The sequence below is a fragment of the Acinetobacter johnsonii ANC 3681 genome (genome assembly GCF_000368805.1).
GTDB lineage: Bacteria > Pseudomonadota > Gammaproteobacteria > Pseudomonadales > Moraxellaceae > Acinetobacter > Acinetobacter johnsonii.
This window is the reverse complement of the sequence record NZ_KB849704.1, coordinates 1-57,671: the sequence shown is the minus strand read 5'-3', so window position 1 is coordinate 57,671 and position 57,671 is coordinate 1. Positions and strand designations below refer to the sequence as shown.

The 57,671-nt window shown below is 43.3% G+C and carries 52 protein-coding genes (1 of these 52 running past the window's edge); 21 read left to right on the top strand and 31 right to left on the bottom strand.

Annotation, left to right across the window (positions count from 1 at the left end; genetic code table 11):
• From murD to F946_RS02490, 4 genes are all read right to left on the bottom strand, one after another.
• Positions 1 to 1,021 carry the 5' portion of a UDP-N-acetylmuramoyl-L-alanine--D-glutamate ligase gene (murD, locus tag F946_RS02505; protein ID WP_004978600.1) on the bottom strand. 326 nt of this gene lie to the left of the window's left edge, so only the first 1,021 of its 1,347 coding nucleotides appear in the window; its start codon is at positions 1,019 to 1,021; its stop codon lies beyond the left edge, outside the window.
• Between the two features lie 159 nt (positions 1,022 to 1,180).
• Positions 1,181 to 1,432, bottom strand: coding sequence for a DUF6587 family protein (locus F946_RS02500; protein WP_004978599.1), 252 nt, complete (start codon positions 1,430 to 1,432; stop codon positions 1,181 to 1,183).
• A gap of 27 nt (positions 1,433 to 1,459) precedes the next feature.
• Positions 1,460 to 3,319: a ferrous iron transporter B gene (gene feoB / locus F946_RS02495; RefSeq protein ID WP_004978597.1), complete on the bottom strand. Its 1,860-nt coding sequence runs from the start codon at positions 3,317 to 3,319 to the stop codon at positions 1,460 to 1,462.
• The gene (locus tag F946_RS02490; RefSeq protein ID WP_010325703.1) at positions 3,316 to 3,576 is read right to left on the bottom strand and encodes a FeoA family protein; all 261 of its coding nucleotides are present in this window, start codon (positions 3,574 to 3,576) and stop codon (positions 3,316 to 3,318) included. Before F946_RS02490 ends, feoB begins: the two co-directional genes overlap by 4 nt.
• Positions 3,577 to 3,756: 180 nt before the next feature.
• Between F946_RS02490 and xerD the strand changes: the two genes are divergently transcribed.
• From xerD to thrC, 4 genes are all read left to right on the top strand, one after another.
• A complete protein-coding gene (xerD, locus tag F946_RS02485; protein ID WP_004692828.1) occupies positions 3,757 to 4,674 on the top strand; it encodes a site-specific tyrosine recombinase XerD in 918 nt (305 codons plus the stop codon).
• Between the two features lie 126 nt (positions 4,675 to 4,800).
• Positions 4,801 to 5,610, top strand: a complete 810-nt coding sequence (locus F946_RS02480) for a DsbC family protein (protein WP_004692830.1) — start codon at positions 4,801 to 4,803, stop codon at positions 5,608 to 5,610.
• 129 nt (positions 5,611 to 5,739) lie between these two features.
• Positions 5,740 to 7,044, top strand: coding sequence for a homoserine dehydrogenase (locus F946_RS02475; protein ID WP_004978591.1), 1,305 nt, complete (start codon positions 5,740 to 5,742; stop codon positions 7,042 to 7,044).
• 65 nt (positions 7,045 to 7,109) lie between these two features.
• A complete protein-coding gene (thrC, locus tag F946_RS02470; RefSeq protein ID WP_004692833.1) occupies positions 7,110 to 8,249 on the top strand; it encodes a threonine synthase in 1,140 nt (379 codons plus the stop codon).
• 86 nt (positions 8,250 to 8,335) lie between these two features.
• On the opposite strand, the gene F946_RS02465 is transcribed toward thrC, so the two are convergent.
• Positions 8,336 to 9,391, bottom strand: a complete 1,056-nt coding sequence (locus F946_RS02465; RefSeq protein ID WP_155118236.1) for a serine hydrolase — start codon at positions 9,389 to 9,391, stop codon at positions 8,336 to 8,338.
• Between the two features lie 215 nt (positions 9,392 to 9,606).
• Here F946_RS02465 and gacA point away from each other — a divergent pair, with 215 nt between their 5' ends.
• The 3 genes from gacA (at position 9,607) to F946_RS02450 (ending at position 13,269) form a co-directional block, all read left to right on the top strand.
• On the top strand, positions 9,607 to 10,242 hold the full coding sequence (gene gacA, locus F946_RS02460) for a response regulator transcription factor GacA (RefSeq protein WP_004692836.1): 636 nt from the start codon (positions 9,607 to 9,609) through the stop codon (positions 10,240 to 10,242).
• A gap of 21 nt (positions 10,243 to 10,263) precedes the next feature.
• Positions 10,264 to 11,832, top strand: coding sequence for a sensor histidine kinase (locus F946_RS02455; protein WP_004978589.1), 1,569 nt, complete (start codon positions 10,264 to 10,266; stop codon positions 11,830 to 11,832).
• Between the two features lie 72 nt (positions 11,833 to 11,904).
• Complete coding sequence (locus F946_RS02450; protein ID WP_407637060.1) at positions 11,905 to 13,269, top strand: sigma-54-dependent transcriptional regulator; 1,365 nt, start codon at positions 11,905 to 11,907, stop codon at positions 13,267 to 13,269.
• A gap of 4 nt (positions 13,270 to 13,273) precedes the next feature.
• Here F946_RS02450 and F946_RS02445 read toward each other — a convergent pair whose 3' ends face one another.
• From F946_RS02445 to lptF, 4 genes are all read right to left on the bottom strand, one after another.
• Positions 13,274 to 14,449, bottom strand: coding sequence for a S41 family peptidase (locus F946_RS02445; protein ID WP_004978584.1), 1,176 nt, complete (start codon positions 14,447 to 14,449; stop codon positions 13,274 to 13,276).
• Between the two features lie 18 nt (positions 14,450 to 14,467).
• Complete coding sequence (gene gpmI, locus F946_RS02440) at positions 14,468 to 16,015, bottom strand: 2,3-bisphosphoglycerate-independent phosphoglycerate mutase (protein ID WP_004978582.1); 1,548 nt, start codon at positions 16,013 to 16,015, stop codon at positions 14,468 to 14,470.
• A 123-nt stretch (positions 16,016 to 16,138) separates the two neighbouring features.
• Positions 16,139 to 17,209: an LPS export ABC transporter permease LptG gene (lptG, locus tag F946_RS02435; protein WP_004978581.1), complete on the bottom strand. Its 1,071-nt coding sequence runs from the start codon at positions 17,207 to 17,209 to the stop codon at positions 16,139 to 16,141.
• 2 nt (positions 17,210 to 17,211) lie between these two features.
• Positions 17,212 to 18,312 carry an LPS export ABC transporter permease LptF gene (gene lptF / locus F946_RS02430; protein WP_004978580.1) on the bottom strand — a complete coding sequence of 367 codons (1,101 nt, stop codon included), beginning with the start codon at positions 18,310 to 18,312 and terminating at the stop codon, positions 17,212 to 17,214.
• Positions 18,313 to 18,470: 158 nt separating this feature from the next.
• Here lptF and F946_RS02425 point away from each other — a divergent pair, with 158 nt between their 5' ends.
• Genes F946_RS02425 through blhA form a run of 3 tightly spaced genes read left to right on the top strand, consistent with a single transcriptional unit; the run spans position 18,471 to position 20,986 of the window.
• Positions 18,471 to 19,919, top strand: a complete 1,449-nt coding sequence (locus F946_RS02425) for a leucyl aminopeptidase (RefSeq protein WP_004978575.1) — start codon at positions 18,471 to 18,473, stop codon at positions 19,917 to 19,919.
• On the top strand, positions 19,912 to 20,319 hold the full coding sequence (locus tag F946_RS02420; protein ID WP_004978570.1) for a DNA polymerase III subunit chi: 408 nt from the start codon (positions 19,912 to 19,914) through the stop codon (positions 20,317 to 20,319). The genes F946_RS02425 and F946_RS02420 overlap by 8 nt, the downstream gene beginning before the upstream one ends.
• A gap of 31 nt (positions 20,320 to 20,350) precedes the next feature.
• Entirely contained in the window at positions 20,351 to 20,986 is a 636-nt protein-coding gene (gene blhA / locus F946_RS02415) for a cell division protein BlhA (RefSeq protein WP_004978568.1), read from the top strand.
• 85 nt (positions 20,987 to 21,071) lie between these two features.
• Here blhA and F946_RS02410 read toward each other — a convergent pair whose 3' ends face one another.
• The 7 genes from F946_RS02410 to glnK all read right to left on the bottom strand — a co-directional run bounded on the left by F946_RS02410 (position 21,072) and on the right by glnK (position 27,273).
• A complete protein-coding gene (locus F946_RS02410; RefSeq protein WP_004692848.1) occupies positions 21,072 to 21,620 on the bottom strand; it encodes a VTT domain-containing protein in 549 nt (182 codons plus the stop codon).
• 145 nt (positions 21,621 to 21,765) lie between these two features.
• Positions 21,766 to 22,425, bottom strand: coding sequence for a riboflavin synthase (locus tag F946_RS02405; RefSeq protein ID WP_004978564.1), 660 nt, complete (start codon positions 22,423 to 22,425; stop codon positions 21,766 to 21,768).
• 23 nt (positions 22,426 to 22,448) lie between these two features.
• Positions 22,449 to 23,747 (bottom strand): DNA adenine methylase, encoded by a 1,299-nt coding sequence (locus tag F946_RS02400; RefSeq protein WP_004692850.1) that lies wholly within the window; start codon positions 23,745 to 23,747, stop codon positions 22,449 to 22,451.
• A complete protein-coding gene (gene ribD / locus F946_RS02395) occupies positions 23,744 to 24,847 on the bottom strand; it encodes a bifunctional diaminohydroxyphosphoribosylaminopyrimidine deaminase/5-amino-6-(5-phosphoribosylamino)uracil reductase RibD (RefSeq protein ID WP_004978562.1) in 1,104 nt (367 codons plus the stop codon). The genes F946_RS02400 and ribD overlap by 4 nt, the downstream gene beginning before the upstream one ends.
• Before the next feature lie 14 nt (positions 24,848 to 24,861).
• Complete coding sequence (gene nrdR, locus F946_RS02390) at positions 24,862 to 25,320, bottom strand: transcriptional regulator NrdR (RefSeq protein WP_004692852.1); 459 nt, start codon at positions 25,318 to 25,320, stop codon at positions 24,862 to 24,864.
• A gap of 151 nt (positions 25,321 to 25,471) precedes the next feature.
• A complete protein-coding gene (locus tag F946_RS02385) occupies positions 25,472 to 26,875 on the bottom strand; it encodes an ammonium transporter (RefSeq protein WP_004978561.1) in 1,404 nt (467 codons plus the stop codon).
• 59 nt (positions 26,876 to 26,934) lie between these two features.
• Entirely contained in the window at positions 26,935 to 27,273 is a 339-nt protein-coding gene (gene glnK, locus F946_RS02380; RefSeq protein WP_004281042.1) for a P-II family nitrogen regulator, read from the bottom strand.
• A 274-nt stretch (positions 27,274 to 27,547) separates the two neighbouring features.
• Between glnK and F946_RS02375 the strand changes: the two genes are divergently transcribed.
• Both F946_RS02375 and F946_RS02370 read left to right on the top strand, forming a co-directional pair.
• Positions 27,548 to 27,775: an accessory factor UbiK family protein gene (locus tag F946_RS02375; RefSeq protein ID WP_004692854.1), complete on the top strand. Its 228-nt coding sequence runs from the start codon at positions 27,548 to 27,550 to the stop codon at positions 27,773 to 27,775.
• Between the two features lie 65 nt (positions 27,776 to 27,840).
• Positions 27,841 to 29,328, top strand: coding sequence for a YifB family Mg chelatase-like AAA ATPase (locus F946_RS02370; protein ID WP_004978560.1), 1,488 nt, complete (start codon positions 27,841 to 27,843; stop codon positions 29,326 to 29,328).
• 71 nt (positions 29,329 to 29,399) lie between these two features.
• Here F946_RS02370 and F946_RS02365 read toward each other — a convergent pair whose 3' ends face one another.
• Both F946_RS02365 and F946_RS02360 read right to left on the bottom strand, forming a co-directional pair.
• Entirely contained in the window at positions 29,400 to 30,170 is a 771-nt protein-coding gene (locus F946_RS02365) for a TorF family putative porin (protein WP_004978559.1), read from the bottom strand.
• Between the two features lie 346 nt (positions 30,171 to 30,516).
• Entirely contained in the window at positions 30,517 to 31,287 is a 771-nt protein-coding gene (locus F946_RS02360; RefSeq protein ID WP_004978557.1) for a TorF family putative porin, read from the bottom strand.
• A gap of 459 nt (positions 31,288 to 31,746) precedes the next feature.
• Between F946_RS02360 and F946_RS02355 the strand changes: the two genes are divergently transcribed.
• Positions 31,747 to 33,093, top strand: coding sequence for an OprD family outer membrane porin (locus F946_RS02355; RefSeq protein WP_035326393.1), 1,347 nt, complete (start codon positions 31,747 to 31,749; stop codon positions 33,091 to 33,093).
• Between the two features lie 104 nt (positions 33,094 to 33,197).
• On the opposite strand, the gene ppa is transcribed toward F946_RS02355, so the two are convergent.
• Entirely contained in the window at positions 33,198 to 33,722 is a 525-nt protein-coding gene (gene ppa, locus F946_RS02350; RefSeq protein ID WP_004978552.1) for an inorganic diphosphatase, read from the bottom strand.
• 117 nt (positions 33,723 to 33,839) lie between these two features.
• A complete protein-coding gene (locus F946_RS02345; protein ID WP_004978550.1) occupies positions 33,840 to 34,244 on the bottom strand; it encodes an MAPEG family protein in 405 nt (134 codons plus the stop codon).
• 107 nt (positions 34,245 to 34,351) lie between these two features.
• Here F946_RS02345 and F946_RS02340 point away from each other — a divergent pair, with 107 nt between their 5' ends.
• Positions 34,352 to 34,732 carry a hypothetical protein gene (locus F946_RS02340; RefSeq protein ID WP_004978549.1) on the top strand — a complete coding sequence of 127 codons (381 nt, stop codon included), beginning with the start codon at positions 34,352 to 34,354 and terminating at the stop codon, positions 34,730 to 34,732.
• Positions 34,733 to 34,778: 46 nt separating this feature from the next.
• On the opposite strand, the gene F946_RS02335 is transcribed toward F946_RS02340, so the two are convergent.
• A complete protein-coding gene (locus tag F946_RS02335) occupies positions 34,779 to 36,458 on the bottom strand; it encodes a long-chain-fatty-acid--CoA ligase (protein WP_004978546.1) in 1,680 nt (559 codons plus the stop codon).
• Between the two features lie 148 nt (positions 36,459 to 36,606).
• Positions 36,607 to 38,826, bottom strand: coding sequence for a DNA topoisomerase IV subunit A (parC, locus tag F946_RS02330; protein ID WP_004978544.1), 2,220 nt, complete (start codon positions 38,824 to 38,826; stop codon positions 36,607 to 36,609).
• Positions 38,827 to 39,036: 210 nt separating this feature from the next.
• Between parC and F946_RS02325 the strand changes: the two genes are divergently transcribed.
• The gene (locus tag F946_RS02325; protein WP_155118235.1) at positions 39,037 to 39,336 is read left to right on the top strand and encodes a hypothetical protein; all 300 of its coding nucleotides are present in this window, start codon (positions 39,037 to 39,039) and stop codon (positions 39,334 to 39,336) included.
• 25 nt (positions 39,337 to 39,361) lie between these two features.
• On the opposite strand, the gene niaP is transcribed toward F946_RS02325, so the two are convergent.
• From niaP to F946_RS02305, 4 genes are all read right to left on the bottom strand, one after another.
• Positions 39,362 to 40,681: a niacin transporter NiaP gene (gene niaP, locus F946_RS02320; RefSeq protein WP_004978536.1), complete on the bottom strand. Its 1,320-nt coding sequence runs from the start codon at positions 40,679 to 40,681 to the stop codon at positions 39,362 to 39,364.
• Positions 40,682 to 40,785: 104 nt separating this feature from the next.
• Positions 40,786 to 41,430, bottom strand: a complete 645-nt coding sequence (locus tag F946_RS02315; protein WP_004978534.1) for a trimeric intracellular cation channel family protein — start codon at positions 41,428 to 41,430, stop codon at positions 40,786 to 40,788.
• A 59-nt stretch (positions 41,431 to 41,489) separates the two neighbouring features.
• Entirely contained in the window at positions 41,490 to 41,957 is a 468-nt protein-coding gene (locus F946_RS02310; protein ID WP_004978533.1) for a YchJ family protein, read from the bottom strand.
• A 70-nt stretch (positions 41,958 to 42,027) separates the two neighbouring features.
• Positions 42,028 to 43,608 carry a TerC family protein gene (locus tag F946_RS02305; protein ID WP_004978531.1) on the bottom strand — a complete coding sequence of 527 codons (1,581 nt, stop codon included), beginning with the start codon at positions 43,606 to 43,608 and terminating at the stop codon, positions 42,028 to 42,030.
• A 335-nt stretch (positions 43,609 to 43,943) separates the two neighbouring features.
• Here F946_RS02305 and F946_RS02300 point away from each other — a divergent pair, with 335 nt between their 5' ends.
• Positions 43,944 to 44,564 carry an LOG family protein gene (locus F946_RS02300; protein ID WP_004978527.1) on the top strand — a complete coding sequence of 207 codons (621 nt, stop codon included), beginning with the start codon at positions 43,944 to 43,946 and terminating at the stop codon, positions 44,562 to 44,564.
• A 59-nt stretch (positions 44,565 to 44,623) separates the two neighbouring features.
• Here the strand turns inward: F946_RS02300 and F946_RS02295 are convergent, their stop codons facing one another.
• Positions 44,624 to 45,598 carry a hypothetical protein gene (locus F946_RS02295; protein ID WP_004978518.1) on the bottom strand — a complete coding sequence of 325 codons (975 nt, stop codon included), beginning with the start codon at positions 45,596 to 45,598 and terminating at the stop codon, positions 44,624 to 44,626.
• A gap of 166 nt (positions 45,599 to 45,764) precedes the next feature.
• Entirely contained in the window at positions 45,765 to 47,672 is a 1,908-nt protein-coding gene (locus tag F946_RS02290; protein WP_004978517.1) for a choice-of-anchor I family protein, read from the bottom strand.
• A gap of 160 nt (positions 47,673 to 47,832) precedes the next feature.
• On the opposite strand from F946_RS02290, the gene mdtD reads away from it, so the two are divergent.
• From mdtD to F946_RS02270, 4 genes are all read left to right on the top strand, one after another.
• Positions 47,833 to 49,227 (top strand): multidrug transporter subunit MdtD, encoded by a 1,395-nt coding sequence (gene mdtD / locus F946_RS02285; RefSeq protein WP_004978516.1) that lies wholly within the window; start codon positions 47,833 to 47,835, stop codon positions 49,225 to 49,227.
• Between the two features lie 170 nt (positions 49,228 to 49,397).
• A complete protein-coding gene (locus F946_RS02280; protein ID WP_004978515.1) occupies positions 49,398 to 50,111 on the top strand; it encodes a glycoside hydrolase family 25 protein in 714 nt (237 codons plus the stop codon).
• Between the two features lie 134 nt (positions 50,112 to 50,245).
• A complete protein-coding gene (dinB, locus tag F946_RS02275) occupies positions 50,246 to 51,307 on the top strand; it encodes a DNA polymerase IV (RefSeq protein ID WP_035326342.1) in 1,062 nt (353 codons plus the stop codon).
• A gap of 526 nt (positions 51,308 to 51,833) precedes the next feature.
• Positions 51,834 to 52,190 carry a RidA family protein gene (locus tag F946_RS02270; RefSeq protein WP_004978513.1) on the top strand — a complete coding sequence of 119 codons (357 nt, stop codon included), beginning with the start codon at positions 51,834 to 51,836 and terminating at the stop codon, positions 52,188 to 52,190.
• A gap of 61 nt (positions 52,191 to 52,251) precedes the next feature.
• Here F946_RS02270 and F946_RS02265 read toward each other — a convergent pair whose 3' ends face one another.
• Both F946_RS02265 and F946_RS02260 read right to left on the bottom strand, forming a co-directional pair.
• On the bottom strand, positions 52,252 to 52,794 hold the full coding sequence (locus F946_RS02265; RefSeq protein WP_004978512.1) for a DUF2726 domain-containing protein: 543 nt from the start codon (positions 52,792 to 52,794) through the stop codon (positions 52,252 to 52,254).
• A gap of 381 nt (positions 52,795 to 53,175) precedes the next feature.
• Positions 53,176 to 55,584, bottom strand: a complete 2,409-nt coding sequence (locus F946_RS02260) for a YgiQ family radical SAM protein (protein WP_004978511.1) — start codon at positions 55,582 to 55,584, stop codon at positions 53,176 to 53,178.
• Between F946_RS02260 and F946_RS17355 the strand changes: the two genes are divergently transcribed.
• Complete coding sequence (locus F946_RS17355; RefSeq protein WP_228128096.1) at positions 55,583 to 55,810, top strand: hypothetical protein; 228 nt, start codon at positions 55,583 to 55,585, stop codon at positions 55,808 to 55,810. The genes F946_RS02260 and F946_RS17355 overlap by 2 nt on opposite strands.
• A 272-nt stretch (positions 55,811 to 56,082) precedes the next feature.
• Here F946_RS17355 and F946_RS02250 read toward each other — a convergent pair whose 3' ends face one another.
• Complete coding sequence (locus tag F946_RS02250) at positions 56,083 to 57,375, bottom strand: M20/M25/M40 family metallo-hydrolase (protein WP_004978510.1); 1,293 nt, start codon at positions 57,373 to 57,375, stop codon at positions 56,083 to 56,085.
• Positions 57,376 to 57,671: the final 296 nt, after the last annotated feature.

Below are 57,671 nucleotides of genomic sequence, written 5' to 3'. Positions count from 1 at the left end.
TCGCAGCACCTAGACCATCAATTGCAGCCAGTGTTGCGCCTACATTGGTGCCCTTAGAGTCATTATAGTAACGAACCCCCTCAACGTCTTTCACAAACTCACAGCGATGCTCTAAGCCTTTAAAGCTTTTCAGCGTTTCCAACATCGACTCAAGCGGAAGATTGATTGCCTCACCTAAAGCCAAGCAGGCCAATGCATTGGCCACATTGTGTGTGCCTTGAATATACATCTCTGCGCTGTTCAATAAACGTGTGCGGCCACGGGCCAACCAGATCGTACCATCGTCATCTCTTAATACACCGTACTGATTCATATCAGGTGCATTTAAACCAAAGCTTTGCATTGGCGTAGCATCAGGTACTAAAGGACGAGTAAGTGAGTCATCACGGTTATGAACGACTTTCTTCACGCCTTGGAAAATGCGATGCTTCGCGGTGTGATAGCCCATCATATCGCCATGACGGTCAAGATGGTCTTCACTCATATTCAGCACCACCGCAACTTCAGCTTGTAAATTTGAGGTGGTTTCTAACTGAAAGCTGGATAGTTCTAGAATGTATAAATCTGGCTCATCTTTGGTTAAATCTAACGCTGGGCGACCAAGATTACCACCTACCGCGACTTTTACACCTGCATGTTCAGCCATCAGACCAATCAAGGTCGTCACGGTACTTTTTGCATTCGACCCAGTAATGGCCATGATCGGCTTGTCGGTTACACGGCGTAGGATTTGAATTTCACTCACCACGGGAATGCCTTTGGCAATCGCGGCTTGAATTTCAGGTAGTTTCGGATCGAGCCCAGGGCTAATAACGATTTCTTCAGCAGACAACAACAGTTCTGCGTCAAACTGACCAAAACTGGTTTGTACCTCTGCTGGAATTTGGTCATGACCGGGCGGGGTCGATCGAGAGTCCGTTACTGCAACGCGGTAGCCTTGGTTATGTAAAAAATTGACCGCTGCAACACCAGAAATGCCGAGCCCTGCAACGACCTTAAGTCCACCACGTTGTATTAACATTTTCGCCCCATGCTTGGTCTGAGATTTATCTGCGGAAATGTTAGCACTTTGCTGTTTTGAATGCTTTTTCTGTTTTGACTTTCCTGCACTTTTTTTGTGTCAGTGCGTAAAAAAGCCGCCCCTGTCGGACGGCTTTTTTATTTGTGAGCAAAAATCGTTTTATTTCCACTTCACCGCTTGAACTTCAGGCTTTTTCGCATTGCTGTCTTCTGTTGCTGGACAAGCACAGTTTCCGCCACACCCACCAGCCATTGACGGCCTTAACCACGTCGCCAAACGCGTCCAACCACGAGCCTCACACAGCGCGGACAAGGACATGAAAACTGAACCCGATGTCTTAGGAAATACTTTCTTAAATACCACCACTGCACTCCAGATCACTAGAGCAGCAACAATTAGAATTTCAATCATCTCAATCTCCTCGCCTATTTAAGCCGATTAGCCCAAATAGTGCGTTGCAATTTGATAGGTCAGGAATGACATTAAATAAGCCAAACCAAACAAGTAAATGGTCATAAAACTCACGGTTTTCCATGAACCTGTTTCACGTTTGACCGTCGCTAAAGTCGCCAAACAGTGCGGTGCATAAACAAACCACACCAATAAAGACAGACCAGTCGCCACCGACCAGCCGAGCTCACCGCCACTACTGATCAGTGAAGCCAAACCTTGTGACATGGCATCTTCATCAACAGCGGATAAGGCATATACCGTACCTAAAGCTGCCACCACCACTTCACGAGCTGCCATAGCAGGAATCAAAGCAATACAAATCTGCCAATTGAAACCCAGCGGGGCAAAAATCGGTTGCAGTAAATGACCGAGCATACCGGCAAATGAATAATCAATTTCAGGTAAAGTCGCGCCTTCAGGGGCTTGCGGGAAGGTACACAAGAACCACAGTAAAATAGACAACGCGAAAATAATGCCACCCACACGACGTAAGAAGATCTTGGCACGGTCAAGTAAACCAATCCAAATATTCTTCAAGTCAGGGAAACGATAGCTTGGCAACTCCATCATCAACATATGTTGTGACTTGTCTTTATGGAAGAATTTCAGAACGAAAGATACACACAGTGCACTCACAATCCCGGCCATATATAAAGCAAACAACACCAAACCTTGCAGATTGAAGATCCCCCAAACAGTTTGTTCAGGAATAAAAGCAGCAATTAACAAGGCATATACAGGTAAACGTGCAGAACACGTCATTAACGGTGCCACAAAAATCGTGGTCAAACGGTCACGCGGATCACTAATGGTACGCGATGCCATGATGCCCGGAATTGCGCAGGCAAAGCTAGACAACAATGGAATAAAGGCACGCCCAGAAAGACCTGCTTTAAACATCAGCTTATCTAGCAAAAACGCGGCACGCGGTAAATAACCCGACTCTTCCAATACCAAGATAAAGAAGAACAAAATTAAAATCTGCGGTAAGAACACCACGACACCACCCGCACCCGCAATAATCCCGTCCACCACCAAACTGTTAAGTAAAGGGTGGCTAATGGATGCACCAATGGTTTCACCTAGCCAACCAAAGAAGGTTTCAATCCCATCCATAAACGGCGCTGCCCAAGCAAAAACGGCTTGGAAGACAATAAACATCATCACTGCAAGGCTAACTAAACCCAAAACTGGATGTAGGAAAATCTTATCTAGAAAATCAGTTCGCTTGTCTTCTTCATCGACGTACTGCACAGCGTCATGTAATAAATTTTCTACTTTCTCATGTGCAGTGTCGCCTTTTAAACCCGTCAGCTCGGTATAAGGCACGGCATATTTGCCCTGCTCTAAAGCGCTAAGCAGGCTTTCAATACCAGAGTTACGCACCGCAACGGTTTCAACGATCGGCACACCCAAGCGCTCAGAAAGCTTTTGGGTATTGATTTGCATGCCACGGCGACGTGCTTCATCCATCATGTTTAAAACGATTAACATTGGACGGCCCAATGCAATCAGTTCAATCACTAAACCAAGGTGAAGTTTGAGGTTAGTTGCATCAACGATACATAAGAAAGCATCTTGCTGACCTTCGTCTGCAATTTTCCCCATCACCACGTCACGGGTAATCATTTCATCAGGACTAGTCGCATCTAAGCTATACGTCCCTGGCAAATCCAGAACGCGAACTGCTTGACCCGAAGGAAGACTAAATTGACCAACTTTACGCTCAACCGTTACACCCGCATAGTTACCTACTTTTTGGCGTGTTCCAGTGAGATGGTTAAATAACGAAGTTTTACCGCAGTTTGGATTACCTACAAGGGCAACACGCAAGGCATCACTCATCTAGGTGCTCCTTCGACTTGAATTTCAATTTTTTCAGCTTCAACTTTTCTTAAGGCGAAACGTGTAAAACCCACTTGGATTAAAATTGGATCGCCACCAAAAACACCTTTGGTAATCACCTGTACTTTTGTACCTGCGACAAAGCCTAATGTTTCAAGACGACTAGCCACCAAATCAGTCTGAGCTTCGCCATCCAAAGTATGATTCACTTTGTTAATGATGGCAGTTTGTTTGACTTTTAAATCAGATAAACGCACCGCATCCAACCCTTTAATATTTTGAACAGTATACAAACAAATGAGAATAATTACCAAATCAGATTCGATAATGATTCGCATCTGTTATAACACATCGACAAGCGAGAATGATTACACTACATTGAATAAAACTCCTATTCCTTGTTTTTGTCTTTCCGTGATGATGTGCTTGAGAGCTTTATGTTAAATAAAAAACCGCGTGTGCCTGCGCCTGTTCAAATTCCAACTCAGCTCAGTTTTTTACACGGCTTTAAAGATTATCTCATTGCACAAACCGTCAGCCCACACACCCGAAATGCTTATCTCTCTGACTTATTGCAGTGCAGCGAGTGTAGTCACGTGAGCATGCCTGAATGGAGCAGTGATGATGTCGCCGATGTTCTGCTGACTCTCACCAAGCAAGGTAAAAGCCCGCGCTCCATTGCGCGCTGTCTGTCTGCTCTGCGTTCTTTTTTTAAGTTTCTACGGGAACAAAAACTGCGTTCAGACAACCCTGTCGCACTACATAAAACACCCAAAATTGGCCGCGCACTGCCTAAAGATTTGTCTGAGCAAGACGTGGATGCCTTAATTCAAGCCCCTGATATTGAAACCGCTCTTGGACTCCGTGATCGCGCCATGTTTGAAGTGTTATATGCCTGTGGACTACGCGTATCTGAGCTACTGAATCTACGCCTAGACTTAATCAATCTAAAACAAGGCTATTTAAGAATTACGGGTAAGGGCAATAAAGAGCGGCTGGTGCCTTTGGGTCAAATTGCAGTGGAGTGGGTCGAAAAATACTTAATTGAATCACGTCCGCAATTATATAAATCTGCAACTGACTATCTGTTTCTCACCCAACATGGTGGCATCATGAGTCGACAAAACTTTTGGTATGCCATTAAGCGTTATGCCTTACAAGCAGGAATTCAAGCAGAACTTTCTCCACATACCTTACGACATGCTTTTGCAACGCATTTACTCAATCACGGCGCCGACTTGCGTGTGGTACAAATGTTATTGGGACATAGTGATCTGTCCACGACACAAATTTATACCCATGTCGCACAAGTGCGTATGCAACAACTGCATGCCAGCCATCACCCAAGAGCTTAAGGTCTTGATCATCCATAACTTAAGGCTGTTTTTAGCACGAAGACTACGAAGTATTACCGAGTCCTGTACTTTTTTTGCTATGCTTGGCGCTCTGTTTTTATAAAGTCAAAAGAAAAAGGGTTATCTATGTTATTTACCCGTAAACCATTGTTCATTGCCTGTGCCATTGCTTCAAGTGTTCTATTTACAGCATGTTCAAATAACACTGAAGAAAAAAAACAAGACTCTTTAACGGCAAGCGCGCCAGCCACAGGTGAAGCGTCAACTTTGACGGAACGTAATGCAAAGCAACGTTTAATTGATACCCTTCAAAAGCATTTCAAAACAGCCAATATCAATGCCAAAATCATCGATATCAAAACCACTGAAGTGCCAAATTTATTTTGGGTCAATCTTGAAGGGATGAGCTCGGTTTATACCACGGCAGATGGTAAATATATTATCCAAGGTGATGTGATTCGCTTGGGCGATAAAACACTCCACAACGTCAGCGATAACCTGCAAGCTGAAGCCAACAAAAAGCTTCTAGCAGGGCTCAAAACTGAAGACCTACTGGTTTATAAAGCCAAAGGCAAGACCAAGCATGTGGTTTATGTCTTTACCGATGCCAGCTGCCCTTACTGCCATAAACTGCACGAGCATATCCCTGAAATCACGGCCCAAGGCATTGAAGTGCGTTACATTGCATGGCCGCGTGGCGAACAGTTTATGCCAGCCATGGAAAGTGTGTGGTGTAGCGCAGACCGTCAAGCTGCCTTTGATCAAGCGATTTCAGGTGCTCAACTTCCACCGGCGACCTGTAAAAATCCAGTGCGAGATCAATACCAGTTGGGTCTGAACATGGGCGTAAATGGGACACCTGCGATCTACAATGAAGATGGTGAATATCTCGGTGGCTATTTGGCCCCAAGTGAATTATTAAATCGCCTTAAATAACTAATTTTTATTTGTTATTTAACTAATATTTATAGTTGAACATAAAATGATTTCTTTCCTAGAGTCTCACAGTTTTTTTAGCTATGATCTAGGCTTGGTTCAATATATATAAGTAAATTGGAGTGTGACGTGAAACCAGTTCGTCTGGCAATCCTCGGTCTTGGTACTGTGGGTGGTGGTGCCCTTAAACTACTAAAAGAAAATGCTGCTGAGATTAAACGTCGCACCGGTCGTGAAATTCAAATTACCTATGTCGGCACACGCCGCCGTCGTCCAGACTTAGATTTAGGCGATGAGGTCAAGCAAAGTGCTGACTTACTCGACATTGTGCGTCAGCCTGATGTCGATGTTGTGGTTGAAGTGATGGGTGGCATCCATCCTGCATATGAAGTGATTAAAGAAGCCATTTTGCATGGCAAACAAGTCGTCACCGCGAACAAAGCTTTACTTGCTGAACATGGTAATGAGCTGTTCAAACTGGCGGATGACAATGCCGTGCAAATCGCCTATGAAGCTGCGGTTGCAGGGGGCATTCCCATCATTAAAGTGATGCGCGAAGGTCTAGCGGCAAACAAGATTAATTGGTTAGCGGGTATCATCAATGGTACAGGCAACTTTATTCTGACTGAAATGCGTGAAAAAGGTCGTGCCTTTGCCGACGTATTAAAAGAAGCACAAGAACTGGGTTATGCCGAAGCTGATCCAACTTTTGATGTCGAAGGCATTGATGCTGCACATAAACTCACGATTTTAGCATCGTGTGCTTTTGGTATTCCGCTACAGTTTGACAAAGTCTATACCGAAGGCATCAGTAAAATCACAGCACAAGATGTGAAGTATGCTGAAGAGCTGGGTTTCCGTATTAAGCACTTGGGGATTGCGCGTCGCGCAGCGAATGGCATCGAACTTCGTGTTCACCCAACCTTGATCCCTGCGGAAGAACTGATTGCCAATGTCAACGGTGTTAAAAATGCCGTCTTGGTACAAGCTCATGCTGTCGGCCCAACCTTGTATTACGGTGCGGGTGCAGGCGCAGGTCCAACCGCTTCTGCGGTCGTTGCAGATGTCATTGATATCGTCCGTGATATATCTTATACCGAAGATGGCGCTGGAACAATTCCACAATTGGCCTTCGAAGCACTGACCAATGTGCCAATTTTAAGCCGTGAAGAAATGACCACCGGTTATTACATCCGGATTAATGCAGAAGATCAAACTGGCGTCTTGGCGGATGTGACCACGATTCTCAGTCGTGCGGGCATCAGTATCGATGCCATCATGCAACAACCACGCTTAAAAGACCTTATTCCAATCGTGATTTTGACTGATCCAGTCGTTGAATCAAAAATGGACGAGGCACTTGCTCAAATTCAAGCCTTACCCGTCATTCATGGCGAAATCGTGCGAATTCGTTTAGAATCGCTTGATAATTAATCGGGTTGAGGAAAAGAACGCTCTTCTCTTCCTCACCAAGCTCTACACACAATTGGAACATCATCATGTCGAATGCCAATCGTTATACTGGTTTAGTTGACCGTTATCGCGACCGTTTACCAGTGTCTGCAACTACTCGCGCTATTTCTTTAGGTGAAGGTAATACGCCACTGATTAAACTCGAGAACATTCCACGTTTAATTGGCAAAAATGTTGAAATTTATGTGAAGTACGAGGGCTTAAACCCGACTGGTTCATTTAAAGACCGTGGTATGACCATGGCGGTTACTAAAGCCGTTGAAGAAGGCTCAAAAGCGATTATCTGTGCCTCTACAGGTAATACCTCAGCTGCGGCTGCGGCTTATGCAGCACGCGCAGGCATCAAAGCGTTTGTGTTAATCCCAGAAGGCAAAATTGCCATGGGTAAAATGGCGCAGGCGATGATGTATGGTGCCATCACCATGCAAATCCGCGGTAACTTCGATGACGGTATGCGTCTGGTCAAAGAAATTGCCGACAAAGCCCCTGTAACCATCGTAAACTCAATCAACCCATACCGTTTGCAGGGTCAAAAAACCATTGCTTACGAAATCGTAGATGAGTTAGGTCGTGCACCAGATTACCACTGCTTACCCGTGGGTAACGCAGGGAACATTACTGCACACTGGATGGGTTATACCGAAGCAGTTGCCAACCAACCTGCAGATCAATTTGAGCAAGTGATTTACGACGCTGAAACAGATCAATTCACGGGTCCTAAACCTGAAGGTTTACCAACCATGGTTGGTTACCAAGCAGCAGGTGCTGCGCCATTCCTACGTGGTGCACCCGTTGAAAACCCTGAAACTGTTGCAACGGCTATTCGTATTGGTAATCCACAAAGCTGGAACCACGCTAAAGCGGTGGTTCGTGATTCTCAAGGTTGGTTCGATGAACTGACTGATGCTGAAATTCTAGAAGCACAGCGTTTACTTTCAATGTATGAAGGTGTCTTTGTAGAACCTGCTTCTGCAGCATCGATTGGCGGTGCAATCCGTGACATCAAAGCTGGAAAAATTGCGGAAGGTTCTGTGATTGTCTGTACCGTGACAGGTAATGGTCTGAAAGACCCTGATACTGCGATCAAACAATGTTCTGATGCGGTCATGCTGTCAATCGATGCAACCTTAGAACAAGTTCGCGATTCAATTCTTTCAAACATGTAATTGAGAGAAGACAAAAAAAGCCCTGCATATGCAGGGCTTTTTTATGACTCAATTTTTGTTGTTGAGTGAACAAAAACAAAGTCGGGTTAAATACGTTTTGGTAATTGGCTTGCCCAGTTCATTAGGCGCGTTGCATCATTGGTACGTGCTGCAGATGAGTCTGCGCCCAATAACACCACCACTGCTGGACGGTTATTTAAAGTGGTATGCATCACCACACAACGACCGGCTTCATTAATGAAACCTGTTTTTGAAATATTAATATTCCAACCACCATTACGAACCAAGGCATTGGTATTGTTTGATTTTAATACACGATAGCCCAAGTTAAAGTCATAGCTGGCTGTGGTTGAGAACTGACGAATCAGACCATACTGAGACGCGGCATTGACCAAAATACCCAAGTCACGTGCTGAAGCCACATTACCTGGATGCAGACCAGTCGATTCCATATAATGGGTTGAATTCATACCCAAAGATTTTGCTTTGGCATTCATCGCCGAAACAAAGGCTGAGCGACCACCCGGATACGTCCGTGCAAGCGCTGATGCTGCTGGGTTTTCTGACTTCATTAATGCAAATAACAATGCCTCTGCACGGTTCATACTGTCCCCTGCACGTAGGGACGAGCTTGAACTTTTACAACCCGAACACGAAAAGTCCGCTTGCTGTAAAGTAATGTTTTCAGACATATTTAAACGCGCATCTGAAATCACCACCGCCGTCATCAGTTTAGTAATCGAGGCAATCGGCAGCGCGGTATTACTGTTTTTACTATACAGTACTTCACCTGTATTGCCATCCATCACCAGTGCTGCACGAGCATTGACACTAGGTTGGTTTGAATATTTCGAGGTATCGAAAATTTGTACCGTTTTCGAGGTAGTATTGTTCGTCACCACACCGTTAGAACTGCGAATACTGGTGGTGACTTTTGTTGAACCCTGAGGAGCGTACTCTTCAGGATCTTCCATTAGATCATCATTCAGAAGCTGTTCTGCATCTGCTGCAGACCAACTCATGCTTGCTTGGCTAGGCCCCGAGCTCGGGTTCATCACCAAGTCTGCAAAGCTATGGGTACTGACCGTCATTGCAATCGACCATCCCAATAGATGCATTAAAAATTTATTTGATTTTTTCACTTTTCTTCACTCAACTTCATAACCCATAAGATACATTTGCGTATTCACGCCAATATGCCTTACATTTGTACACAATACGAACAGCATTGCCGTCGACAGCGTGCATATCTTTTCAAATAAGCCTAAGAATAGGATTGCTAATTTTGTCGTTTCATTGCAAGCTTATTTTGCTTTATGTAACAAAAAATATGGTTTTTATAGTGAGGAAGAGCTAGGTGATCACAGTTTTAGTGGTAGATGACCATGAGTTAGTACGTACAGGGATTTGTCGAATGCTCGAGGACCATGCCGATGTTCAAGTCATTGGCCAAGCTGAATCTGGTGAAGAAGCAATTAACCTCGTTCGTCAACATCACCCAAATGTGGTTCTGTTAGATGTCAACATGCCAGGTATTGGTGGCGTTGAAACCACACGCCGCTTACTGCAAACCGCACCCGAGACCAAAGTACTGGCAGTCAGTGGCCTAGCTGAAGAACCTTATCCTTCCCTGTTACTCAAAGCTGGCGCTAAAGGCTACATTACCAAAGGTGCACCTGTGACCGAAATGGTACGTGCCATTAATAAAGTGATGCAAGGCGGCAAATATTTCAGCGCTGATATTGCTGAACAACTGGCCAGTTCTTATCTATCGGATACACAAACCTCGCCTTTTGATGCTTTGTCTGAACGTGAAATGCAGGTGGCGATGATGGTTGTGAATTGCATCAGTGCACAGGAAATTTCTGACAAGCTTTTTGTCAGCGTAAAAACGGTCAATACTTACCGTTACCGAATTTTTGAAAAGCTCAACATTGACAGTGATGTGAAGCTGACTCACCTTGCTATTCGTTATGGTTTAATCAAACCCTGATGCAAGCTGACTAACACCCACATGCTGCAATACTCAACCAATATTCAGTTAAATCAATACCGTCTAGGTGTTTGGTATGCGTCTTATCGACTGTTTATTGGCTGTTGTTTGTTGTTGGTTTATCTACTGACCTATGAGCAGTTGTTTTCAAATTATCAATATCCAGTATTGTATCGTTCTGTCCTGATTGGCTTTATTTTTATCAGTGCCTTTCAGCTATTGAGCCTCAAGCATGTGCGCAAGCGCATACCACTTCAGCTCACCTTGTTGTTTATCGTCGATGTCATTAGCCTCAGTTTACTCACTTTTGCCACCGATGGTCCGAACTTACAGTTAAGCTTATTGTTTGTGATCACGATCTTTGCCGCTTGTGTATTGGTCGATAAACAAAAAGCGCTCATCATTACCTTGATTGCTGTAATTACACTGGTTTATCAACACTTTATTGGAACGCTATTTTCAATTAGTTCATTGAATACCATTGGCAACAGTGCCGTGCTCGCCTTTTTGTTCTTTGTGGTTTATGGGTCTGGACAAATTGCAGTACGACGTTTTCAAGTCCTTGAAAATTTAAACTTCTATCAGTCCCAAGAACTGGACCAACTGCAAAACATTAACCGTTATATTTTAGAGCAAACCGAGCTCGGCTATTTGGTGCTCGATGAAAACTGCCACATGGTGCTGAGTAATCCTGCCGCATGTACATTATTGGGCATCTCCCCGATTTATGCCTATGACAAATACCCCTTATATAAGGCACAACCTGATTTATTTGAACTACTCAAATTCGACCAACTGAAAAATGGGGAAAAATTCCAATTTACATCGCAACTGAGTCGCTTTCAGATTCAGATCGAAATTCAAAAACTTCAAGTCCCGAATCAGACACTGACCTTATTCGTGCTGCAAGATGCACAAAAAATTAATCAACGTGTACAACAACTCAAGCTGGCTGCACTGGGTCAACTTTCTGCCAGCATTGCCCATGAAATTCGCAATCCATTGGCTGCCATCACCCAAGCCAATGAATTGATGCAGGTGAACGATCCTGAGCAAGCCCTGTTACATAACATGATCGCCAAACAAGCCTCACGGATTGATAAAATTATTGGCGATACACTGAGTATGGCACGCAGTAAAGAAACCTATCCGACCTTGATTGATGTCGCCGCTTTTTTAGAACGTTTTATCGTTGAAGATTTGCCCGATGTCAAAGATCAAATTGATTACCGCATTTCCGATCCAGCTCAGATTCAGTTTGATGAACAACAACTGAGACAAGTGCTGATCAACCTGATTCGAAATGCCATTCGACATAATGCAGCTGAAGCCGAGCATATTCACATTCGAGTCTATAGCTATAAAAACCTCGTCCATATTGAGGTCTGTGATTTTGGTGAAGGGGTCGCCACTCAGGACCAAAGCACCCTGTTTCAACCGTTTTTTAGTACCTCAATCAATGGAACTGGGTTAGGATTATATTTATCCTATAGTTTCTGCGAAGCCAACCAAGCTAAGCTATACTATGTAGAACAAAAAATAGGGGCATGCTTTCGGATTGAATGCCCCCGTATAAACAATGACGTGTAATTTTTGGGGTTAAACGTGGAAAAAAAACCACTTGTTTTATTGGTGGATGACGAACAAGACTTATGTACACTGATGCAAATGTCTTTAAGTCGGATGGGGATTGATACACATATTGCCTATCGCTTACAAGAGGCGGTTCAAGCCCTGAAAACGCATCAATACGATGCCTGTCTAACCGATCTGAATTTACCCGATGGTAATGGTCTGAGCTTGGTCGATTTTATTGCTCAAAATTATCCTAATTTGCCTGTTGCAGTGCTGACTGCTTACGGCAATATGGATATTGCGATTGCAGCACTGAAAGCCGGTGCTTTTGATTTTGTCAGCAAACCGATCAACCAAAAACATTTAGAGCAACTTTTACAAAAAGCCTTTAATCAACCCATCAGTCAACTGCATATCCAAGAAGATACGCTTGAACATCGTCTGCTGATTGGTCAGTCCCTTCCTATTCAACAGCTACGCATCACCTTAAAGAAAATTGCACGCTCGCAAGCCCCTGTCTTTATTACGGGTGAATCAGGCACTGGCAAAGAAGTGGTGGCTAATCTGGTACATCGCCTGAGCAATCGTAATGAAGGGCCATTTATTGCCATCAACTGCGGTGCGATACCGACTGAACTGATGGAAAGTGAATTGTTTGGACACCGTAAGGGTAGCTTTACAGGGGCGACTCAAGACAAACAAGGGCTGATTCTGTCTGCCCATGGCGGCAGTTTATTTTTAGATGAAATTGCTGAGTTACCGCTCACTATGCAGGTGAAACTGCTGCGCGCGGTACAAGAAAAACGCATTCGCCCAATTGGGAGTGACACCGAAATTGATGTCGATTTCCGTGTGATTAGTGCCAGCCATCAAGACTTAGAAGCTCTGGTACAACAAGGCAAGTTCCGTCAGGATTTGTACTTCCGCATCCATGTCATGGACATTGTCTTGCCTGCTCTACGTGAGCGTGGCAATGACATTATTCTTTTGGCGCAACATTTCATTCAGAAAATCTGCCAAGAATGGGACATCCCAGTCAAACCACTGAGTGAACGTGCACGTGTGTTTTTATTGGCCCAATATTATCCGGGTAATGTGCGTGAATTACGCAATATGATGGAACGTGCCATCACCTTAAGTGATGAAAACAGTATCGACTTACCGCACTTGCAAACAGCTCCACTGCGACCGATTGCTCAGACCAACTATGCCAATGCCACGCAACAAGGTACTGTTGGCAATGATCAACTCAATCATGTACCTTCGCGTAAATTACCCGAAGAGGGTCTAGAGCTGTATTTAGAAAAAATTGAAAAAGAAATTTTGATGAATGCACTCAATCTCACCCATTGGAACCGAACACTGGCGGCTAAAAAGCTCGGCATGTCTTTCCGTTCTTTACGTTATCGCTTGAAAAAATTCGGGCTAGATGGCGAAGACGATTCCGTTTAAAGACTTAACGACGGTTAATTAGAATCTCTGCCACATGTTCAACATAACTTTCATCTTTGAGTTCATGTGGCATTGGATACACCTGATTTGGCGCAATCCCCACCCCTTCAATCATCCGACCACTTGGGGTATAATAATGCGATACAGTCATTTGCAAAGCTGCACCATTCGATAACGGAAATAGTTTCTGTACCACGCCCTTACCATAACTTTTTTCGCCAATCACCCATGCCCGTCCATGCTCCTTCAGCGCAGCGGTAAATACCTCCGCAGCCGATGCAGAGCGGTCATTAATCAGAATCCCCACTTTTAAGTTTTGAAATTCTAAACTTGGTAAAGCTTGGAACTGCTGATCCCCTTCGGAACGGCTTTGAGTTGAAACAATCACCCCTTGATTTAAGAATAAATCGGCAGATTCAACTGCGGCAGACAACAGCCCCCCAGGATTATTTCTGAGGTCTATCAAGACCGCTTTTAAACGCGAAGACTGATGCTCTTCAATCAGTTGCTGAATTTCATTGGCCGTATCCTGTTGGAACACCCGCACCTTGAGCACCAAAACTTGGTTATTCAACAGTTGCGCCTGGATATCGGTTTCAACTTTTTTGGTTCGGACTAAATTGATCGGCGTTGAGTTGGCTTTCAACTGCAAGCTGACGGTACTACCAATCGCCCCACTGAGTAATTCATTGACTTGAACATGGTTCAGCTTGCGTAGCTCTTGATCATCCACTTTAAAAACGGAGATCCCATTTTTTAAGCCCAGTTTGCTGGAATCTGAGTCAGGTTTTAATCCACGAATCAGCCATTGTTGTAAGCGAGAATCAAACTCTAAACTGAAGTCAACTGAAGCCAAATCCCCTTCAGTATATTGCACCAATTGTTTATATTCTTGAGGAGATAAATAGCGAGAATAACGGTCTAAGCCACTGACTAAACCTTTAATGGCCTGTTGAAACAGTGCTTCATCACTACGTTTAGCCACATAATTGTCTTTGACTAAACCGTAGATTTGCACAAATTGTTGAATGGATTCAATCGGAACCTCAACATAACCTTGTTCCAATTCATCATCAAAAGCGGGGGCTGCGGCTGTTTTTGCAACAGCCCCCATCGGGTGGATCAGACTCAGACCTAAAGCAATCACTACACCTATTGAAGTCCACGATGCTTTTGCCATTTACCCACCCAAATTAATTTATACGTCTAATGTAATTAAGTTACGACCTTGCATGTCTGCTGGAACAGGAAGATGCATCAAGCTTAACAATGTTGGTGCGACATCGGCCAATACGCCCCCCTCAGCAATAGTAGCTTGAGTTGGGCCGACATAGATAAAAGGCACCAATTCTGTCGTATGCTGGGTATGCACCTGACCACTGTGATAATCCTGCATTTGTTCAACATTACCATGGTCAGCCGTAATTAACATATGGCCTTTTTGTGCCATCACCGCCTCATAGACACGGCCTAAGCATAAATCAACAGCTTCCACTGCTTTCACTGCAGCATTAAACACGCCCGTATGACCCACCATATCGCCGTTGGCATAGTTCACCACCAACAGGTCAAATTCGCCTGAGTTAATCGCAGCCACCAATTCATCGGTTACTTCATAGGCGCTCATTTCTGGCTTGAGGTCATAAGTAGCCACATTCGGTGATGGAATCAAAATACGTTTTTCACCTGGATATTCATCTTCACGACCACCACTGAAGAAGAATGTCACATGTGCATATTTCTCAGTTTCAGCAATACGTAATTGGGTTTTACCAAGGTCTGAAAGATATTCACCAATCGAGTTTTTTAATGCTTCAGGCATATACGCCACAGGTGCATCAATACTGGCTTGGTAACGTGTCAACATCACAAACTTAGATAAGTTTGGTACAACTTTACGCGCAAAGCCTGCAAAATCTTTTTCAACAAAAGCCTTGGTAATTTCACGCGCACGATCCGCACGGAAATTCATAAAGACGATGCTGTCACCATCTTGAACTTTCACGGCATCGCCAATGCGTGTTGCTTTGACAAATTCATCAGATTCATCTGCTGCATAAGCCAATGCTAAACCTTCAACAGCTGTAGCTGCAGTACGTGTTGCTTCAGACTCTGTAAGTAAACGATAGGCTTGTTCCACACGGTCCCAACGGTTATCTCGATCCATCGCAAAATAACGACCAATCAGACTCACAATACGACCTTGATTTGGATATTGAGCAAACAATGCATCTAATTTTTCTAAAGAAGGCTGTGCACTGCGTGGTGGGGTATCGCGACCATCTAAGAAGGCATGAAGGTACACGGTTGCACCGCGTTTGAGTGCCAGTTCAGCCATGGCAACAATATGATCTTCATGTGAATGTACCCCACCTTCAGACAATAGCCCCATGATGTGCAACGCACCACCCGCTGCTTTGGCTTTTTCAACGGCATCAACCAAAACTTTATGTTCGAAAAAAGCACCCGTACGAATGTCTTTGGTGATTCGGGTAAAATCTTGATAGAGCACACGACCTGCGCCCAAGTTCATATGGCCCACTTCAGAGTTACCCATTTGACCATCTGGCAGACCCACGTCTTCACCAGAACCTGAAATTAAGCTATGCGGATGCTTTGCTTCAATCGCTGTTAAATTCGGTCGATTCGCTGCTAAAAATGCATTGTCTTCGATCGCTTCACGGTGTCCCACACCATCCATAATGACCAGTACGTGAGGAATTTTGCCAGCAGTTGCATCCGCCATAATAAGCACTCTTTTTTTGTCTACAAATTCATCGCTCTATCTTACCGAATTTTCGGTCAAGACTCTATGCAGGCATGATGGTTTAACACCATCATCCGCATTGTTTTCTTCAATATCGTACAGTTATCGCGCACGTTGTAATAAATAACCACCTGCGACAAACATCAGTAAAATCGGCACAAAAACAAACCATGCGGGTGAAGGTGAATACACCAAACTTGCATAACCCAAGAAGTCTTGTAGGTAAAAGAAACCTAAGCCTGTAAACAGGGCAATCACCAAACGAAAGCCCATCGATTGTTGGCGCAGTGGGCCAAAAATAAAGGAACAAGCAATCAATACCAAAGCAATTAAGGCAAATGGAGACGCCACTTTCTGCCAAAAAGCCAACTGATAAGTTTTAGGCACTTGGCTGTATTCATGCATATAGCTCATGAAACTGACCAATTGACTCGGTGAAAGGTCTTCAGGATCAATCGTCACCATGTGCACATATTTCGGCTGCAGTGCCAGTGCCAAAGGCATTTCAGTGGCCTTTTGTGCCGTAGCATTGCCTGTCGGCAGCAAATCAACTTGGGCCGTATTTTCTAAAATCCAACGACCATCTTGCACAAACTGACCTTGCTCAGCATTTAAAACGCCTTTCAAACGAGCATTATTGTCAAAGTCGACCACTTGCACATTTTTCAGCTGACCTTGAGAATTGGCATAATCGACATAAATAAAACGCTGCCCTTCTCGTGTCCAGTAACCACGTACCTCACCAAGCTCAGCCGCTGTTCGATGGCTTTTCACACCTTTGGCTTGCTCATTGGTATATGGAATCACCCATTCACTTAAAGCAAATGACAGCACCACCAAAATTAAAGCCGAACGAATCACCCAACCAACAATCCGCCAAAGACTCACCCCCACCGAGCGCATCACAATCAGCTCACTGTTTGAAGCCAAAGTGCCCAGTCCCAGTACCGAGCCAATTAACGCGGCAATCGGTAGAATCTCATAGAGATATTGCGGCGCCCCCCACAGTACATAACGTAAAGCATCCCAAGCGCCATAACCTTCTTTTAGGGAGCCTAACTCACCCAAATAGGTAAACAGAATTTGCAAAACCGATAAAATAGCGGTAGCACCCAGCATCGCCATCGCGGTGGTTTTGGTCACATGTTTTGCGACTATACGACGTGCGAACATGATTAAGACCCCGCTCGTTGTAATGTTTTCTTAATTTTCGGGGCCAGCTTTTGTTTACGCGAAAACAAAGCCGCTGCTATCGCATAGATCACCAAGATCATTGGATAAGCCCAAATCCCCATTTCTTCTTTACTGACTCGGGTTTTAATGGCCATCAGCGCCACGATTAAACTGGCAAAAATAAGCAATGCAGGGAACAGCTTTAAGTAACGTCCTTGGCGTGGACTCACTTCAGATAAAGCCACAGCGAGGAGCAACGCCACTACAATGGCAAACGGTACAAAAATACGCCAGCCCAACTCACTTGCCACGACAGGATCATGACGATTATCCCAAAGTTTCATGGTAGACAATGCTTCAACATCGGCACTTTCAAACTTTGCTTCTTTATCATTTTCTAAACGTAGGCGATAAGACTGAAACTCGGCTTGGCTATAACGCGGCTGTCCCGGATAAATTTCATAACGGCGACCTTGCACCAAATCCACCACATTAGCTGGATCATTTTCAATTTCAACCCGCGTGGCTTCTTTGGCCAAAATCATCACATCAGGCTTACCTTCTGCTTCAGCGCGTTGATAGAAGAAGATGTCTTTGAGGTTTTTACGGTCTTCGGATAAGTCCCCCGCATAAATGGTATAAGGACCCGATGAAATAAACTCTTTGGGTCGAACTAAATCAAAACCGGTACGCACCGCCTGACTGGTGGTGAGCTGCTCAAACTGACGAACACCCCACGGCGCCATCCAAAGCATCAGTACGGCTTGAACGGCGAGAAACACCACGGTCATAGGAATCAGCAGTCGCCCCAATTGGTTACGACTGACGCCACTGCCATTGAGTACCGCCATTTCATGATCAACATACAGACGACCAAAAACCAGCATCAGTCCAATAAAAAAGCCTAGAGGAAGAATCAGCGTTAAAAATTCAGGCAAACGATAGCCAATAATGCTAAATAAAATACCTGCATCTAAGCGACCCTGCGCGGCTACGCCAAAATACTTGATCAAACGACCGCCCATCATGATCAAGGTTAATAAGGCGATCACAACCAAGGATGTCGACACCACTTGTTTGACCAGATAACGCCGAATAATCAAATTAATTCTTCCAAAAATAGGTGAATAAAAACTAGCGCTAGTTTACCCGAATAGTGAAAATATAAAACCTGTACTCTTGTTGCACTTTGCAACTCTATTCATGTTAATGTTTCAGTGGTTTAATCATTTTCAAACTTTATAAGGCTTAAATAAAACTTATGAAACTCTCTATTAATACGTCATTCACAGAGAATACGTCTAGCCAATTTTTGTTGATATTAGTAGATTCTGAAAACACGCAACACCTTGCAAATGCTTATCAAATTAATGATTTAAACAACTTAATTGAAACGACTCAGTTTAAAGCCACGTTCAATGAAACCTTGAGCCTCATTGGTCAAATTCCAACAAGCCCCAATACAGCCTTGGTCGGTGTCGGGAAAGCAGCTGAATTACAAGCAGCAAAGCTGGTGAAAATTGCTCAAACCATTATCAAAGCTTCACAAAAAAAATTCAAACACATCAGCCTTGACCTTTCTGCCCTTCCAGCTGAACTCCATTATTTATTTGCCCTCAGTTTGACGCAAGCTGCATATGCTTTTGATGAATTCAAATCGAAAAAAGCCGACAACGTACTTGAACAGATCAGCCTCATTGCCGCCGAGTCACCGCTGAATGCTGCGCAACTTAAATTGATTGAAGCCGTGCAATCTGGTCAAAGCTTTGCTCGTGACTTAGGCAACCGTCCGGGCAATATCTGCTTCCCTGAATATTTGGCAGAGCAAGCCTTAGAACTGGCAGCCCAATATCCTGACCTACTCCGTGTTAATGTCCTTGATGAGCAGCAAATGGCTGATCTGGGCATGCATTCCTTCCTTGCGGTGAGCAAAGGTTCAGACCGCCCAGGCCGTATCATTACCCTTGAGTATCAAGCTGAACGTACTGAAGCCCCAGTGGTCTTGGTCGGTAAAGGGATCACTTTTGATACAGGTGGCATTTCATTGAAACCGGGCGCTGGTATGGATGAAATGAAATATGACATGTGTGGTGCAGCATCAGTTCTAGGGACACTCCGCGCTCTATGTGAATCACGTTTAGCCATTCATGTCGTAGGTACGATTGCTGCAGCTGAAAATATGCCTTCAGGCAAAGCTACACGTCCGGGTGACATCGTGAGCACCATGAGCGGTCAAACCGTTGAAATTTTAAATACCGATGCAGAAGGTCGTTTGGTGCTGTGCGACACATTGACCTATGTAAAACGCTTTAACCCAGAACTGGTCATTGATATTGCAACCTTAACAGGTGCCTGTGTCGTGGCACTCGGTTCAGTCTTAACGGGTATGTTTACCCCAGATGACAAACTGGCGGCCGAACTATCTGAAGCAGGTCAAAATAGCTTTGACCGCGTCTGGCGCATGCCTGTGATTGATGACTATCAAGAACAGTTAGACTCTCCATTTGCAGATATTGCCAACATTGGCGGGCCTAAAGCTGGTGCTGTAACTGCAGCGTGCTTCTTGCAACGTTTCACCCGTGATTACCGCTGGGCGCATTTGGACATCGCAGGTACAGCATGGAACTCGGGTGCCAATAAAGGGGCAACCGGTCGCCCAGTACCCTTATTGATGCAATTCTTAGCTCATCGTGCGCAGTCTAATGGCTAATATTAGCTTTTATCTATTTGAACAAAGTCCTGAACGACAAGTCGAAAGTGCTTGTCGTTTATGTCGTAAAATCTTGCGTCAGCCAGAGCGAATCTGGCTGTATTCAAGCGACCCTGAACTACAACAACAATTGGATGAACGTTTGTGGAGTTTTGATGACACGAGCTTTATTCCGCATGGCATTGATCAAATCGATGCGCGCATTTGTATCTCAGCCCAACTGCCTGAGCAATCCGATTGGATTGTGTTCAATTTTAACGATCAAGCTCTTGAACAGTTCGAAAAATTTAGCCACATTATAGAAATTATTGAAAATAACGAATCGGCCAAACAACAAGGTCGTGAAAAATTTAAACAATATAGACGTCTCGGGGTTGAAGCTCGAACCTTCAAGCTTTAAATGATTCCCCGTCTAAATAAGGAGATGCGTAGTGGCATTGAATGTTGGTCCAGATTTTAAACAGCGCTGGTTAAATGTACCTGATGCTGTTCGTCAGGCCTTTATTGATGACCTGAGTCGCGTCTGCGATGTACTCAAACCTGAAACAGGTTTACACAGTTGGATTGAACAAGACCAACGCGCTCAAGCCGTCTCTACCCAAAGAATTGAACAAGCGTATGCCGATCTGAAAGCACAGCTGATTGAAGAAGCGCGAATTCGCAAACAACAAGCGTTGGAAAAATCACTGGCAGACAAACGCGCAGCGCAGGAAGCTTATGCGGAAAGCCTCAAAAAAGACGAAATCCGTCAGTTCAATGAGCAAACCCAAGCTTTAAATGTGATGCGTCAAAGTGTCGATCAGGAAATTTCGAGCTACACCGCACGCTATGAGAAAACACCTGAACAAGCTCTGGACTATGCCAAAGGTAAATTTGGTATTGATGACTCACAAATTTTGTCTGAGTTAGAAAGTGTCCGTTTACGTTTAGAGCTTGAAGCGGAAACCTTAATTGAAGAGTCCGTAGCCAGCTACCGCAGTAAGCTACAAGCGGCGGCTCAAGAAGAAATTGACTATATTTTGAAAAATTCAGACTTTTCTGATGAAGTGGTATCCAACTCTGCTTAACAGGCCTAGGCTTCCACTTAAACTCACTTCGGTGAGTTTTTTTATGTACCCCTGTTTTTCTCGGCTGATGTGGTCTATCTCAATCTCAAACCAACACATCAACCATAAACGATAAGGTATTACCCACACCATAACCAATCGCCAACAAACTACCAATCCAAATCAGGCCACCAGTTACGTTGTACCACATAAAAGTCGCCAAGCTCATATGCCCTGCGCCCGCAGCAAAAGGTGCGAAAGAACGCACAAAAGGAATAAAACGTGCCACTAAAATGGTTTTACCGCCATGCTTTAAGAAATATTGATTGGTCTTCATCATATATTCGGGTTTCAGCCAACGCGAATGCTGATGGGCAAATTTAAAGCCCAGCTTCTGACCCGTATAATAATTGACGATATAACCCAATACCGCAGCAATCATCATCAAAATACCCATGGTATGGATATGGATTAAATCCGAGCTGGAACATAAGGCACCAATGGCAATCAGTAAACTGTCACCCGGCAAAAAGAACATAAAAACGAAGCCCGTTTCTGCAAAAATAATCAGAAAAAGAATCGCATAAATCCAAAGGCCGTATTCTGCAAGCAGTACGGGCAATAATTGTTCTAGATGGAGAAAAAAATCAATCATTGTCACCTATCCGTGCAATGAACTGCGTACTATCTTTCATCATACTCAATTGCTTACCTATTCATTTCAAAAGAAAAACTCCCTCATTTTGGGCAAATAGGGAGCTCATCTTTTGTCTATTCTTGCTGCAATCTAAACGATTTTTCTATTTCAAGAAACCATTTTGTGCCAAAAAGTCTAAACTAATTTTAGATTGTGGGGTAGTTTCCGCAGCTTTGTCACCCATCATCAGACGTTCAATGTAGCGTGCTAACACATCCACTTCAAGGTTCACTTGACTCCCTGCCTTCCACGTTCCAATGTTGGTTCGTTCAGCCGTATGCGGAATTAAATTGAGGCTTAAAATACGCCCACGCAAATGATTAATGGTTAAACTGATCCCATCGACCGTGATCGAGCCTTTTTCTGCCAAGTAACGTGCAATCTCGGCTGGCGCAGTCACTTCAAAATAAAGCGAGCGTGCATCTTCACGCACAACGGTGATTTCACCCACAGCATCGACATGACCTGACACAATGTGTCCACCAAAACGTGTAGTGGGCAACATCGCCTTTTCCACATTGACACGTTGGCCAACTTTCCAGTGGGTCAGTGTGGTTCGGTTCAAACTTTCACGTGAGACATCGGCAGCATACCAGTGCTCACCCCAGTCAATCACTGTGAGGCAAATGCCATTGGTGGCAATCGAGTCACCCAAATGTACATCTGACATATCAAGATCCGTACCAATGCGTAACCGCACATCGCCACCGACATTTTGTACGCTTTCAACCGTGCCTAGACTTTCGATGATCCCTGTAAACATTTCTGATTTCTACCTCTATATTTTTACCACAGCGCCAACTGTGTCGTGACCCCAGATGTATCGACTCCACCCAATTCGGCATAATGGTACAACTGTCCCAGTAGCTGACGAATTGGCGGACCTGACTTGGCATGGGTATCGGTAATCACAATAAACTCTAACACACGCGCACGCTCAGACTGACGCTGCTTACTCACGCGATAACGCGGTACATCCTGCGTTAATAAAGTCACGCGACCTCGCTCCAAATTGGCTTTGAGCAAGTCCCCTGCTTCAATATTACCATCGGTTGAATAACTGGTCAGAATGTAACGTGCATTGATGGTGGAAAGTAATTTTTCATATGCCTCTTTGGCATACTTTGACGAGTTATAAGGACTCGGACGCTCTTTGCGCCACGCACGGTCAATTCCGCTTTTAAAACCTTTGGTGTCTGGTGTCGGCAAATCCACCTGATCCCATAGCGTTAAAGCATTTAAGACATGATAATTACTGCTGTAAGCATGCTGGTTATAAGGTGGATCTAGATAGGCTACATCGACCTCAAAACTACTCATTTGGTTTGCCAAATGCTGCGCATCGACACACCACATTTCAGCCATCGGATTCTTTTGCTTATTATCACCCACTTCACTAAAACGACTTGGAGTCAACCACAGCAAGGATTCAATCCGCTCTAGCGCTGTTTGGGTTTTACCGCCCCAACCGTGGTGGAAGCTTTTAAAGACGCCGGAAGTATTGCTGACAAAACTTGCAGAATACAGCAGCGGTGCCAGTAAAGCAGACATCTCCACATCATCGATTGCCCCTTGTGCCTGCCATGTGGCAATTTGCTGACGAATCGCATCAATACGCATGCCGTTGCGACGTTTGAAGAACAAACGATCTCGGCTTGGATCATAGATCTCATCATTTCGCGGACACAAATTATGTGTCACCCAACCCTTAACTTCAGGCAAGCGGTTTAAATAATCAATAGCCTTTTGATAACCACCCAACTCTTTAAATGCAGGTGCTTCGGTACAAGCTAAAATGGCATGGTTCAGCGCATGGCTATACGGTTCCCAGTCATTGGCAATCACGCGATAACCATTTTGACGTGCCAAACGTGAGACCACGCCTGAACCTGCAAAGAAATCAGCAAAAATAGGCGCACGACCATCTGCACGGTTTAAAGTCCCTGTACTCTCAAGCGCTTCTAAAATCAGATGCAACAAACGGCGCTTATTCCCCAAATAAGGAACAAGTTGATGAAATAGATATTCATCGGTGGTACGTGCCGCGTGACGACGTTTATGATAAACCGTAGACTCTGAACTCATAATGACTCTTGAGATGGGATAAGCGTTAAGCGCACATCGTCACCCAATTGTGTGACATCCATAAGCTTAAAGCGGAGTTGCTCTGCCATCTGAGAAAACTCAGCATTGAACATTGCACGTGCAGACTGACCCAATAAGGTCGGTGCTACATAACTAATCATTTCATCGACCAACTTCTCTTGTAAAAAAGCCGTCGATAACGTTGCACCTGCTTCAACCATGACATCGTAAATCTGATGCGATTGAACCAACTGCGTTAATAACTGATCTAAAGGTTGTACAGCAAACTGTAGCACGCCTAAATCAGCCAATGCTTGACGATAAGGCCCCATCACCATCACAGTATCAGGCTGTTGTAAAATTTGAGCCGTCAGCGGCAAGCGGCCTTGACGGTCCAACACCAGACGTTTCGGTTGTACAACCGTTGTCAGATCCGCAACACTCGGAAGCTGTCTGACATTGAGCTGAGGATCATCGGCCAATACGGTTTCAATCCCCGTGATCACGACACCAGAAATGGCACGAAAATGCTGGACATCCAACCGTGCTGCTGGGCCTGTAATCCATTTCGACTCACCCGAAGCCATCGCTGTTCGACCATCTAAACTAGAGGCAACTTTTAAACGCACATAAGGCATGCCAGTAGCCATGGCTTTTAAAAAGCCCGCATTCAACTGATGCGCTTCGGTTTGGCAAATGCCGACATCGACCTCTATGCCTGCTTCTTTTAAAATTTGTACCCCTTTACCAGCCACCAAGGGGTTAGGATCTGGACAGGCAATCACAACCCGCGCCACACCTGCCTCGACCAAACCTTTGGCACACGGCGGTGTACGCCCATAATGCGCACAAGGCTCTAAAGTGACATAAGCGGTTGCGCCTTGAGTCTGTTCGCCCGCTTCGCGCATCGCAAAAACTTCTGCATGTGGCTGACCCGCTTGAGGGTGATAACCCATCCCCAGCAACTGCCCATCTTTGACAATGACACAGCCTACATTTGGATTTGGCTTGGTGCTGTATTGACCTTGCAGTGCTAAAGCAATCGCTTGTTTCATCCAAGCTTGGTCAGCGTGTAAAGCACTAGACTCTAATTCAGACATGGATGCCAACTCGCTTAATGTTCACGTTGTTGCATTTGTTCAATTTGGTGACGAAAGGCATCGACATCTTGAAAGTCTTGATAGACCGATGCAAAACGCACATATGCAACATGATCTAACGAAAATAAAGATTGCATGACAATTTCACCAATGGTGCGTGATTTCACATCACGCTCACCTAAACGGCGGATTTGCAGCTGAATATCGCTCAAGACGGTTTCAATTTGCTCTTGCGTCACGGGACGTTTTTGTAAAGCATGCATCAAGGAACGACGCAATTTTGCTTCATCAAAAGGTTCACTTTTGCCATCCGACTTGATCACACGAGGCATGACCACTTCATAACTTTCAAAGGTTGTGAATCGTTCACCACAACTAATACATTCACGACGACGACGAATTTGACAACCTTCAGCGGCCAAACGTGAGTCGATCACTTTACTGTCTTCAGCGTTGCAAAATGGACAATGCATAGTGGTTAAATTGAACAAATTTGAATGGTTTTAGAGTGTAGCAAAAATTCGGTGTTTTGTAGAGTTTTACGCTAGATATAGAAAAAAAACAGCCCTTTCGGGCTGTTTCACACAATATATTGATTATACTGTTTATTTATTATTCTATTGATTAGTCCACACGTTCGCCATGTTGGCTCAAATCTAGGCCCATACGTTCATCATCAGATTCAACGCGAATTCCAATCACCAGATCAATCACTTTTAAGATAAGGAAGGTTAATACTGCTGAGTATGCAATCGTTGCCAATACCCCTTCAACTTGAACCCAAAGTTGATGCATCACATCACTTGGTGCTTTGTCGCCCATGATGAAATCGCTTGCAAAGAATGCCGTTAAGATTGCACCCACGATACCACCCACACCGTGTAAACCAAACGCATCTAAAGAGTCATCGGCTTTTAAAGCACGTTTCAAGGCACTGATACCCCAGAAGCACACCACACCACCGATTAAACCCATCGCCAGTGCACCGCCGACAGTCACAAACCCTGCTGCTGGTGTAATCACTACCAGACCAGCAACCGCACCAGATGCAGCACCGAGTACTGAACCTTTACCACGTGCAACTTTTTCAGTAATTAACCAAGAGATTGCCGCTGCTGCTGCTGCTACTTGAGTCACAAGTAATGCATAACCTGCTGAGCCGTTTGCGCCCAATGCAGAACCACCATTGAAACCAAACCAGCCGACCCACAGTAAGCTTGCACCCACAACGGTTAATGCCAAGTTGTGTGGAGCCATTGATTCACGGCCTAAGCCCATACGTTTGCCGAGCATATATGCAGCAACCAAACCCGCCACACCTGAGTTGATGTGTACAACGGTACCGCCAGCAAAGTCGAGTGCGCCATCATTTGCTAACCAACCACCGCCCCATACCCAGTGAGTAATTGGTGCATAGACCACGACTACCCAAATCGAGATGAAAGCGATAAATGCGCCGAATTTCATCCGTTCTGCAATTGAACCACTAATAATGGCAACTGTAATGATGGCAAAGGTCATTTGGAAAATAACGAATAGAACTTCAGGAATCGTCCCTGTGAGTGCATCTGTGGTGATCCCAGTCAGCATGAACTTATCTAAGCCACCGATAAAGGCATTGCCCTCACCAAAGGCCAATGTATAACCGATAATGACCCATGCAATACTCACCACTGCCGCAGCAACAAAGCTATGCGCCATGGTGCTTAAGACGTTTTTCTTACGAACCATACCGCCGTAGAATAACGCTAAACCTGGAATGGTCATTAATAAAACCAGTGCTGTGGAGACTAAAATCCACGCCGTATCACCTGTGTCTAATGTTGGTTCTTCTTCTGTAGGTACGGGTGCTTCTACTGGAGCAGCAACGGCTTCAACCGCTTGTACTGCTGGAGCAGCCACATCCGTTGTTTCAACCACTGTGACTTGTTCTGATGGAGTTGGCGCTGTTGCTGCTTCTTCAGCCCAAGCAACAGAACCACCTAAAAGTGCGCCAGATAAGCTCAGCGCGAATAGCATCTTTTTCATTCGTATCCCCCAACCTAATTTGTGCGAGTTATGTGTTACTCAGCAAACTTCATGCCAAATTAAACGGCATCGGCACCTGTTTCACCTGTACGGATACGGATGACTTGCTCTAAATTTGTGACGAAAATTTTACCGTCGCCAATTTTTCCTGTACTAGCCACACGTGTGATTGACTCAATCACCGCGTCGACCATTTCATCACTGATCGCGATTTCAATTTTTACTTTTGGTAAGAAATCAACAACATATTCAGCGCCACGATAAAGTTCAGTATGACCTTTTTGACGACCAAAGCCTTTGACTTCAGTTACCGTGATCCCTTGAACACCAATTTCAGACAGTGCTTCACGCACATCATCCAATTTAAACGGTTTTACAATTGCAGTTACGAGCTTCATGTTTGTTTTCCTTCGGCTTATTTCACCAGTAAGGTTTTATGTTCAAATTTCATGCCAAAAATTCTTAGGTTGGGGGAAAAGAAAGTCTGACATGAGTTTTCTTTATACCCTATTCTATACATTTAAATGCGTTTTGAGCTTCAAAATTCAGGTTTTTTAGTCGAAGATTTATGATTTTTTTACAATCGATGAAATCATATTTCATCTGAAAGGCTATAGAGTCAGAAGCAGCAATGGTACACTGCTGTCACTTCTCCAACTGTTGGATATAGAAATGATTGAAACTTTATTACAAGCCATACTGGAACAAGTCGAACAACCTAAACAAGACTTAGAACATAATTTACGCGCACTGCTCAATGAAGCAGTCACCAAGATGGATTTGGTTTCCAAAGATGAAATTGAACGTCAACGTACTGCACTGAATAATGCCAATTTGCGTTTAAATGACTTATTGAAACAAGTGGAAGCTTTAGAGTTACGCATTCAGAACAAAAAATGAGCACCTGTTTGGTGCAACAAAAGACGCATAACGAATTAAAATAATGCACTATAATGGAACAAAAGATGTCTTTTGCCAAAATTTACACTCGAGCTTTGCTCGGTTTACACGCACCTTCGGTTGAAGTTGAAGTTCATCTGAGCCAAGGGCTACCCTCTTTAACCATTGTGGGGCTTCCCGAAGCAGCCGTTCGGGAAAGCAAAGATCGGGTGCGCTCCGCCATTATCAATAGTGGCTTTCAGTTTCCGACCAAACGCCTCACCATCAACCTTGCGCCCGCAGATCTGCCCAAAGACAGCTCACGACTGGATTTGCCTATTGCACTGGGTATTTTAATTGCCTCTGGTCAGCTCCCCGAACAAGGAACTGAAAATTTTGAATTTATAGGTGAGTTGGCACTTGATGGGCAACTGCGACCAATTTCAGGTACTTTAAGTATTGCGATTGCCTGCCAGCAAGCTGGACATCAACTGATTTTACCTGAGGCCAATGCGCAAGAAGCCTCTCAACTGCCCAATTTTCAAGTATTTGCAGCGCAACATTTAAAACAAGTCTGTGAGCATCTGTCGCAAAACCATCTCATCCAACAGTTTCAACCCACGGCGCTAAAAGCCTCCCAACATTACAAATTTGATTTGGCCGATGTTAAAGGTCAACTACGTCCGAGACGTGCCTTAGAGATTGCGGCAGCAGGTGGTCATTCTTTGCTATTTAAAGGACCGCCAGGAACAGGGAAAACCCTATTGGCTTCACGTTTAGCCAGCATTCTACCGCCCTTGAACACGCAAGAGAATTTGGAAGTGGCAAGTATTTACTCGGTGGCCAATCATCAACATCCTTTTGGGCAGCGGCCATTTCGTGCACCGCACCATACAGCTTCTGCGGTTGCCTTAGTCGGTGGTGGATCACAACCCAAACCCGGTGAAATCACTTTGTCACATAAAGGCGTGCTGTTTTTAGATGAATTGCCTGAATTTGACCGCAAGGTTTTGGAGGTTTTAAGACAGCCGATTGAAGCCAAAGAGATTGTGATTTCACGTGCTTCACGGCAAATCACCTTTCCAGCCAATTTCCAACTGATTGCCGCAATGAATCCGTGTCCCTGTGGTTATGCTTTTAATCAAGATAGCCGTTGCCAGTGCTCAGTCGAGGCGATTAAGCGCTACCAAAACCGCATTTCAGGGCCTTTGCTGGATCGAATTGATTTACATATTGATGTACCACCCTTGCATGCTTCTGAATTGCAAGACACACAAGCCGTGGAAGACTCGGCGACTGTACGTGAGCGCGTGATTCAAGCTTATCAATGGCAAATGCAGCGCCAAGCTTGTCTCAATATGGCATTATCACCCAAACAACTCGAACAATTCGCACCGCTAGATGGACAAGCGGCTTTAATCTTTGAAAAAGCACAACAGCGTTTAAATTTGTCTGCTCGGGGTTATCACCGTATTTTAAGAGTGGCCAGAACCATTGCAGATTTGGCCCAGTCAGAGCACATCCAAACAGGACATTTGACCGAAGCTCTCTCCTACCGACAACAAAACGCCTAAAAGTCGCTAAACTCCACATAGAAAAACCCCTCTAGCCCTAAGGGCTAGAGGGGTTTTGAAGATGCTAAAACTTAGAAAGTTTTAGTTAAAGTAAATACTGCACCTGTTTCTACACCACGTGCTGTCGCATGATCCAGATCATCAGTATCAATATTGGTTCCTACCGCTGCTAACTCTGCTGTTGCGCCAGGAATAGACTGGAATGCATAGGTCACACCCACTTTCCAATCGACATAATTGTCATCATCACCAAATGAATATTTATCTTCATCACTCACCACGGTATAACCCACATTCGCGACACCACCAAAGCCCGTTGAACCAAATGGAATCGCATAACCAGCATTGATGTTCCAACTGTCTGTATCTGCTGCAACATAGTCATTGGTATAGTTTACATTGGTCAGTAGACTGTCCCCTTCAGTGAAGACACTCGCAAAGGTTAATTTGCCATAAAATTCTAACCAGTTCAGATCATCTGCGCTTGGATAGTTGTAGTACACCATACCCACATCAAGCACTGGCTTGCTGGCAAAGCTTTCTAATGTTGTTGCAAAACCAATCGATGGATCGAGTTCTAAACTCGGTGAACCTTCGCCAAAATCAACATTTGAACCCCAAAGACCCAAATACAAGCCTGAGTCATGTGCCAAAGTAAAACCCGCTTGTACCGCTGGATCATTTTGGGTTTGAGTTAAACCACGGAAACGATAGTCGGTTGTTACAGCAGCACTTCCGCTAAAAGAGAAACCAAACGGTAATGCTGGCTCGTCATCTGCGAAAGTGAATGTAGAAGCTGAAGCCACCACAGCTAAAGATAATGCTTTAAGTGCAAATTTCATTGTTTGATTCCCCCACATCGTATCCGACGTTTTTTGGTTATTTCGATAAACTCATGTAGGTAGTAGCAATAGCTATGCCACATTCAATTCAAAACCAGACCCATTTTTCAAAAAATCATATTAAGAATTTGTTTTTATTCAATTTATATGAAATATAAAAAAATTAACTCGCACTCAACTTGATCGTAAAATATCTTCGCGGTGAATTGAAGCCAAGCCCATCAAGCAAACATAATTGTTTACAATATGCGCTATTTTGAGACTCATCTTTGGAATGTACGTTTTTAAGTGCATAAAAAAAGTGCATCCCCAACCGATCAGGATGCACTCTTCATATTTGTAACATTTAGAAGTTGTAAGTTAAACCCAGCACCAGATGGTCTTCTAAATCCTCTCCCATACGATTATGTACACCATAAATATAATCCGCAGACATCTCGATCCCTGTTTCTGCAAAGGGTCTACTCAAGCCTAAGCGAACTTCATTAACAGTAAAGTTCTTCTCTGTAGTGAGTATGGCATCATCATGCTGACGATAAATCGATGCACCAATTGAACTATTGAATTCAAAGTTTTGTGGAAGGGCATAGTGATGTGCAAGGCTTAAATAGGTATCGCCCGCATTGGCATAGCTCACATCGGCTAAAGCCACCGTGACGCCTACATCAAAGTCTTTATAGCTCAGACTATTTACAAATTCCGCTCCAGTTGTACTTCGGTGTTCTGTTCGATCTTCATTATAGACCGAGCCGCCATCATTATATAAATAAGTCACAATATGTGAGCGATAGCTTAAATCTGGACTGAGTGTGCCTGCATACCCCATATAAAAATCATGCTCTACACCGTGATCTTTGCTGACATCTGCTGCATCATAATTCAGTGTTGAAGCCCAATAACCAGCATATAGACCAGATGCATGTTCATATTCAAGCCCTGCTTGTAGGGTAGGCTGATCATTTTCAATACCCCCACGATAAATATACTGACTGAGCACAGCAAGGCTTCCGCTAAGTCCGCCTTCTGAGCTTTGTTGCTGGGGCTCACTTGCGTTGACCAACACACTGCCAGTGGAAAAAATTAAAAATAGTGCAATTTTATGTGAATTCTTATGCATTTAAGCTCTCAAAATTTCTTTAGACATGAATCATTTACTGATTCCATACCCATAAATTTTAAAGCTATTTTTTAACAATGGGTCAATTTTCCCTAGGTAACTGCTGTGTAATTCATCGTTTGCCAATCTGGCTATGGGTGATTTTGAGCCGATTCCAAAAGCCCAGAAATATCTGAACACTTTGATTCATAAGCTAAAATAACCTCACAATCTATATATTATATTCTGCAATACATAGCAAAAAACAGAATTAAGAAGAGAAAAATAATTAAATGTTTTATAAAGAGTTATTTAAAAAAAAAGAGTATTTTCACTAAAAATAAAATATTTAAAACATATCACTTACAAAAAAATGCATTACTTTAGTTGAATATGTTAAATAAAAATGACAATTTTTCAGCGATTACTTATACAATTGCTGTTCTCTTTCCATCCAATTTGTATAAGGTTCGCTCCCCAATGCAAAACACAAAAAAATTAGCATTAGCAGTTTTAGTACAAACTGCACTTATATCAACAGCTTTTGCGAGTGAGCAAAGTGAATCTAAAGGTTTCGTTGAGGACGCTGAAGGATCAGTGCTATTCCGTACCGGTTATTTAAATCGTGATAAAACCAACTACCGTGACAATACTACGGGCTTAGAAAAACAAGTAGACGATACAAGTTCTGCAGCTCAAACCGCGATGGTTAAAATCGAATCTGGTTATACCAAGGGTATTGTTGGTTTTGGTGTTGGTATTATTGGCGATGCTTCATTTAAGCTTGGTGATAACAATAATGCTGGTAATGGAATGATCCCTCAGCACCCAGACGGCTCTGCATATGACCACTGGGCTCGTGGTGGTGGTATCGTCAAAGCACGTATTTCAAATACTGAAGTGCGTTATGGTACTCAAGTACTCGACTTACCGGTACTCGCAAGTAACACTGCTCGTTTAGTGCCTGAATACTTTGAAGGTGTGCTAGCAACAAGTCGTGAAATTAATGGTCTTGAGTTAACTGCAGGTAAATTTACCAAGAACCAATATTCAGACCAAATCAAAAGTGATGGTAATGAATTAGATCGTGCTGTTGTTTGGGGTGCAAAGTATAAATTTAATGATGCACTCAATGCATCTTATTTTGGTGCTGACATCAAAGACCGCTTAGATCGTCATTATGTGAATGCCAACTATAAACAAGCGCTTGTGAACAATAGCTCATTGACCTATGACTTCAGTGGTTACCATACAAAATGGGATACTAAAGCTGATGGCAGTGCGTATACATACTCGCATACGACCAGTGATCTAAGCGACTTAAGCAACAATATTTGGGCTATTTCTGGAACCTATAACACAGGTAACCACAATGTCATGATGGCTTACCAACAAAATACCGGTAATACAGGTTATGACTATGGTTTGGGTAAAGGTGTGGGTGATGGTCATCAGACTATTTACCTACCAAACTCTTACCTTTCAGACTTCATCGGTAATGATGAAAAGTCTGTACAACTTCAATATACCTATGACTTTGCAGGCTTAAATGTTCCTGGCCTAAGCTGGACGACTGCATATGTTTATGGTTGGGATATTGATGTTGCAGACTTAAGCAACCGTTCACAATTGATTGTAGACAATGCTACTGAGCGTGAATTCTTTAACCAAGTAAAATATACCGTTCAATCTGGTTTTGCTAAAGATGCAAGCTTACGTTTACGTCACTCGTATTACCGTGCGAGCGACGAATATCAAGCTGGTAACTACATTGGTGACACCAACGAATGGCGTGTTTGGTTAGACATTCCTGTGAAATTCTTCTAATTTCTACGGAAAAGCTAATCTAATAAAAAAACCTGCACAATGTGCAGGTTTTTTTATTGAAGCCTACAATCAAACACAGTTCAATTGAGGCTTCACAGACAGGCTTATTTTGCTGCTTCGATTGCTTTAAGCACTTCTTGCTTAGCAACTTCAGAACCTTCCCAACCTGTTAATTTAACCCACTTCCCTGGCTCTAAGTCTTTATAGTGCGCGAAGAAATGTTCAACTTGTTGGATCAGTAACGGAGGAAGATCCGTGTACTCTTCAATATCTTTATAAATTGGTGTTAATTTGTCGTGTGGAACTGCGATCAATTTCGCATCGATACCACCGTCATCTTCCATGTTCAATTTACCCACAGGGCGGCAACGAATTACTGAACCTGGTTCAACTGGATGTGGCGTTACAACAAGTACATCTAATGGATCACCATCTTCAGACAAGGTGTTTGGTACATAACCATAGTTCGCTGGGTAGAACATTGCTGTACCCATGAAACGATCTACAAAAAGTGCATCCGAATCTTTATCAATTTCATATTTGATTGGTGCTGCATTTGCAGGAATTTCGATGATCACGTAGATATCGTTCGGTGCATCTTTACCCGCAGGGATATTGCTGTAGCTCATAACATCACTCTTTAACAAGTTAAATCTTTTAAAAACCGCATCGATTATAACGGTTTTTGAGAAAAAAATATTTCTGCGATTATACATCCACTGGGTGAAAATATGTATGTTTCGCGCTTAGCCCATCGTCAGTCGAATGACCAACAATAATAAACAAATAGGACACAATAGTGACAAGAGCCAAACGATCGTACGGAGTGTCGACCAGTTGGCTAAATAGCAAATCCCATACAGCACACGAAAGACAAGGTAGGCAATACCAAACGTCATGGTGACCACTTGCGGAATCACCATATATTCAGCCATTAAGATGGCTGCAATAAATAACGGTAAACTCTCAAAGCTATTTTGTTGTGCTGCATTAGCACGTGCTGCCAGACCAGTCGTCTTGGCGAGAAATTCACGCGGATGTTGATTATCTTTGGCGCGAAATCCTGCTGCTTTTTTAGCAATGATTGTAAATACGTACGGTAATAAACAAGCAATTAAAATGAGATAAATAATCCCGCTAATGCTTTGCATTGGTTTTTTCTCATCAAGATCATTTTGAAGGCTATCATAGCATGGCATTCCGAGGATAAATTTGGTTAAATTATAGTGTTTTTATAATTTGCCGATGAGACTCCAGCATGGCTAGCCCTGATCAAAAAGAAATGTTCGACGTGCTCGAAATTCAGCGTCAACATCAACGCCAAGTGGATCGTGTTTTAAAGATTGTGCTTCCCGTTACTGCATTTTTATTGGCAGTCATTTGTGCCAATATGAATATTGGTTCGACTCTTGGCACACTGGTCATGCTGATCATTGCATTTTGGATGGTTGGAATTAAACGTCAAAACCTATGGTCTTGGTTGCTTGTAGTGACCGTCTATTGTCTGATCGATAATGTCCTGAGCTTCGGTAGTTTTGCTTTCCCAGCCTTTAGTCGTCAGTGCGGTACGATGCTGACCTTTGTTGGCATCTTGGGTATTGGCCGTCCCTATATTGATCGCTGGTTAATGAAAAATTAAATTTGAACATAAAAAAAGCGCCTGACGGCGCTTTTTTTATTTGAACTTAAGCTGTTTTACGTAAATCTTTACGTAGGATTTTACCTACGTTTGATTTCGGTAACTCATCCAAGAATTCAACATAACGCGGACGTTTGTAGCCCGTTAAGTTCTCTTTCGCAAAGGCCAAGACTTCTTCTGTAGTTAAAGATGGATCTTTCTTCACCACAAACAGTTTTGGTACTTCACCTGATTTTTCATCAGGTACACCAATGGCAGCTACTTCCAGCACTTTAGGATGCTTTGAAACCACTTCTTCAATTTCTGAAGGATAAACGTTAAAGCCTGACACCAAAATCATGTCTTTTTTACGGTCTACGATTTTAATATAACCACGAGCGTCCATGACACCAATGTCACCCGTACGGAAGAAACCATCTTCAGTCATCACTTTAGCTGTTTCATCTGCACGGTTCCAATAGCCACGCATTACTTGTGGACCACGGATTGAAATCTCACCCTGTTCACCCAGTGCAACTTCCTTACCATCATCATCCAAAATTGCAACTTCAGTTAATGGCAATGGAATACCAATTGTGCCACTGAACTCTTCTGACGCTGGCGGATTTGCCGTTGCCACAGGTGAAGTTTCAGATAGACCATAACCTTCAATGATGTTGGTTCCCGTAATTCGCTTCCACGCTTCTGCGGTAGAAGGAAGGACAGCCATACCACCGCCCATCGCCATTTTCAATTTGCTGTGGTCGAGTTGCTTAAACTCTTCATTGTTCACTAAAGCATTGAATAGCGTATTCACTGCTGGGAAGAATGATGGTTGGTATTTACGTAACTCTTTCATCACCGCAGGTAAGTCACGCGGGTTTGGAATCAAAACGTTGGCTTGGCCTTTGTACATACCGTACATCGCACAAACCATGAACGCAAAAATATGATATAGCGGTAATGCACAGAAAATGCGGTCATCAGGCTGACCGTCTTGTGCACCAAATTTACTTTGGAAAATACCATCACACTGCAACATGTTCGCCACAAGATTGCGATGTGTCAGTTCTGCACCTTTAGATACCCCTGTAGTGCCGCCCGTGTACTGAAGCACGGCTGTGTCACTTAACGTTAAGTTCGGACGCTTATAATTGCTCGCGCTGACTTTCGACATCGCTGCGTTAAAGCGAATATGGCCAGGAATATTCCATGCTGGAATTTGCTTACGCACTGAACGTAATACAAAGTTCACCAGTGTGCCTTTTAATGCACCTAACATGTCACCTACAGAGGCAATCACGACATGTTTAACTGGCGTTTTACCATTAATCGCTTGATAAACAGAGGCAAAGTTTTCGATGATCACCAAAACTTCTGAACCCGAGTCATTTAACTGATGTTCAAGTTCGCGCGCGGTATACAGTGGATTGACGTTAACCAGTACTAAACCTGCACGGAATACACCCAAAGCAACAATAGGATACTGAAGAACGTTCGGCATCATTACAGCGACACGTGAGCCTTTTGCTAGACCCAAACTTTGTAAATACGTTGCAAATTTACGGCTTGCTTCTTCTAACTCATTAAAAGTGAGCACTTTATCCATAAAGATAAAAGCATCACGAGAGCCAAATTTTTGGAAATTTCGTTCAAAAACATCTACTAATGACGTGTTTTCTGGTGGCAATTCTACAGTCTCTGGAATCCCCGTTTTTTGGTATTCTGCGAACCAAATTTTTTCCATATCGCCCGATTCTCCTATCAGTAATCCTTAAATTTCAACTATTGTTCTCAATATTAAGCGCTCTTTATTTAACTTCTGTTGCTTAATACTGCATCCATTTCCCGCATACATACCATATATAACGTATTTTGATCAATGGATGCTAGTTTTATCTCTGAACTAACAGTTTATTTGCTTTTTGATAACCACGTGGTAATAACTGCCCTTTTGATGCTCTTTTACCTATGTATTTTTGCAAGTCATCACCCTTCAATTTTAATTGCTGCTGTCCTGCAACGACTTGCAGTATTTCATCTAGCGTTAATCTTGTCATGAATACAATTTGATCTTTCTCTTCAAGTTGTATCAATTTATTACCTTTACCTTTATTTAAAACAGGCAACTCTGACAACTCTAAAATCAACAAACGACCCGTTGAGGTCAATAACGCCAAATGGGTGGCCTGATCAACACTGGTTAACGGCATAACTGTGGCATTTTCAGGTAAAGTCAGGAAGGCTTTACCTGCTTTTGCATTGGTATCTAACTGTTTTGCCTGTGTTTTAAAACCATATCCTTTACTGCTCAGCGCTATGACTTCGGCTTCATCATCAGCAATAAAGACTTGTTTAAAACCAACGCCACTGGCTGGAGACAATTTTGAACTCAACGGTTCTCCCAGACCACGTGCGGATGGTAGGCTATTAATGGCTAAGGCATAACTACGCCCTGACTCATCCAGCACATACACGCGCTGATTCGATTTGCCTTGTGCATGACTGAGGTATTGATCGCCCGCACGGAAGTTCAAGTTTTCAGCATCAACTTCATGACCTTTGGCTGAGCGAATCCACCCTGCTTCAGACAAGACCACAGTCACAGGATCAGCAGGCATGAAATCTTGCTCACTCATCGCCGTCGCTTCTTCACGATGTACGATTGGTGAACGACGGTCATCGCCATATTTTTTCGCATCATCTTTGAGTTCATTGATGATTAAAGTCTTTAAAGACTCTGGATTAGCCAACTGTTCACGAATCAGTGCAGCTTTGGCTTCTAACTCTTCTTGCTCACGGCGCATTTCCATTTCTTCAAGTCGAGCCAAATGACGTAACTTGAGTTCTAAGATGGCTTCGGCCTGAATATCATCAATATTAAAACGTGACATCAACTCCGCTTTGGGCTGTTCCTCTTCACGAATAATACGAATCACTTCATCAATATTTAAATAGGCAATAATCAAACCGCCCAAAATATGTAAGCGTTTTTCAATTTTATTCAGGTGATATTGCAGACGACGGGTGACGGTTTCCTTTCGAATTTCAATCCACTCCAGCAAAATATGACGAATCGATTTCACTTGTGGACGGCCATCCGCGCCAATCATGTTCATATTGACCCGATAGCTCGACTCAAGGTCAGTGGTAGCAAAAAGGTGACTCATCACTGCTTCAGCATCAATCCGATTTGAGCGCAGTACAATTACCAAACGGGTTGGGTTTTGATGATCCGATTCATCTCGTACATCGCTCACCAAAGGCAGTTTTTTCGCCTGCATTTGATCTGCAATTTGCGAAATAACTTTCGAGCCTGACACTTGATAAGGCAAGTCCGTGATCACAATTTCATTTTTTTCGATGCGATACACCGAACGCATACGGTAACTGCCCCGACCTGTGCTTTGTATTTTTAACAGCTCTTCAGGTGGCGTAATAATTTCTGCTTTGGTCGGCAAATCGGGTGCAGGAATATATTCTGCAACTTTTTCATCGCTTAAATTTGGATTGCGAATTAAGGCAATGGTGCCTTTCACGACTTCACGCAGGTTGTGCGGTGGGATGTCCGTAGCCATACCAACCGCAATGCCCGTAGTGCCATTTAACAAAATATTCGGAATACGTGCAGGTAAAGTAACAGGCTCTTTCATCGAACCATCAAAGTTGTCCTGCCAGTCACAAGTCCCCTGTCCCAGTTCAGACAAAAGTACTTCACTATACTGAGATAATTTGGCTTCGGTATAACGCATCGCAGCGAATGATTTCGGATCATCGGGAGAACCCCAGTTACCTTGACCTTCAATAAATGGATAACGATAACTAAAAGGCTGCGCCATCAGCACCATGGCTTCATAGCAGGCCGAATCACCATGCGGGTGATACTTACCGAGCACATCGCCAACGGTACGCGCAGATTTTTTGGGTTTACCGCTGTGTTTCAGCCCCAATTCACTCATGGCATACACAATACGGCGTTGTACAGGTTTTAAACCATCGCTGATATGCGGTAAGGCACGATCCATGATCACGTACATGGCGTAGTTGAGATATGCTTGTTCAGTAAATTCTGCTACGGAACGGTTTTCTGTCGCTTGATGCGCAAGGTTCGTCATAACAACCTGTCATCCTAATTAATCGTTTTTTGTTTAAGTTCTTATGCTATGTCGCAGGCTCTGCCTATACAAGTGAAAGCGTACACCACTACGACAAATTGCGTCTTTAGATGTTCCTAGTGTCGTAAAATTATCCATTTTTTTTAAAATGAGCAACTAATTATTTTGAAGTTCAGTTCCTGTGTTCATCTCTGCTCGTCAATGAAAATAATGAAGCAACTTCAGCCCACTCAACTTGATCGATACGATCGACAAAAAATCGGGTCATCCTCGCCCAAAATGCGACACAACCAATTGGGTATATTGCATCAATCAAGCAGTGAATATTTAAAAGGTCTCATCATGCACGGGGCTAACTTTTATCAAAATACAACGCTGAGAGGCTACGTTTTGGCTGAGCAGATTGAATTTTTTATTGCTGAGTTGGATCTGATTATCGGCTATTTTCAGATCAATCATCTAGATTTTATGTTGAAGTGTATTGAAGACTGCGAGTCTCAGCACATCTGACTCTCAATCTTCAGCGCGGACTAAATTACAGTCCAATTTCTTCCAATGTTTTGCCTTTGGTCTCTTCACCCAAAATCAAAATTACCGCTGCCACCGCAAGCAATACCGCGGTAAACATCATGAAAATCGCACTAAATCCATTGCTCTGTACCATCATATGCGTCACCACCATCGGTGCGACAATGCCGCCCATACGACCAATGGCCGATGCCCAGCCCGAACCAAAAGCCCGGATATTGGTTGGATATTGCTCTGGGGTATAGGTATACAACACCCCCCATGCACCGAGGTTAAAGAATGACATCAGGCAGCCCCAGAACATGATCATGCTCACAGTGTCAGCTTGACCAAAGAAATACGCGGAAACTGCACACATGCCAATAAAGCCAGCCAAGGTCGCTTTACGCCCCAGCTTTTCGACCAGCCATGCTGCGGCCACATAGCCTGGCAGCTGTGCCAAAATCATCACCAAGACATATTCAAAAGACTGAACAATGCTATACCCCTGCTTCACCAGCAAACTGGGCAACCATGTAAAAATGCCATAATACGAATAAACAATACCAAACCAAATCAGCCATAACATCAAGGTTCTACGTGCAAATGCCCCCGACCAGAGCTGGGTAAAAGACACGGTCTTTTTTTCTGCCACTGGTTTAACGATGATATGTTCAACGACTTCCACACCGCATTGACGTTCAATCTGCTGCACCAAGGCATGGGCTTCCACAATGCGGCCACGGTTGATGAGATAAGGAATTGACTCAGGCACTTTGAACCAAATCACAATGGCATATAGTGCAGGAATCCCACCGATTAAGAAGGCCATATGCCAGTCAAATTTTGGAATCACAAAATACGCCACCAATGCAGCGCAAAGCCAACCTAGGCCCCAAAAACTTTCTAGCAGCACGATAAAACGCCCACGCACCTGCGCAGGAATGTATTCACTGACCAAGGTCACCGCTACTGGCAACTGTCCACCTAAGCCTAAACCCACAATAAAACGAAACACCAACAACCACGTTAAGTTCGGGGCAAAGGCACAGGCTGCCGTCGCTAAACTGTAAATCACGAGGGTCGCGGCAAAAACTGTTTTACGTCCGATGCGGTCGGCCAGACCACCTGAGCACACCGCACCAATCGCCATTCCGACAAAGCCAATGGAGACCACCCAACCCTTCTCGGTTGGGCTCATGTGCCAGTCTTCGGCCATTTTTGCCAAAATAAAAGAAATCAACCCCGTGTCCATAGCATCGAACATCCAGCCCAAGCCAATGACCCACAACAGGGTGTAGTGAAATTTACCGATCGGTAAGCGTTGTATGCGAGAAACTAAATCCATAGCTCGGCCTCTAAAGCGGGAAAAAGATAGCGGGCTGCTTTCTCAACAGGCTTTATCATTATGTGCTTTTTTTATACAAATAAGGCAGTCAAATCACTGCTATTTTAGCTGGCATCTTTCGAGGAAGCCGATTGCTCATCATCATCTTGATAAATGAATTTCGGCATTTCTAAGCCAAAGTAAATCGCGATTAAACGTAAACTAAAACCAAAGATTAAAGTCGAAATCACAGTCAGCTCAAGTGATAAACCGAGCTGAATGCAGCCCCAATAGAAAATCACCGCGACAAAAGAAATACTGGCATACAGCTCACGGCGGAACACCAAAGGGACGTCATTACACAAAATATCACGCAAGATACCGCCTGAGACTCCTGTCAGAACCCCTGCAACCGCAGACACCAGAAAGCCATGACCCATTTCTAAGGCAATTTGACAGCCGATGATGGTAAAACCGATCAGGCCCAGAGCATCGAGCACCAAGAAAATGTTGCGTAAATGACGCATCCATTTGGCAATCAAAATCGTCATAAAAGCGGCAAAACACGTCAGCATCAGATATTCAGGATGTTTGACCCACGTCAGCGGATAATGTCCCAATAACACATCGCGGACAGAACCTCCGCCCAGTGCTGTGACACAGGCAATAATCACCACACCAAACCAATCCATACTACGCCGACCCGCCGACAGTGCACCCGTCATTGCCTCTGCTGTGATCGCTATAATATAAATAATAGTGAGTAACATCGCCTGGATTCCATATAGGCTAATTGATGCGCGCTATTCTAAGCCAAATTTGCTTAAAATTATAAAAATTGTGCACAACATTGTTTAAATTTTTTCCCTGAACCGCAGATGCACGCTTGTTTCATGGTGATTTGCATTTCAGTGGTTGGATCTAAAAAATACCATGCCTCTGCATGTTTCACAAAATGTGAAATTTCATGATGTATCTGTGGCGATTTGCCATCATGATAATGGGCTTTGAACTCGACCATGGCATGGTTTTTATCGAGTTTTTCATTGGCCTGCACGACGTCTAACTTCAACCATTGGTTGCTTCGACTCCACTCCGCAATTGCTGCAACATCTAGAACCTGTTGCTGTCCCAACACTGTGGTTTGCACAATGTAATCGATTTGCTGTTTGGCAAAAGCACTATAACGTGAGCGCATAAGTTGAGTAGCGCTCTGCGCACGACTTTGTCCCAAGTGCAAAGGCTGACAGCACTGTTCATATTCACCCTGTCCACACGGACACTCAACATTACTCATGATTTTTCCATAAAAAATAGCTCGACATTGCGAGCTATTTTAACCTGTTCAAACCAGATTACGGTTTGTTTTAAGATGATTCCTTGTGCAGATCTGACTTTGGAATCACATGCACTTTTTCAATTTTGTGCCCATCCATCGTCACCACTTCAAAAATACAACCATCTGCTTCAAGACTAGAGCCATTCTCAGGTAAACGGCCTAAATGAAAGAGGATATAGCCTGACAAGGTTGAGTACTGATCGGACTCATCGACCAAATCACGATCCAACAATAACGACACATGGCGAATATCAGTAGAGCCATCGAGCATCAAGCTACCATCTTCTAAGCTTTCAGCCACATTGTCTTCAGCATCTTCATCAGGGAACTCTCCTGCAATCGCTTCTAATACGTCAATCGGCGTGGCAATCCCTTCAATCGAGCCGTATTCGTTCAAGACCAAAGCCATTTGCAACGGTGCTTGACGCAATTGTTCCATCACCATCAGGACTTGTGCATTTTCATGCACAATCACAGGTTCACGTAAATGTTTATCAAAATCGAGTACACCGGTTTCGATATATTCGTTTAAAACTTTATGGGTCAGCACCACACCGGCGATGTTGTCTAACTCGCCCCGTGCCACAATTAAACGCGAATGCGTAATACTGAGTAGTTGTGATTTGATTGAGGCTTCTTCATCTTCTAAATCAATCCACTCCAACTCTGGACGTGGGGTCATCACGGACTTCACAGGACGCTCGGACAAACCCAGCACCCCTTGCACCAAGACACTATGATAGACCCCATTTTCAGGATCAAATACTTCATCCGCATAAGCGCGAGTTGCCAGGACATCTTCAGGCTCAGAGGCATGATCACTACTTTTACCGCCCAACATTCGCAGCACCGCAGATGCAGTTTTATAGCGAAGGTCTGTAGTGGTGACCATTTTTTCTTGATTACGGCGCATGGTTTGGTTGATGAATTCAACAATCACCGAGAAACCAATCGCGGCATATAAGTAACCTTTTGGAATATGGAAACCAAAGCCTTCGACAATCAATGAGAAACCGATCATCATCAAGAAGCCGAGACACAAAATCACCACGGTCGGATGTTTGTTGACAAATTCCATCAAGGCTTTCGATGCCCACAACATAATGCCCACGGCGATAATCACCGCAATCATCATTACAGACAGGTGTTTAACCATACCGACTGCTGTAATCACCGAGTCTAAGGAAAACACAGCATCCAAAACTACAATCTGAACGATCACCATCCAAAACACAGCATTGGCTGGACTTTCTTCTTTCTGAACCACTTTGGCGTCAATACGTTCATGCAGTTCCATGGTGCCTTTAAACAGTAAGAACACCCCACCAAACAGAAGAATCAAATCCCGTCCTGAGAAAGGATGATCGAAGATATGGAACAGCGGCTCGGTCAGTGTCACCACCCAAGCAATTGAGGCCAACAGCACCAAACGCATTAAGAGCGCAAGGATCAAACCAACAACACGGGCCGTATTGCGTTGTTCTGGTGGAAGTTTCTCCGCCAAAATCGCAATAAAAACCAAGTTATCAATCCCCAGCACAATTTCCAGCACCACTAGAGTGAGTAACCCTACCCACGCAGAAGGATCAGACATCCATTCAAATATCATGTGATCTGCTCCTGTCGAGGGGAAATATATGGTGCATAACGCAACTTAAGCGGATGAAAAGGAAGATTCAGCACCAATGGCTGTAATTTTTTTTCGGAAAACTGAAGATGTCTTGAGCGACAACTACCACTACCCATGTTCGTTCTTGTGTTGTAAAACAGGAAATAAGTATAGGCAAGATCTACATGAAATTCATCTTTTTTTCAAAAGCGTACTGTTTTAAAAGATTTAACAAATTATTACCCGATTGTTAGATTAAATACAGCTTGCCGTCACATTTCTTGCTTAAACTAAGAAAGAAAAAGTAGATAAAGCAAAAGGTAAAAACATACGCCATGAATAGTGAATTAAAAATATCCTCTCTCAACACTGAAGTAAATGTTCAAACCACTCAACCTCTGATCGCACTTTACTGCGGTTCTCGTTCAGGCAATAAACCGATTTATCAAGAAAAAGCGATTGCACTGGCACAAGGTTTAGCTAAACAGGGTTTTGGTCTGGTTTATGGGGGGGCCAGCATTGGCCTCATGGGACAAGTGGCCGATGCCATGATTAGCCACGGCGGTGAAGCAGTCGGCGTCATTCCAGAATTTATGCTGGATTATGAAATTGCGCATCACCAACTGACCGAATTACATGTTGTACAAACCATGCATGAGCGCAAAGCCTTAATGGCCGAACGTGCAAGTGCCTTTGTCGCACTACCCGGTGGTTTAGGAACTTTTGAAGAAATTTTAGAAGTGGCAACCTGGGGACAACTGAACCAACATCAAAAACCGATGATGATTTATAACGTCAATGGTTTCTATGACGCACTGATTACCCAGTTGGATCATGCAGTAGAAGAAGGTTTTCTACCGCCACAGCACCGCGCAAAACTGATTGTATGCAACCATGCTGAACAGATTTATTCAGCCATTGCCAACCTCGGCAGCCCAGCGCACTTTGCCATTTAAACCATGTTCTTAATGCCATAAAAAAGCGAGCCTAGAGCTCGCTTTTTTAACATATACGGTTATTGCCCATAATGGGTGACAAAGTTATAGAACCACGGCAGTGTGGTCGCCAAAATCACTGACATAGCTAAACCAAACATCAATTTCATCGCATCTTTACTGACGTTACGTGAAGTGCGGTGTTTGTTCACTTCATCAAAAATCATCGACATTGCAAACTCACGACCTGCAAGTAAACCTAAGAATACCCATGTGGTACTCATTGGAATATTGCTCCACTCTTTGAAGACCAACAAAATCAGGGCATACATAAAGTCAATAATAGTCGCTGCACGAATATCAGTGACACCTGTTTTGGTATCGACAATCTTCTGAATCGCACCACCGCGTTGGTACAAAATCACCGCCAACAACACCACAAAGACCGTGATGGCAAACAGTAAAAATGAAAACGGCACTTGACGGGGTACATAGACGAAAATATTGGCCAAATCTTGAATCAGCCACTGACTCCACAGAAAAGCCGTAGAGACCCACTGTAGCCCAATCCAAATATGCGATGGTTCTTGATTACGGGTTTTTGCAAAATACTTCGCGACTTGGCGCATCACAAAACGATAGACAATAATCGCAACCACAAAGGCCACCGCATAGCCCATCATCGATTTCACCATCATCGAGCCTAAACTTGCAGGCGAGAAAATGGTTAAAACCAAGAAAGTGGTACTGACGGGAATTCCGTATTTGGTTAAAAATAACAGTAAAATCGGTGGCACAATATAGAGCCACGTGACCCCACCCTCAGGAAAAGGGATCGTTTCTAAACGGCCATATGATGCATCTCCCACACCGGATGCATACCAACCATAAATCAACACCACAACCAAAATGCTGCTGATAAAGAGCCAAAGCACCCACCATGGACGGTGTGCATTGGATGAAATAAACGTACCTAATGTCTGTGGCACATCATTTCCGACGATAGAATAAGCAGCTAAACAGAAGCCTATCACCATCAAAATTTCGATTGTCATAAAACCAACCTTTTGAATAATTTATTCCAAGACAGTGCCCTTGGACGTTTGCCAAAGATTATGACTGTTTTATTTCATTTTCATGACATCCCTGTCATATATTTTTTGTAGCGCCATAAAAAAGAACACCGCAGTGCTCTTTTTTCAAAGTCAAAACTCAGTTTTTTTAATTGAGTTTGACTTCATAAACCGCTGTACTACCACTGACTTCATTTCCCACCACCAACAGCGGGCGACCATTGGGTGAATTCTTCGCCGCGATGAAAATCAAACCTTCTGGGCCTAAGTCACCTTGCTTCGTGACTTCTATTTCATTGGTATTGCGATGGTTCAGATACTGAACAAATTTAGCCTGATTCGGGTTGCTAATGTCATGCACCATGATGCCACTGGCACGCTCAAGTCCAATAAAAGCAAAGGTCTTTTCACCAATTTTACCCAATGTCACGCCTTCAGGTTCAGGGCCTTTATTATCACTACGGTCATCAAATTTAAATGCTTCATGATTGCTATTAAATTGATGTGGAAACAACTCTGCAATTTTTCGCTCAAACTCACTCCCAGAGTCCCATACAATCTGCTTGGTTTCAGGGTCGACAATACTCACCGAACGACCACCATAGGCGTATAATTTGTCATAAGTCAGACGACCATTTTCATCTAGCTTCGGTAGCCCTGTTAGTGGATCCTTTTGATAACCTTGCGTCCAACTAATGGTCAAACGTCCAATTTGTGAATCTTTAATTAAATTATCCGCGCAGACTTCTGTTGCGTCAGCCGTTTGACAAGGTTTAAACACCTCTGGGTTTAATTTCGCCCCTTTTACGCCCGGTGCAAGCTGACGTAAATGCGCGGCATAATCGCCTTTGGCATCAAAACCTGCTTTTTTAAACAAATGTTTAATGCGTATCTCTTCTGCATAACCAGCATTTAAGTCCCCGCCTTCAAAGTATTTGGCTTCATCCCTTAGCCATTCACGGGCATCCCCTTCATTGGCTGTGACCAAATAGGTTTTACCGTTGGCTTGGTATGATGCAATGGCATCGGGCATATACATGCCATATAGCCCCGGCCAAGAGCGAATATTAATCATGCCGGCATCTTTTGCACATTCTGTAATACTACGTCCCAAAGAGTCTTGACCAATAGCACAGTCACGGTCACTTCCATCCAAGGCATTTTCAGGCAAACTATGGTCCTTGTAGCCCATCGGGAAAAGATCAACAAATTGATTTTTTTCTAAGTCTAAAACCCCAATGGCATTGTTTTCCTGCAAACTGACCCATGCTTTTTTACCATCAGTACTGACTGCGATGTACTCAGGCTCTAGGTCTTGTGCAACGGTGGTCGTTTGAATACCTGCGGTCGCTACATTTGAGTATTGACTGATGTCTGGGCCAAAAATACGAATGCCTGCATCTAATAAGTCTTGTTTACGGTCATTCCATGCTTGGAAGCCCGCAATAGTTGCTGTTGGTTTTTGAATATCTGAAATATCAATAATACTGACCGAACCTTCGGGGTCGACTTGATACCCTTCATTCGGTTCCGCTTCATTCGCTACCAGTACTTTTCGACCATCAGGCGTGAAGGTCAACATATCTGGCAAAGCTCCCACGTTGACTTGGCTGATAAAGGAAAGATCCTGTGCTTTAAAAAAAGCCACAATACCGGTTTGGGTTTTATCCTCAGCCTGAACCGCAAGCGCCACAATGCCATTATGCACCGCGACACTATTCACCTCGGAATTGGCTAAATAAGTTTTGGCATCCAAAGATTGGATATATGTCGGTTGCGCTGGTTGGGAGAAATCTAAAACATCGACCATACCTTTTTGTGCATTCACCACGAACAGACGCTTACTCGCAGCATCATAGGCAGGGATTTCAGCTGCACTTTGTCCAAATATCCCCGATTCATAACTTGCAAGATGAACCAGTTCAATACTATTCGGCGTGGCTTCCTCTACCACAGGCGGTGATGTGATGGTTTGCGCATCATCGCTGTCATTACACCCCGCTAAGCCCAACCCCATGCATGCTAAAAAGACAGCACTATATGTTTTATTCATCATGATCTAAATATCGGTTCAAATTTGACCAATGTATGACGTACGCGTTGCAAACACATGACGTAGAGATGTCAATTTGATGGCATGTGATAAATGCACATTCGCAACAACAGTCCAACTTAAATTAAGCTAAACTGTTTAAAAATTTCACTTTGTTGTATCTATGAACCAAACGCCGACCCATCAAGCACTCGCTCCTGAGTACCGTCTTTTGGTACTTTTGGTTTCGATTGGCTTTTTTATGCAAGGCTTAGATACCACCATTGTGAATACCGCTCTACCCGCTATGGCAGCCAGTTTGAATGAAGATCCGCTGCAAATGCATAGCGTGGTGGTGGCCTATGTGCTTGCCGTTGCTGCCTGTATTCCCTTGAGTGGCTGGCTCGCCGACCGTTTTGGAGTGCGCAATACCTATTTCAGTGCCATTATCATTTTTACCCTTGCCTCACTGGGCTGTGGCTTTTCTGAAAGCTTAAATGAGTTATTGTTCTATCGCGTACTACAAGGTGTGGGTGGTGCATTATTACTCCCTGTTGGCCGTTTAGCCATGCTCAAGGTCATTCCGCGGACGCAATTCTTATCGGCCATGAGTTTGATGAGTCTCGCGGGACTAATTGGTCCACTGATCGGGCCAACACTCGGGGGCTGGTTGGTCGAAGTGAGTACATGGCATTGGATTTTCCTGATTAACCTCCCCATGGGACTGTTAGGGGTCCTGATTAGTTTTAAAGCCATGCCGAATGTCACCGAGCAGAATGTGCCTCGTTTTGACTTTTGGGGTTTTATCCTGTTGGTGATCGCCATGGCAGGACTATCTTTAGGGATTGAAAATTTTGCCAGCCCACACCTGACTTTATGGTGGAGTATGGGGCTGATTGTACTGAGCTTGGTGACTGCGCTTTGGTATGCCTATCATGCACATACCCATCAAAATGCGCTATTTCGCAGTAAACTGTTTCGTAACCGCATTTATGCCGTGGGTATTTTAGGTAACTTCTTTGCTCGCCTCGGTGGCAATGCCATGCCTTTTTTGATGCCACTCATGTTACAAGTGGCTTTCGGTTTTGAACCCTTTGTGACCGGACTCTTAATGATTCCGACCGTGCTGGGTTCACTGGCGTCTAAACCCATCATTCGTCACTTGATTCAGCGCTTCGGGTATCGCCACGTGCTTTTGGTTAACACCTTGTTGGTCGGTGCATGTATCGCCAGTTTTGCCCTCAATACCGCAGACACCCCAACTTGGCTGCGCGCGCTGCATTTCTTTGTTTTTGGTATGCTGAACTCCCTGCAATTTGTGTCTATGAATACCCTCACGCTGAAAGATTTACCACAACAAGATGCCAGCAGTGGCAACAGTTTCTTGTCGATGATCATGATGGTATCGATGAGTATTGGCGTGGCTTTGGCAGGTACTTTAGTCAATGTCTTTACCGCATATTTGGGTACAGATCACATCGTCATGGCATTCCATAACACTTTAATTGTATTGGGCTGTATTAACCTGATTACCGCAGCTATTTTCTGGCATATCCCCAAAGATACCGTGGATGAATAACAGATACAAAGTGCTGCCATTCACTGACCATAATCATCATGGTCAGTTCCGCAAATTCGAGCTATGATGATGAGCTAAAAACCAATACCTGCAAAAGCATGTCCGCAAGAAAGAAAGTTTCCACGCCGTCAAAAACCTCATACCCCTATTACATACTTGCCTGTGTAGTGATGCTATGTGTCGGACTCGGGATCACCTATTTTTTCTTGCAGAACAATGTCGCATCTGCCCAAGAGTATCCAATAAAAGGCTTTGATGTGTCTCATCATCAGGGCGACATCCAATGGCAATCCATTTCTCCCCAAGAGTTTAAATTCGTTTATTTAAAAGCCACTGAAGGGGGCGATTTCAAAGACCGTAAATTTCAGGACAATTGGCTCAAAGCTCGTGAACAAGGCTTTTTGGTCGGGGCTTATCATTTTTATCGTTTATGCCGTGATGGCCAGATTCAGGCGCAGAACTTTATCGAAACTGTACCGAAGAAAACCGATAGTTTGCCGCCTGTGATTGATTTGGAATATGACAGCACCTGTATCAACACCTATACCAGAGAACAACTACTCAAAGAAATTCAGGTCATGCACGACCGACTGTATCAACACTACGGTTTGCAACCCATTTTTTATACCTCTAAAGCATTTTATAATATTGTTTTGGTCGATGAATTTAAAAAAACTCCCCTTTGGATTCGTGAATATCAAGGCCAGCCTGAGCTCAAAGGCAATCCGAAATGGACCTTTTGGCAACACACCAGCCAGGGTCAAATTAAAGGCATACCAACCTTGGTGGATCTCAATGTATTTCAAGGCTCAGAGCAAGATTGGATCAGCTTTTTAGAGCGCCAAGGGCTTTATCAACTGCCACAAAACTTACCAATCAAGTAAGCAGTTTCAAGCTCATCGTTGAAGTTCAAATACAAAAATACCAAGTCAAACTATGTCGCTTATGCCGCATACAGGACTACGCAATCGATCTGAATAGTGCAATACTGACTTAGGTTTCAACATTAAAATTCAGCATGCGAAAAATCATTCACATCGACATGGATGCCTTCTATGCCTCGGTGGAGTTACTTGATCGTCCCGACTTAAAGCATTTACCTGTGGTGATTTCTTCACACCATCCTCGTGCCGTCATTGCAGCCGCATCCTACCCTGCACGTAGATACGGACTCCGCTCTGCCATGTCGATGACTCAAGCCAAAAAACGCTGCCCTCAAGTGATAGTAATTGAACCTAATTTCTCTAAATACCGTGCAGTCTCAGAGCAAATTCATACAATTTTTCAGCGTTATACCACACTCATTGAACCGCTTTCCTTAGATGAAGCTTATTTAGATGTAACGGAAAATTTACAACAACTGGCCAGTGCCACAGAAGTCGCTGAACGCATCCGCGCTGATATTTTTCAAAGTACAGGACTGACCGCCTCTGCGGGTGTAGCACCGAATAAGTTTCTAGCCAAAGTTGCTTCGGACTGGAATAAACCCAATGGTATCTGCGTGATTAAACCCTCACAAGTTCAGCAATTTATTCAGCACTTGCCGCTTAAAAAAATCCCCGGAGTGGGTAAAGTCATGCAAGAAAAATTACATGCGCTCAAACTTGAAACTTTAGGTGATTTACAGCATGTGGATGAAAGTGTCCTAATTCATCATTTTGGCAAATATGGCAAACAGCTCTATCTATATGCACAAGGGATTGATGAGCGCCCTGTACAAGCGGAACGAGAACGTCAGCAAATTTCAAAAGAAACCACTTTTGATGATGACTTAACCATTGAACAATGTCTCCCATTTTGGCCCAAGTTGATTGCGCAAGTCTGGCAAAGCTTAGAGAAAAAGCAACTGTATGCCCGCGGTGTCACCGTCAAAATGAAACTGAAAAACTTTCAAACCCTACAGCACAGTAAAAGCTTCAAAACGCCATTAAAGCATCAAACTGAACTGCAAATGACCTTAGATATCTTACTCAAAGAAATGCAAATCACACCGGATCAACAATTTCGTCTGATCGGTGTTGGGGTCTATGCACTTTCGACTCAAGAGCCTCCACCCCAGCTCTCTTTATGGTCGAACTGAATGCTCAATCAGTCACTTTTTAATCAAAAGAACAAAAATAATGCAATTTAGCATTCACAAACTGTGTTTTTAGAGTAATCTAATGACGCGCTGCATTTATCCATGTAACCGCTGAGATGCTAAAACTTACCTTTACTTTTAGCATACGTCCTGTGATTGGCGTGACGATCAAATCCGAAGATTACAGGACATCTCTGATATTTATCATGGTATTCCCCCCTATATTGCAGAGCAGCGCTCTAGCATCAGAATAATCCAATATTTAAAAATATACTGTTATAAAGCCCGCATAAGATTGACCTATTAATCGTGTTCCTTCATCTTTTGTAATTCCCACGTCGAGATATTGAATCCATCCTCTGTTCACATGCGCTTATAACAATAAATAGGATCCTTCACGCTTTAAAATTCTGCATCTGATTGAAAGCCAAGATCACAGCCATCTGTCATACATGAGTTTGTGGTAGGCTATTGAACTACATTTTTATGTTCTATTTTTATACTCATAACACAGGATGCATACATCATGACGGTTCAACGTTTGCATGTCTCAAATCGTTTTTCTGAAGTTGCGATTGCTGGCAACCTCGTTCATTTGGCAGGTCAACTGGCGTCTGACTTTGATCTCGATATTAAAGGTCAAACCCAACAAACATTCGACATGATTGACCAATTTTTAGCTGATGCAGGCACAGATAAAAGCCATATCTTATCGGTAACGATTTATTTGAAGAATATTGACCAAGACTATGCCGCTTTCAATAAAGTATGGGATGCTTGGGTTGCAGATATTGATGCATTACCCCGTACCTGTGTTGAAGCTAAACTTTATGATCCACGAGTATTGGTAGAGTTAACCATTGTTGCGGTGAAACCTGCATAAAAATACACGCATCATAAAAAGCATGAATCTTCATGTTTTTATGATGCGCGCTGAGATTCAGTTAGCCGATCAGACGTAATTTTCGAGTTTGTACTGCATTATAGTAATCATATTTTTTGGCCACCCGCGTATCTTTAGTCAAACGCGATGAGGCATAGAGATCGCCATAAAAATCTTCACGTAACTGATGATAGTCAGGCACTTCTTCATAACGAATCACTTTATAGCCAGCCATATCGAGGATCGCATCCTGAAACTGTGCCTTTTGTGGACGTTTCAGTGAAAGCGGATCTTCTAAAGCAACCACTGCCAAAACTTGTTGTGCACTATCCACAATGACAAAATCAGCCACCAAATTGCGGTATTTATTTCGTGTACGCGAAAATTTTGTCGTGAGTAAGGCATCATAAGATACATGTGCCAGCACAGTATGATGCGGTAAAATTTCTTTTAAACGAGTATAAGTCAGTTGCTCATGCATACTAAAAATAGCACGTTGTCTTAATGCACTATCTTGCTGCTTGGTCTTAGGAATCAACCCTTTACTCGCTAAAATCATGACCAGTATCAACAACACGCTACCAATTACCATATAAGTTGTCATATTTGTATCCTTTTCATCTTTATTATAATTTTCGGTATCACACCGATTTTTATCCGATCAGTATAACCTACTGACCATTTACCCAAACCACGCAATAAAAAAACTAAAGCTAAAATCAAACAAACGCTGATAAAACTAAACAATTTTTTGCAATGTCATCCGTTGTAACACGTTTTGTTTTAATCCGAATGAAATTTTGGCTCTTTAGCCTATCTACACTGTAATAGAGTGATTCATTCACGTGCAATATGATTCTTCGGATTGACCCAATTTTCCCGACGGATGGCAGAAAAGCCAATCTTTGAGCTATTTTGCTAACGCAATAAAAAGATCGATCCCAAAAAAGGATGCCGTAGCATCCTTTTTTATATTCAATTGCGATTAAGCACGTGACTTAGACTTCGGTTTTGATTTTGAATGTCCAGATGGCTTCTTGGCATCACCTGTTTCACGCGGCGGCAAACCTGTATGTTGTGTCAAAATCTGACCACGTTCAGGACGTTTTTTGGTATTCGATGGACGCGATTGATTTTTCGCTTGTTGATTACGATGATCACCATTACGCTTCTGCGAATCACCATCCACTGTCGAATTTTTCTTACGCGCAGATTGATACTGACCTTCAGTTGTTCCCGCAGGTTGATACGTTGGAATCAAATGCTGTTTTGAATTACCAATTAAATCTTGGCGACCCATTTCTTTTAAAGCTTCACGTAATAATGGCCAATTGTTTGGATCATGATAACGTAAGAACGCCTTATGCAGACGACGACGCTTTTCACCTTTCACAATATCAATATCTTCAGTATAACGAGCCACTTTTGCTAATGGATTTTTACCTGTGTGATACATGGTCGTTGCTGTGGCCATTGGCGATGGATAGAAAGTCTGTACCTGATCTGCACGGAAACCATTTTTCTTCAACCAAATCGCCAAATTCATCATGTCATATTCAGTCGTACCCGGGTGTGCTGCAATAAAGTACGGAATTAAATACTGTTCTTTACCTGCTTCTTTACTGAAACGATCAAACATTTGCTTGAAACGATCATACGTCCCGATCCCCGGCTTCATCATCTTAGACAATGGACCTTTTTCGGTATGCTCAGGAGCAATTTTTAAATAACCACCAACGTGATGCTGAACCAATTCCTTCACATATTCAGGGTTTAACACTGCCAAGTCATAGCGTAGACCTGAACCAATGAGAATCTTTTTGATGCCTTTGAGTTCACGTGCTTTACGATACAACTGAGTCAAAGGTGCATGATCTGTATGTAGGTTTTGACAAACACCCGGATAAACACACGATGGTTTACGACAGTTCTTCTCGATTTCAGGGTCTTTACAATGCAAACGGTACATATTTGCAGTTGGGCCACCTAAGTCAGAAATGATCCCTGTAAAACCTGGCGCAGTATCACGAATCTTTTCAACTTCACGTAAAATTGATTCTTCTGAACGGTTCTGAATGATGCGTCCTTCATGTTCTGTAATCGAACAGAAGGTACAACCGCCAAAACAGCCACGCATGATGTTCACAGAGAACTTAATCATGTCAAATGCAGGGAAACGCGCATCCCCATACACAGGATGCGGTAGACGTGCATAAGGTAAATCAAACACATAGTCCATTTCTTCCGTCGTTAACGGAATCGGTGGAGCATTTAACCAAACATCACGCTCGCCATGCTTTTGTACCAAAGCACGCGCATTTCCCGGATTGGTTTCAAGGTGTAAAATACGGTTGGCATGGGCATATAAAACGGGATCATCTGCCACCGCTTCAAATGCAGGCAAACGAATCACAGCCAGCTCACGCGGCGGTAATTTATGTTTAATTGCCTTTGAAGACGGCTGTAACTGCACAATTTGTGTATCAGGATCGAGTTTATCCCCTTCACGAACAATTTGATTCGTCACAATTTCTTTTTGGAAATTTTGGTATTGGGTTAAAGAATTACCCTTATCTTTTTCAATTTCACAGCCATCTAAATCTTCAGTCATCACATAGGGATTGATAATCGGATCGACACGGCCAATGGCATCCACATCATTCGATGCGATTTCCACAAACTTGGCTTTAGATGGACGGTTTAACTTATTCACGATAAATGCCGTGCCACGAACATCGGTAATTTCGTGAATTTTTTCGCCTTTGGCTAAGCGATGCATCACTTCAGTAATTGAACGCTCACCATTACCATACATCAAAAGATCGGCTTTTGAGTCCATCAACACCGAGCGACGGACTTTGTCTGACCAATAGTCATAATGTGCAATACGACGTAAAGACGCTTCTATTCCACCTAACAATACAGGTACATCTGGAAATGCTTCACGCACACGTTGGCAATATACGGTTGCTGCACGGTCAGGACGTTTATTAGGTAAATTATCTGGCGAATAGGCATCATCAGAACGAATTTTACGATCAGCCGTATAACGGTTGATCATCGAATCCATGTTCCCAGCTGTCACACCCCAAGCGATATTTGGCTTACCCAAAACTCGAAATGCTTCAACATTCGTCCAATCAGGTTGTGCAATAATCCCGACACGGAAACCTTGTGCTTCTAACGTACGGCCAATAATGCCCGAACAAAATGATGGATGGTCGATATACGCATCACCACAGACTAAAATAAAGTCACAACTATCCCAACCGAGTTGGTCCATTTCCTCGCGCGACATCGGCAAAAATGGCGCAGGTTCAAAACATGACGCCCAATATTTGTCGTAATCAAACAACGCTTTAGGCGCGGTCTGCATAGTATAAGCAGTAGACATGGCTAGCAATTCTCGGCTGGCAGATGAAAGATCTCAAATAAAGATCAAAGATGAAAGTCGATCATTTTACCATGAATTACATTCAGCTTGCTTGGTTAAAAAAACATCATATACAGCATGTTATCATTTATTTTTTTATGCAAACGTAATTTCGAAGTTTTTATTTAAAAAGAAACAATTTGACAGTGAAGAGACAAAAGCTGGCCCTTCATTCCTTAAAGAATAAAGACTAAGGTCCAATCACTTGGGACAGCAAGCAATACATCGAGACCCAACAGATTCCACTAAATTATCCAGCAAAGAATGAAAAATTAACATCAACTATAGCTATGCCGATCTCTCAGAATATCCCTCACTTTATATAGTTTTTATTTAAGATCTCATCCATTTCCCTGTAAGATTCTGATATTTAGATTCATGAAAGATGCTGCTAAAAATAAACACCATCTTTCATCATGTAAAAACTCAAATCAGTTGAGTTCTTTCATACCAACTTTATTATTTTTGAGCGGTCGATAAGTCCATAATCAACTTTGTCGCTAAATATAAACGCGGCACAATACTTTCGACCAGAATATATTCAGCATTATTCGAATGTGCACCATCACCAGATAAGCCCATGCCTTCTAAAATCGCTGCTTTCGAATTTAAGCCAGCAAATGCGGCATCTGTACCACCACCTGTTGCTTCAGCTAAGACCTTCATTGGTAAGTTAAAATCATTTTTGTAAATAAGCTGTGCTTGTTCAGCCAATTTTTTTGCCTGTGGATTTGCCATTAAAGGTGGGCGACGCATTTCAAACTTTAACTTAACTTCACTATCAGCTAACTTTTTACGTTTAATCCTTTCCTGTAATACACGTTCCACTTGCTGAAAATCTTTAACTTGCAAAGCACGAACATCTGCTTGTGCAGTCGCAAGGTCTGGAATCACGTTACGCACTTTACCTGCACTCGCTACAGTCCAGTTTAATTTCAACCCTGTTTTAGGATTCGATAAATCTTGTAACTGTAAGATTTGATGTGATAATTCTGTCAGTGCATTTATGCCTGCTTCAGGCTTAACCCCTGCATGTGCAGATTTCCCGTGAACCTCTAAATATGCTGCACCAATCCCACTGGTGGCTAATCGTAAACTACCATCTTTACCACCACCTTCAAATGACAAAACTACATCTTGGTCTTGTGCAGTTTCAGTAATCAGTTTGCGTGAACCTGGCGAACTGATCTCCTCATCGGAGTTAAGTAAGACTGTGATCGTGCCATAATCTTGATAATTCAACTTTTTCAAAAGATCAAGCGTATGAATAATCGCAGCAACTCCCTGTTTATCATCTAAAATTCCAAGGCCAAAAACTTTATCTCCTTCCATTTTAAAAGGTTGGTCTTTCAACATTCCAGTTAAATACACCGTATCCATATGAGCAATTAGCATAATTTTACTGCTGCCTTTACCCTTTAAAACAGCTTTTACCATTGGACCAGTCTGTTGGGGCGTATCATCCATACGATATATATCTTTAGCTTCTACAATACTGACCTCAGCACCTGTCGTTTTTAATTGTTCGGCGACATATTTTGCGATCTTATTCACGCCGACAAGATCTTTACTCCCCGACTCAATATTGACTAAAGCCTCTAGAGTATTTAAATAATTCTTTTTTTCTGACTCAACCAGATGTTTGACCTGATCATTAGATACAGCATGTACTTGCCCAAAAGCTAAACAGCTCAACAACGCACATGAGATTAAAGGAAGTTTTTTCAGTTGATATTGAATTTTATTAGACATACTCATTATTCCATTTAAAGATATTGCTAACAAACTATGAACATTTGATCGACTATTCAATATTTTTAAAAATCTAAAAATAAAAATGTTAGATAGATTAAATGTCATGATCGATAAATAAGTAAATCAGTATGTAGAAACCTATCCTAAACCTCAATTAGACGATTGATTCGTTTATTTTTTTATTATTTACCATTTCCTTGCATAAAAAAATCCCCCTCTGCGATTAGCGGAGGGGGATTTGAATTAATGAGCTGGCGATGACTTACTCTCACATGGATAACTCCACACTACCA

What these genes read in the sequence shown, in the direction of transcription:
- F946_RS02500 (WP_004978599.1), bottom strand. Translation starts at nt 1,432, where the DNA reads ATGATTGAAATTCTAATTGTTGCTGCTCTAGTGATCTGGAGTGCAGTG.
- feoB (WP_004978597.1), bottom strand. Translation starts at nt 3,319, where the DNA reads ATGAGTGATGCCTTGCGTGTTGCCCTTGTAGGTAATCCAAACTGCGGT.
- xerD (WP_004692828.1), top strand. Translation starts at nt 3,757, where the DNA reads ATGTTAAATAAAAAACCGCGTGTGCCTGCGCCTGTTCAAATTCCAACT.
- F946_RS02480 (WP_004692830.1), top strand. Translation starts at nt 4,801, where the DNA reads ATGTTATTTACCCGTAAACCATTGTTCATTGCCTGTGCCATTGCTTCA.
- thrC (WP_004692833.1), top strand. Translation starts at nt 7,110, where the DNA reads ATGTCGAATGCCAATCGTTATACTGGTTTAGTTGACCGTTATCGCGAC.
- F946_RS02455 (WP_004978589.1), top strand. Translation starts at nt 10,264, where the DNA reads ATGCTGCAATACTCAACCAATATTCAGTTAAATCAATACCGTCTAGGT.
- F946_RS02450 (WP_407637060.1), top strand. Translation starts at nt 11,905, where the DNA reads ATGCAAATGTCTTTAAGTCGGATGGGGATTGATACACATATTGCCTAT.
- F946_RS02445 (WP_004978584.1), bottom strand. Translation starts at nt 14,449, where the DNA reads ATGGCAAAAGCATCGTGGACTTCAATAGGTGTAGTGATTGCTTTAGGT.
- gpmI (WP_004978582.1), bottom strand. Translation starts at nt 16,015, where the DNA reads ATGGCGGATGCAACTGCTGGCAAAATTCCTCACGTACTGGTCATTATG.
- lptG (WP_004978581.1), bottom strand. Translation starts at nt 17,209, where the DNA reads ATGTTCGCACGTCGTATAGTCGCAAAACATGTGACCAAAACCACCGCG.
- F946_RS02425 (WP_004978575.1), top strand. Translation starts at nt 18,471, where the DNA reads ATGAAACTCTCTATTAATACGTCATTCACAGAGAATACGTCTAGCCAA.
- F946_RS02420 (WP_004978570.1), top strand. Translation starts at nt 19,912, where the DNA reads ATGGCTAATATTAGCTTTTATCTATTTGAACAAAGTCCTGAACGACAA.
- F946_RS02410 (WP_004692848.1), bottom strand. Translation starts at nt 21,620, where the DNA reads ATGATTGATTTTTTTCTCCATCTAGAACAATTATTGCCCGTACTGCTT.
- F946_RS02405 (WP_004978564.1), bottom strand. Translation starts at nt 22,425, where the DNA reads ATGTTTACAGGGATCATCGAAAGTCTAGGCACGGTTGAAAGCGTACAA.
- F946_RS02400 (WP_004692850.1), bottom strand. Translation starts at nt 23,747, where the DNA reads ATGAGTTCAGAGTCTACGGTTTATCATAAACGTCGTCACGCGGCACGT.
- ribD (WP_004978562.1), bottom strand. Translation starts at nt 24,847, where the DNA reads ATGTCTGAATTAGAGTCTAGTGCTTTACACGCTGACCAAGCTTGGATG.
- nrdR (WP_004692852.1), bottom strand. Translation starts at nt 25,320, where the DNA reads ATGCATTGTCCATTTTGCAACGCTGAAGACAGTAAAGTGATCGACTCA.
- F946_RS02385 (WP_004978561.1), bottom strand. Translation starts at nt 26,875, where the DNA reads ATGAAAAAGATGCTATTCGCGCTGAGCTTATCTGGCGCACTTTTAGGT.
- glnK (WP_004281042.1), bottom strand. Translation starts at nt 27,273, where the DNA reads ATGAAGCTCGTAACTGCAATTGTAAAACCGTTTAAATTGGATGATGTG.
- F946_RS02375 (WP_004692854.1), top strand. Translation starts at nt 27,548, where the DNA reads ATGATTGAAACTTTATTACAAGCCATACTGGAACAAGTCGAACAACCT.
- F946_RS02370 (WP_004978560.1), top strand. Translation starts at nt 27,841, where the DNA reads ATGTCTTTTGCCAAAATTTACACTCGAGCTTTGCTCGGTTTACACGCA.
- F946_RS02365 (WP_004978559.1), bottom strand. Translation starts at nt 30,170, where the DNA reads ATGAAATTTGCACTTAAAGCATTATCTTTAGCTGTGGTGGCTTCAGCT.
- F946_RS02360 (WP_004978557.1), bottom strand. Translation starts at nt 31,287, where the DNA reads ATGCATAAGAATTCACATAAAATTGCACTATTTTTAATTTTTTCCACT.
- F946_RS02355 (WP_035326393.1), top strand. Translation starts at nt 31,747, where the DNA reads ATGCAAAACACAAAAAAATTAGCATTAGCAGTTTTAGTACAAACTGCA.
- ppa (WP_004978552.1), bottom strand. Translation starts at nt 33,722, where the DNA reads ATGAGCTACAGCAATATCCCTGCGGGTAAAGATGCACCGAACGATATC.
- F946_RS02345 (WP_004978550.1), bottom strand. Translation starts at nt 34,244, where the DNA reads ATGCAAAGCATTAGCGGGATTATTTATCTCATTTTAATTGCTTGTTTA.
- F946_RS02340 (WP_004978549.1), top strand. Translation starts at nt 34,352, where the DNA reads ATGGCTAGCCCTGATCAAAAAGAAATGTTCGACGTGCTCGAAATTCAG.
- F946_RS02335 (WP_004978546.1), bottom strand. Translation starts at nt 36,458, where the DNA reads ATGGAAAAAATTTGGTTCGCAGAATACCAAAAAACGGGGATTCCAGAG.
- parC (WP_004978544.1), bottom strand. Translation starts at nt 38,826, where the DNA reads ATGACGAACCTTGCGCATCAAGCGACAGAAAACCGTTCCGTAGCAGAA.
- F946_RS02325 (WP_155118235.1), top strand. Translation starts at nt 39,037, where the DNA reads ATGAAGCAACTTCAGCCCACTCAACTTGATCGATACGATCGACAAAAA.
- niaP (WP_004978536.1), bottom strand. Translation starts at nt 40,681, where the DNA reads ATGGATTTAGTTTCTCGCATACAACGCTTACCGATCGGTAAATTTCAC.
- F946_RS02315 (WP_004978534.1), bottom strand. Translation starts at nt 41,430, where the DNA reads ATGTTACTCACTATTATTTATATTATAGCGATCACAGCAGAGGCAATG.
- F946_RS02310 (WP_004978533.1), bottom strand. Translation starts at nt 41,957, where the DNA reads ATGAGTAATGTTGAGTGTCCGTGTGGACAGGGTGAATATGAACAGTGC.
- F946_RS02305 (WP_004978531.1), bottom strand. Translation starts at nt 43,608, where the DNA reads ATGATATTTGAATGGATGTCTGATCCTTCTGCGTGGGTAGGGTTACTC.
- F946_RS02300 (WP_004978527.1), top strand. Translation starts at nt 43,944, where the DNA reads ATGAATAGTGAATTAAAAATATCCTCTCTCAACACTGAAGTAAATGTT.
- F946_RS02295 (WP_004978518.1), bottom strand. Translation starts at nt 45,598, where the DNA reads ATGACAATCGAAATTTTGATGGTGATAGGCTTCTGTTTAGCTGCTTAT.
- F946_RS02290 (WP_004978517.1), bottom strand. Translation starts at nt 47,672, where the DNA reads ATGATGAATAAAACATATAGTGCTGTCTTTTTAGCATGCATGGGGTTG.
- mdtD (WP_004978516.1), top strand. Translation starts at nt 47,833, where the DNA reads ATGAACCAAACGCCGACCCATCAAGCACTCGCTCCTGAGTACCGTCTT.
- F946_RS02280 (WP_004978515.1), top strand. Translation starts at nt 49,398, where the DNA reads ATGCTATGTGTCGGACTCGGGATCACCTATTTTTTCTTGCAGAACAAT.
- dinB (WP_035326342.1), top strand. Translation starts at nt 50,246, where the DNA reads ATGCGAAAAATCATTCACATCGACATGGATGCCTTCTATGCCTCGGTG.
- F946_RS02270 (WP_004978513.1), top strand. Translation starts at nt 51,834, where the DNA reads ATGACGGTTCAACGTTTGCATGTCTCAAATCGTTTTTCTGAAGTTGCG.
- F946_RS02265 (WP_004978512.1), bottom strand. Translation starts at nt 52,794, where the DNA reads ATGACAACTTATATGGTAATTGGTAGCGTGTTGTTGATACTGGTCATG.
- F946_RS17355 (WP_228128096.1), top strand. Translation starts at nt 55,583, where the DNA reads ATGGCTAGCAATTCTCGGCTGGCAGATGAAAGATCTCAAATAAAGATC.
- F946_RS02260 (WP_004978511.1), bottom strand. Translation starts at nt 55,584, where the DNA reads ATGTCTACTGCTTATACTATGCAGACCGCGCCTAAAGCGTTGTTTGAT.
- F946_RS02250 (WP_004978510.1), bottom strand. Translation starts at nt 57,375, where the DNA reads ATGTCTAATAAAATTCAATATCAACTGAAAAAACTTCCTTTAATCTCA.